General features: G+C 55.0%; 60 protein-coding genes, 1 tRNA gene and 2 pseudogenes (1 of these 63 only partly in view). 29 read left to right on the plus strand and 34 right to left on the minus strand.

Annotated features, from left to right (window positions below; genetic code table 11):
• Positions 1-68: hypothetical protein (locus tag ACMWL8_RS16795; protein ID WP_240516136.1), on the plus strand; the 68-nt coding region annotated here is incomplete at its 5' end.
• A 135-nt stretch (positions 69-203) separates the two neighbouring features.
• Here ACMWL8_RS16795 and yicI read toward each other — a convergent pair.
• Complete coding sequence (gene yicI, locus ACMWL8_RS16800) at positions 204-2522, minus strand: alpha-xylosidase (RefSeq protein ID WP_045260801.1); 2319 nt, start codon at positions 2520-2522, stop codon at positions 204-206.
• A gap of 12 nt (positions 2523-2534) precedes the next feature.
• Positions 2535-3926, minus strand: coding sequence for a glycoside-pentoside-hexuronide family transporter (locus ACMWL8_RS16805; RefSeq protein ID WP_045260802.1), 1392 nt, complete (start codon positions 3924-3926; stop codon positions 2535-2537).
• 289 nt (positions 3927-4215) lie between these two features.
• Here ACMWL8_RS16805 and ACMWL8_RS16810 point away from each other — a divergent pair.
• The 4 genes from ACMWL8_RS16810 (at position 4216) to ACMWL8_RS16825 (ending at position 6889) form a co-directional block, all read left to right on the plus strand.
• Positions 4216-4310: transfer RNA gene (locus ACMWL8_RS16810), tRNA-Sec, on the plus strand.
• Positions 4311-4441: 131 nt separating this feature from the next.
• Positions 4442-5296, plus strand: a complete 855-nt coding sequence (locus ACMWL8_RS16815; RefSeq protein ID WP_045260803.1) for a hypothetical protein — start codon at positions 4442-4444, stop codon at positions 5294-5296.
• Positions 5297-5635 carry a hypothetical protein gene (locus tag ACMWL8_RS16820; RefSeq protein WP_045260804.1) on the plus strand — a complete coding sequence of 113 codons (339 nt, stop codon included), beginning with the start codon at positions 5297-5299 and terminating at the stop codon, positions 5633-5635.
• Positions 5636-5884: 249 nt separating this feature from the next.
• On the plus strand, positions 5885-6889 hold the full coding sequence (locus ACMWL8_RS16825) for a retron St85 family RNA-directed DNA polymerase (RefSeq protein ID WP_232949020.1): 1005 nt from the start codon (positions 5885-5887) through the stop codon (positions 6887-6889).
• A 3-nt stretch (positions 6890-6892) separates the two neighbouring features.
• Here ACMWL8_RS16825 and ACMWL8_RS16830 read toward each other — a convergent pair whose 3' ends face one another.
• Entirely contained in the window at positions 6893-7081 is a 189-nt protein-coding gene (locus tag ACMWL8_RS16830; protein WP_072049692.1) for a toxin-antitoxin system HicB family antitoxin, read from the minus strand.
• Positions 7082-7217: 136 nt separating this feature from the next.
• Here ACMWL8_RS16830 and ACMWL8_RS16835 point away from each other — a divergent pair, with 136 nt between their 5' ends.
• Together ACMWL8_RS16835 and ACMWL8_RS16840 are read left to right on the plus strand one after the other, a co-directional pair.
• Entirely contained in the window at positions 7218-7559 is a 342-nt protein-coding gene (locus ACMWL8_RS16835) for a SymE family type I addiction module toxin (protein WP_045260806.1), read from the plus strand.
• Positions 7560-7617: 58 nt separating this feature from the next.
• Positions 7618-8646, plus strand: a complete 1029-nt coding sequence (locus ACMWL8_RS16840; RefSeq protein ID WP_045260807.1) for a virulence RhuM family protein — start codon at positions 7618-7620, stop codon at positions 8644-8646.
• Here the strand turns inward: ACMWL8_RS16840 and ACMWL8_RS16845 are convergent.
• The 3 genes and pseudogenes from ACMWL8_RS16845 to ACMWL8_RS16855 form a co-directional block, all read right to left on the minus strand.
• The gene (locus tag ACMWL8_RS16845) at positions 8636-9091 is read right to left on the minus strand and encodes an acetyltransferase (RefSeq protein ID WP_045260808.1); all 456 of its coding nucleotides are present in this window, start codon (positions 9089-9091) and stop codon (positions 8636-8638) included. The genes ACMWL8_RS16840 and ACMWL8_RS16845 overlap by 11 nt on opposite strands.
• Before the next feature lie 31 nt (positions 9092-9122).
• A pseudogene (locus ACMWL8_RS16850) lies at positions 9123-9236 on the minus strand (class I SAM-dependent methyltransferase); the annotation flags it as partial.
• Between the two features lie 113 nt (positions 9237-9349).
• On the minus strand, positions 9350-9874 hold the full coding sequence (locus ACMWL8_RS16855; protein ID WP_045260809.1) for a lipocalin family protein: 525 nt from the start codon (positions 9872-9874) through the stop codon (positions 9350-9352).
• Positions 9875-9991: 117 nt separating this feature from the next.
• On the opposite strand from ACMWL8_RS16855, the gene ACMWL8_RS16860 reads away from it, so the two are divergent.
• The 5 genes from ACMWL8_RS16860 (at position 9992) to ACMWL8_RS16880 (ending at position 14512) form a co-directional block, all read left to right on the plus strand.
• Positions 9992-10717: a MerR family transcriptional regulator gene (locus ACMWL8_RS16860; protein ID WP_028014996.1), complete on the plus strand. Its 726-nt coding sequence runs from the start codon at positions 9992-9994 to the stop codon at positions 10715-10717.
• Positions 10718-10816: 99 nt separating this feature from the next.
• The gene (gene uraH, locus ACMWL8_RS16865) at positions 10817-11227 is read left to right on the plus strand and encodes a hydroxyisourate hydrolase (protein WP_028014995.1); all 411 of its coding nucleotides are present in this window, start codon (positions 10817-10819) and stop codon (positions 11225-11227) included.
• A 102-nt stretch (positions 11228-11329) separates the two neighbouring features.
• Positions 11330-12289 (plus strand): YbgA family protein, encoded by a 960-nt coding sequence (locus tag ACMWL8_RS16870; protein ID WP_045260810.1) that lies wholly within the window; start codon positions 11330-11332, stop codon positions 12287-12289.
• A gap of 144 nt (positions 12290-12433) precedes the next feature.
• Entirely contained in the window at positions 12434-13522 is a 1089-nt protein-coding gene (locus ACMWL8_RS16875; RefSeq protein WP_045260811.1) for an AAA family ATPase, read from the plus strand.
• Between the two features lie 186 nt (positions 13523-13708).
• Complete coding sequence (locus ACMWL8_RS16880; protein ID WP_045260812.1) at positions 13709-14512, plus strand: DUF4225 domain-containing protein; 804 nt, start codon at positions 13709-13711, stop codon at positions 14510-14512.
• On the opposite strand, the gene ACMWL8_RS16885 is transcribed toward ACMWL8_RS16880, so the two are convergent.
• The 5 genes from ACMWL8_RS16885 to ACMWL8_RS16905 form a co-directional block, all read right to left on the minus strand.
• Positions 14490-14819: a hypothetical protein gene (locus ACMWL8_RS16885; protein WP_041911688.1), complete on the minus strand. Its 330-nt coding sequence runs from the start codon at positions 14817-14819 to the stop codon at positions 14490-14492. The two genes, ACMWL8_RS16880 and ACMWL8_RS16885, sit on opposite strands and share 23 nt — an antisense overlap.
• 235 nt (positions 14820-15054) lie before the next feature.
• A complete protein-coding gene (locus ACMWL8_RS16890) occupies positions 15055-16014 on the minus strand; it encodes a GlxA family transcriptional regulator (RefSeq protein WP_045260813.1) in 960 nt (319 codons plus the stop codon).
• A gap of 26 nt (positions 16015-16040) precedes the next feature.
• Positions 16041-16820, minus strand: a complete 780-nt coding sequence (locus tag ACMWL8_RS16895) for an MBL fold metallo-hydrolase (RefSeq protein WP_045260814.1) — start codon at positions 16818-16820, stop codon at positions 16041-16043.
• 122 nt (positions 16821-16942) lie between these two features.
• Positions 16943-17743, minus strand: coding sequence for a lipoprotein NlpA (gene nlpA / locus ACMWL8_RS16900; protein ID WP_028014989.1), 801 nt, complete (start codon positions 17741-17743; stop codon positions 16943-16945).
• A 147-nt stretch (positions 17744-17890) separates the two neighbouring features.
• Positions 17891-18310 carry a GNAT family N-acetyltransferase gene (locus ACMWL8_RS16905; RefSeq protein WP_193050899.1) on the minus strand — a complete coding sequence of 140 codons (420 nt, stop codon included), beginning with the start codon at positions 18308-18310 and terminating at the stop codon, positions 17891-17893.
• A gap of 186 nt (positions 18311-18496) precedes the next feature.
• Between ACMWL8_RS16905 and ACMWL8_RS16910 the strand changes: the two genes are divergently transcribed.
• The 5 genes from ACMWL8_RS16910 to ACMWL8_RS16930 all read left to right on the plus strand — a co-directional run bounded on the left by ACMWL8_RS16910 (position 18497) and on the right by ACMWL8_RS16930 (position 25228).
• Positions 18497-19066 carry a TetR/AcrR family transcriptional regulator gene (locus ACMWL8_RS16910; RefSeq protein WP_041911692.1) on the plus strand — a complete coding sequence of 190 codons (570 nt, stop codon included), beginning with the start codon at positions 18497-18499 and terminating at the stop codon, positions 19064-19066.
• Between the two features lie 148 nt (positions 19067-19214).
• Positions 19215-20336, plus strand: a complete 1122-nt coding sequence (locus ACMWL8_RS16915; RefSeq protein ID WP_045260816.1) for an efflux RND transporter periplasmic adaptor subunit — start codon at positions 19215-19217, stop codon at positions 20334-20336.
• Positions 20336-23446 carry an efflux RND transporter permease subunit gene (locus ACMWL8_RS16920; RefSeq protein ID WP_045260817.1) on the plus strand — a complete coding sequence of 1037 codons (3111 nt, stop codon included), beginning with the start codon at positions 20336-20338 and terminating at the stop codon, positions 23444-23446. Before ACMWL8_RS16915 ends, ACMWL8_RS16920 begins: the two co-directional genes overlap by 1 nt.
• The gene (locus ACMWL8_RS16925) at positions 23446-24810 is read left to right on the plus strand and encodes an efflux transporter outer membrane subunit (RefSeq protein WP_045260818.1); all 1365 of its coding nucleotides are present in this window, start codon (positions 23446-23448) and stop codon (positions 24808-24810) included. Before ACMWL8_RS16920 ends, ACMWL8_RS16925 begins: the two co-directional genes overlap by 1 nt.
• Before the next feature lie 121 nt (positions 24811-24931).
• Positions 24932-25228, plus strand: a complete 297-nt coding sequence (locus tag ACMWL8_RS16930) for a YicS family protein (protein WP_028014983.1) — start codon at positions 24932-24934, stop codon at positions 25226-25228.
• Positions 25229-25272: 44 nt separating this feature from the next.
• On the opposite strand, the gene ACMWL8_RS16935 is transcribed toward ACMWL8_RS16930, so the two are convergent.
• Complete coding sequence (locus tag ACMWL8_RS16935) at positions 25273-26223, minus strand: LacI family DNA-binding transcriptional regulator (protein WP_028014982.1); 951 nt, start codon at positions 26221-26223, stop codon at positions 25273-25275.
• A gap of 293 nt (positions 26224-26516) precedes the next feature.
• On the opposite strand from ACMWL8_RS16935, the gene ACMWL8_RS16940 reads away from it, so the two are divergent.
• From ACMWL8_RS16940 to ACMWL8_RS16965, 6 genes are all read left to right on the plus strand, one after another.
• The gene (locus tag ACMWL8_RS16940) at positions 26517-26831 is read left to right on the plus strand and encodes a PTS sugar transporter subunit IIB (RefSeq protein ID WP_014830072.1); all 315 of its coding nucleotides are present in this window, start codon (positions 26517-26519) and stop codon (positions 26829-26831) included.
• Between the two features lie 11 nt (positions 26832-26842).
• A complete protein-coding gene (locus tag ACMWL8_RS16945; protein ID WP_028014981.1) occupies positions 26843-28168 on the plus strand; it encodes a PTS sugar transporter subunit IIC in 1326 nt (441 codons plus the stop codon).
• Between the two features lie 17 nt (positions 28169-28185).
• Positions 28186-29562, plus strand: a complete 1377-nt coding sequence (locus ACMWL8_RS16950) for a glycoside hydrolase family 1 protein (protein WP_045260819.1) — start codon at positions 28186-28188, stop codon at positions 29560-29562.
• Between the two features lie 5 nt (positions 29563-29567).
• The gene (locus ACMWL8_RS16955; RefSeq protein ID WP_028014979.1) at positions 29568-29870 is read left to right on the plus strand and encodes a PTS lactose/cellobiose transporter subunit IIA; all 303 of its coding nucleotides are present in this window, start codon (positions 29568-29570) and stop codon (positions 29868-29870) included.
• Positions 29871-30008: 138 nt separating this feature from the next.
• Entirely contained in the window at positions 30009-31388 is a 1380-nt protein-coding gene (locus ACMWL8_RS16960; protein ID WP_241276726.1) for a carbohydrate porin, read from the plus strand.
• A gap of 117 nt (positions 31389-31505) precedes the next feature.
• The gene (locus ACMWL8_RS16965; protein WP_045260821.1) at positions 31506-32411 is read left to right on the plus strand and encodes an EamA family transporter; all 906 of its coding nucleotides are present in this window, start codon (positions 31506-31508) and stop codon (positions 32409-32411) included.
• A gap of 48 nt (positions 32412-32459) precedes the next feature.
• Here the strand turns inward: ACMWL8_RS16965 and nepI are convergent, their stop codons facing one another.
• Positions 32460-33650, minus strand: a complete 1191-nt coding sequence (gene nepI / locus ACMWL8_RS16970; protein WP_045260822.1) for a purine ribonucleoside efflux pump NepI — start codon at positions 33648-33650, stop codon at positions 32460-32462.
• 207 nt (positions 33651-33857) lie between these two features.
• Here nepI and ACMWL8_RS16975 point away from each other — a divergent pair, with 207 nt between their 5' ends.
• The gene (locus tag ACMWL8_RS16975; RefSeq protein WP_045260823.1) at positions 33858-34856 is read left to right on the plus strand and encodes an aldo/keto reductase; all 999 of its coding nucleotides are present in this window, start codon (positions 33858-33860) and stop codon (positions 34854-34856) included.
• A gap of 62 nt (positions 34857-34918) precedes the next feature.
• Here the strand turns inward: ACMWL8_RS16975 and ACMWL8_RS16980 are convergent, their stop codons facing one another.
• From ACMWL8_RS16980 to ACMWL8_RS17015, 8 genes are read right to left on the minus strand one after another with little or no spacing between them, the layout of a single operon-like run.
• A complete protein-coding gene (locus ACMWL8_RS16980) occupies positions 34919-36094 on the minus strand; it encodes an acetyl-CoA C-acetyltransferase (RefSeq protein ID WP_045260824.1) in 1176 nt (391 codons plus the stop codon).
• A complete protein-coding gene (locus ACMWL8_RS16985; RefSeq protein ID WP_045260825.1) occupies positions 36091-36504 on the minus strand; it encodes a carboxymuconolactone decarboxylase family protein in 414 nt (137 codons plus the stop codon). Before ACMWL8_RS16985 ends, ACMWL8_RS16980 begins: the two co-directional genes overlap by 4 nt.
• Positions 36491-37711 (minus strand): MFS transporter, encoded by a 1221-nt coding sequence (locus ACMWL8_RS16990; protein WP_028014972.1) that lies wholly within the window; start codon positions 37709-37711, stop codon positions 36491-36493. Before ACMWL8_RS16990 ends, ACMWL8_RS16985 begins: the two co-directional genes overlap by 14 nt.
• Before the next feature lie 21 nt (positions 37712-37732).
• The gene (locus tag ACMWL8_RS16995; RefSeq protein WP_045260826.1) at positions 37733-38383 is read right to left on the minus strand and encodes an HAD family hydrolase; all 651 of its coding nucleotides are present in this window, start codon (positions 38381-38383) and stop codon (positions 37733-37735) included.
• Positions 38384-38386: 3 nt separating this feature from the next.
• Positions 38387-38611, minus strand: a complete 225-nt coding sequence (locus ACMWL8_RS17000; protein WP_041911708.1) for a 2-hydroxymuconate tautomerase — start codon at positions 38609-38611, stop codon at positions 38387-38389.
• Between the two features lie 7 nt (positions 38612-38618).
• Positions 38619-39452 (minus strand): hypothetical protein, encoded by an 834-nt coding sequence (locus ACMWL8_RS17005; RefSeq protein WP_045260827.1) that lies wholly within the window; start codon positions 39450-39452, stop codon positions 38619-38621.
• Positions 39445-40221 carry an AfsA-related hotdog domain-containing protein gene (locus ACMWL8_RS17010; RefSeq protein WP_028014968.1) on the minus strand — a complete coding sequence of 259 codons (777 nt, stop codon included), beginning with the start codon at positions 40219-40221 and terminating at the stop codon, positions 39445-39447. Before ACMWL8_RS17010 ends, ACMWL8_RS17005 begins: the two co-directional genes overlap by 8 nt.
• 10 nt (positions 40222-40231) lie before the next feature.
• Positions 40232-40843: a hypothetical protein gene (locus tag ACMWL8_RS17015; RefSeq protein WP_045260828.1), complete on the minus strand. Its 612-nt coding sequence runs from the start codon at positions 40841-40843 to the stop codon at positions 40232-40234.
• Between the two features lie 187 nt (positions 40844-41030).
• Here ACMWL8_RS17015 and ACMWL8_RS17020 point away from each other — a divergent pair, with 187 nt between their 5' ends.
• Complete coding sequence (locus ACMWL8_RS17020; protein WP_045260829.1) at positions 41031-41951, plus strand: LysR family transcriptional regulator; 921 nt, start codon at positions 41031-41033, stop codon at positions 41949-41951.
• On the opposite strand, the gene ACMWL8_RS17025 is transcribed toward ACMWL8_RS17020, so the two are convergent.
• From ACMWL8_RS17025 to ACMWL8_RS17075, 11 genes and pseudogenes are all read right to left on the minus strand, one after another.
• Positions 41948-42400, minus strand: coding sequence for a DUF1198 domain-containing protein (locus tag ACMWL8_RS17025; RefSeq protein WP_045260830.1), 453 nt, complete (start codon positions 42398-42400; stop codon positions 41948-41950). The genes ACMWL8_RS17020 and ACMWL8_RS17025 overlap by 4 nt on opposite strands.
• A gap of 104 nt (positions 42401-42504) precedes the next feature.
• A pseudogene (locus tag ACMWL8_RS17030) lies at positions 42505-42798 on the minus strand (alpha/beta hydrolase); the annotation flags it as partial.
• Between the two features lie 161 nt (positions 42799-42959).
• Positions 42960-44351, minus strand: a complete 1392-nt coding sequence (gene uhpT / locus ACMWL8_RS17035; RefSeq protein WP_045260832.1) for a hexose-6-phosphate:phosphate antiporter — start codon at positions 44349-44351, stop codon at positions 42960-42962.
• A gap of 132 nt (positions 44352-44483) precedes the next feature.
• Positions 44484-45794 carry an MFS transporter gene (locus tag ACMWL8_RS17040; RefSeq protein ID WP_041911712.1) on the minus strand — a complete coding sequence of 437 codons (1311 nt, stop codon included), beginning with the start codon at positions 45792-45794 and terminating at the stop codon, positions 44484-44486.
• Positions 45787-47292 (minus strand): signal transduction histidine-protein kinase/phosphatase UhpB, encoded by a 1506-nt coding sequence (gene uhpB / locus ACMWL8_RS17045; protein ID WP_045260833.1) that lies wholly within the window; start codon positions 47290-47292, stop codon positions 45787-45789. Before uhpB ends, ACMWL8_RS17040 begins: the two co-directional genes overlap by 8 nt.
• Positions 47289-47882, minus strand: a complete 594-nt coding sequence (uhpA, locus tag ACMWL8_RS17050) for a transcriptional regulator UhpA (RefSeq protein WP_022646555.1) — start codon at positions 47880-47882, stop codon at positions 47289-47291. Before uhpA ends, uhpB begins: the two co-directional genes overlap by 4 nt.
• Before the next feature lie 82 nt (positions 47883-47964).
• Entirely contained in the window at positions 47965-48252 is a 288-nt protein-coding gene (gene ilvN / locus ACMWL8_RS17055) for an acetolactate synthase small subunit (RefSeq protein WP_010426528.1), read from the minus strand.
• A gap of 3 nt (positions 48253-48255) precedes the next feature.
• Positions 48256-49944, minus strand: a complete 1689-nt coding sequence (gene ilvB, locus ACMWL8_RS17060) for an acetolactate synthase large subunit (protein WP_045260834.1) — start codon at positions 49942-49944, stop codon at positions 48256-48258.
• Positions 49945-50050: 106 nt separating this feature from the next.
• Entirely contained in the window at positions 50051-50149 is a 99-nt protein-coding gene (gene ivbL, locus ACMWL8_RS17065) for an ilvB operon leader peptide IvbL (protein WP_057979964.1), read from the minus strand.
• Positions 50150-50295: 146 nt separating this feature from the next.
• Entirely contained in the window at positions 50296-50715 is a 420-nt protein-coding gene (locus tag ACMWL8_RS17070; protein ID WP_127334638.1) for a helix-turn-helix domain-containing protein, read from the minus strand.
• Positions 50712-51026, minus strand: coding sequence for a type II toxin-antitoxin system HigB family toxin (locus tag ACMWL8_RS17075; protein ID WP_045260835.1), 315 nt, complete (start codon positions 51024-51026; stop codon positions 50712-50714). The genes ACMWL8_RS17070 and ACMWL8_RS17075 overlap by 4 nt, the downstream gene beginning before the upstream one ends.
• 487 nt (positions 51027-51513) lie before the next feature.
• On the opposite strand from ACMWL8_RS17075, the gene tisB reads away from it, so the two are divergent.
• The 4 genes from tisB to emrD all read left to right on the plus strand — a co-directional run bounded on the left by tisB (position 51514) and on the right by emrD (position 54371).
• The gene (gene tisB / locus ACMWL8_RS17080; protein WP_045260836.1) at positions 51514-51603 is read left to right on the plus strand and encodes a type I toxin-antitoxin system toxin TisB; all 90 of its coding nucleotides are present in this window, start codon (positions 51514-51516) and stop codon (positions 51601-51603) included.
• Between the two features lie 64 nt (positions 51604-51667).
• Complete coding sequence (locus ACMWL8_RS17085; RefSeq protein ID WP_028014956.1) at positions 51668-52114, plus strand: GNAT family N-acetyltransferase; 447 nt, start codon at positions 51668-51670, stop codon at positions 52112-52114.
• A gap of 62 nt (positions 52115-52176) precedes the next feature.
• Positions 52177-53010: an EamA family transporter gene (locus ACMWL8_RS17090; RefSeq protein WP_028014955.1), complete on the plus strand. Its 834-nt coding sequence runs from the start codon at positions 52177-52179 to the stop codon at positions 53008-53010.
• Between the two features lie 176 nt (positions 53011-53186).
• A complete protein-coding gene (gene emrD / locus ACMWL8_RS17095; RefSeq protein WP_039024559.1) occupies positions 53187-54371 on the plus strand; it encodes a multidrug efflux MFS transporter EmrD in 1185 nt (394 codons plus the stop codon).
• Here the strand turns inward: emrD and ACMWL8_RS17100 are convergent.
• The gene (locus ACMWL8_RS17100; protein WP_045260837.1) at positions 54274-55362 is read right to left on the minus strand and encodes a glycoside hydrolase family 5 protein; all 1089 of its coding nucleotides are present in this window, start codon (positions 55360-55362) and stop codon (positions 54274-54276) included. The two genes, emrD and ACMWL8_RS17100, sit on opposite strands and share 98 nt — an antisense overlap.
• Before the next feature lie 84 nt (positions 55363-55446).
• Positions 55447-55590, minus strand: the 3' end of a protein-coding gene (dsdC, locus tag ACMWL8_RS17105) for a DNA-binding transcriptional regulator DsdC (protein WP_039024536.1). Its footprint extends 783 nt past the window's final position; only the last 144 of its 927 coding nucleotides appear in the window; its start codon lies beyond the right edge, outside the window — the gene reads right to left on this strand; it ends in the stop codon at positions 55447-55449.

Raw genomic sequence — 55590 nt, forward strand, 5'->3', positions numbered from 1 at the left:
GGTACAGCACGAAAGTGGGGGTGATCGACCTGAAGAAAAAGTCGATCACCATGGGTAAAGGATGTTAAAAAGTGTTCACCATGTCCCCGAACACCTGTCTACCATGTCCCCGGACTGTACATGGGAGAGGGTCAGGGTGAGGGCATCAGAGCGCATAATTACCTTAGGCCCGGTAAGCGAAGCGCCACCGGGCATTTTCCACCTCAGAGCTGAACCACCACCTCATCCCCCTCCGCTTTCACCACCACACCCCACTCGCTGCCCGCGTGCGAGCCGCCTTTCACGCCACTCACCTTCTGCACGTTGCGCAAGCACACCGACCAGTTTTGCGCGTCACCCGCGCCGGTAAAAGTCACAATGTCGCCCCGACGTGACGCCTTCAACGTAAACGCCACGGAACCGTCCGCCGCAGGCACTTCGCTCACCGCCGCTGCGCCATCCTCCAGGTTAAACAGCTGGAAGGCCGTCCCCGCGTTCCACGCGTAGTCCGGCTTCTGGTTATTGTTACCCAGCGCCAGCAGGGTGTTGTCGCGCACGTAGACCGGCAGGCTCATAAAATCGTGCTGCTGCTTATGCCAGCGGCTGCCATGGATTTCGTCGTTGTGCCACAGGTGGGTCCAGCGGCCTTCCGGCAGGTAGAACTGCACGTCCCCCGCCTCGGAGAACACCGGCGCCACCATCATGGAATCCCCCAGCATGTACTGACGGTCGAGGTAATCACACGCCGGATCGTCCGGGAACTCCAGCATCATCGCACGCAGCATCGGCGTGCCGAACTCGCGGGCCAGCGCCGCCTGACGGTACAAGTACGGCATCAGCTGACACTTCAGCTGCGTGAAGTGGCGCACCACGTCGCAGGACTCGTCATCGTACGCCCACGGCACGCGGTAGGATTTGCTGCCGTGCAGGCGGCTGTGGCTGGAGAACAGCCCGAACGCGCACCAGCGTTTATAGACGTGCGCCGGAGCGGTGTTTTCGAACCCGCCGATATCGTGGCTCCAGAACCCGAAGCCGGACAGGCCAATCGACAGCCCACCGCGCAGGCTTTCCGCCATCGACTCGTAGTTGGCGTAGCAGTCGCCGCCCCAGTGTACCGGGAACTGTTGCGCTCCGACGGACGCCGAGCGGGCAAAAAGCACCGCCTCCTCTTCGCCGACGGTCTCTTTCAGCACGTTCCACACCAGTTCGTTATAAATGTAGGCGTAGTGGTTGTGCATCTTCTGCGGATCGGAACCGTCGAACCACTGCACGTCGGTCGGGATACGCTCGCCGAAGTCGGTCTTGAAGCAGTCAACGCCGATATCCACCAGGCCTTTCAGCTTGTCGGCATACCACCGGCATGCGTCCGGATTGGTGAAGTCGTAAATCGCCAGCCCCGGCTGCCATTTGTCCCACTGCCACAGGGAGCCGTCCGGGCGCTTGAGCAGGTAGCCCTTCGCTTTCAGCTCCTGGAAGATCGGGGATTTCTGGCCGATGTACGGGTTGATCCACACGCAGACCTTCAGCCCTTTCTCTTTCAGGCGGCGGATCATCCCTTCCGGATCCGGGAAGGTCACCGGGTCCCATTCGAAGTCGCACCACTGGAAGGCCTTCATCCAGAAGCAGTCGAAGTGGAACACGTGCAGCGGCAGGTCGCGCTCGGCCATGCCGTCGATAAAGCTGTTCACCGTGGCTTCGTCGTAGTTGGTGGTGAACGACGTGGTCAGCCACAGGCCGAACGACCACGCCGGCGGCAGCGCCGGACGCCCGGTGAACTGCGTATAGCGGTTCAGCACCTCTTTTGGCGTTGGGCCGTCGATCACGAAATACTCCAGATATTCCCCTTCCACGCTGAACTGCACTTTAGAGACCTTCTCGGAGCCGACTTCAAACGAGACGTTTTCCGGGTGATTCACCAGCACGCCGTAGCCGCGGTTGGTCAGGTAGAATGGGATATTTTTGTAGGACTGCTCGGTGCTGGTGCCGCCGTCGCGGTTCCAGGTTTCGACCGTCTGGCCGTTGCGCACCAGCGCGGTAAAGCGCTCGCCCAGGCCGTAGACTGTTTCCCCCACGCCCAGATCCAGACGCTCGAACACGTAATTACGGTCGGTGTTACTGTCCTGCACGTAGCCGTTGTTTTTCAGCTGGCTGCCGGTAATGCGCTGGCCGTTGCGCAGGAAATCCAGCGCCCAGAACTCGCCTTTGGTGACGCGCACGCTGACGCTGCCGCTTTTCAGCTCGGCAAATTCGGCGTTGTTTTCAATCTCGACCTTCACGTCTTTCAGAACGTTCAGGGGATAGTGCGGGCCGTTGTTCAGCGCGCCCTGGAAGTGCTCGATGCGCACCCCGACAATCCCTTCCTGCGGGGAAAACAGGCGCACCGTGAACATCAACGTGTCGAGCTGCCAGGTGCGCTCACGCACGTCGCGCGGCGCAACATACACCACCAGGTCATTGCCCTGCTGCTCCACGTCGAACACCTGAACCGGATAGGTCACGTTCAGGCCCGGTTGAATAAGCCAGTTTCCATCACTGATTTTCATGCTTTCGTCCTCTTAGTTCTGCAATTCTTTACTGACCGGCAGGTTTTCAAAATCCTGCTGATTGCGGCGCGCGCCCTGCGCCAGCTCACCCAGGATTTTGGTCAGGAAGGGGGTTTTCAGCGTGTAGTAGCGTTTGGCGATAATGGCGCTCAGCACGTAGCAGATCGCCGGTGCCAGCGTAAACAGGCCGATAATGATGCTGATGGTCGCGCTGTTCTGGGTTTTGGCCGCCGCGTCGTAGCCGCCGCCTGCCAGCATCCAGCCGATCATCGCCCCGCCCAGCGCCAGGCCGAGCTTCAGCACGAACAGCGTGCCCGCAAAGCTGATGCCGGTCAGGCGTTTGCCGTTGGTCCATTCGCCGTAGTCGACGGTATCGGACATCATCACCCACTGGATTGGCGTCACCAGCTGGTGCAGCACGCCGATGACGAAGATAAAGGCGAACATCAGCACCGTGGCGTGCATCGGCACGAAGAACATCGCCACGCTGACCACCGCCAGCGCGGCGTTGGTCCACCAGAAGATGCTGACCTTGCACTTCCAGTCAGTGAGCGGTTTCGCCAGCGCGGAGCCGATCAGGTTGCCGACGCAGTAGGTGGTGAGGAACGCGACGAACACTTCCGGCGAGCCCATGATCCAGGTGCAGTAGTACATCATCGCCCCGCCGCGTACGCAGACGGCGAGGATATTGAGGATGGTCAGCACGCCGACAATGCGCCACTGGTCGTTTTGCCAGATATCGCGCAGGTCTTCCCGCATGGAGGTGGTGCTCGGCGGCACCTGGATGCGCTCTTTGGTGGTGAAGAAGCAGAACGCCAGCATCAGGAACGCGACCACCGACAGCACGGCGATCCCGCCCTGGAAGCCGAACGCCTTATCGTCGCCACCAATCAGGTTCACCAGCGGCATCATCAGCACCGTGGAGAGCATGCCGCCCGCGGTCGCCAGCACGAAGCGCCAGGACTGAAGGGATATACGCTGCGTCGGGTCACTGGTGATTACCCCGCCCAACGCGCAGTACGGGATGTTGACCACGGTATAGAGCAGGGTCAGCAGGGTGTAAGTCACGGCGGCATAAACCATTTTTCCGTTGAGACTGAGGTCCGGCGTGGTGTAGGCCAGCACGCAGACGATGCCGAACGGGATGGCACCGAACAAAATCCACGGGCGGAACTTGCCCCAGCGGCTGCGGGTGCGGTCGGCAATCAGCCCCATGCACGGGTCGGAGATCGCATCCAGCGCGCGGGCCAGCAGGAACATGGTGCCGACAAACCCGGCGGGAATGCCGAAAATATCGGTGTAGAAAAACATCATGTACAACATGACGTTATCAAAAATGATGTGGCTGGCGGCGTCACCCATCCCATAGCCAATCTTCTCTTTTACTGACAATACTTCGCTCATATTTTTTATCCTTCACGCTGTAGGGGGCGCTGAGACCGGTTGCATTGGTTTTAAACCATTGTTTCAACGGCGGGTATTGCGTTTTCTGGTTAGCAGATTACGTTTCTTGTTTTTTGTGATCGCGATAAATGTTGGAGAGCACAAAAGGCTAACCTGAGGATTTTCTTAGGAATTAGCTGAAACAGGGGGGTACAGGTCAAAAGAGAGGTGAAAAAAGTGGTGTGGGGTATGTGGTAAATGCCTGAAAGTAGCTATAATGCGCCCCGCCTCCATGTAGCAATGCAGGCGCGGAAGATCGTCATCTCCGGTGAGGTGGCTGGACTTCAAATCCAGTTGGGGGCGCCAGCGTTCCCGGGCAGGTTCGACTCCTGTGATCTTCCGCCAAAAATATATCCTTTCACACCATATTTTTTGAAGAAATAACTTGCTTTCCATTGCCCATGAGGATTTACAACAATTTTTGTTTGTGGTATTGATCGAACATGAAAAGTAATCTTATCAATTAATATTACAAAATGAGAAAATCAATATTCGACATTGTTTTTAAGTTACATAAAAAGCAGCCATGGCTTGCAGAAAAACATGACGAAGTTTCTACTCTTCTATTTGAAGATTGCAAAGATGATAATCAACAAGATCTAATTATAGAATTATTAGATAGATTCATATATCTTGATGATTCTAAATTTAATGATGCTCTAACCACCCTTTGCGATGAAATCGTAACTGATCCATCTCTTGAAAGCGATCAAACTCAAATAGTTTCTTTATCTGCTGATAATAGTCCTGACAGTGGACAATATATACTGTATGCCTTAAAACCTAGGCTTGAAAAAAGAGAATGGCGAAATCATATATCCGTTAATAGATATGGTGCTTCTTTTAAAGAATTTAATAGACATGGTGGCGTTCACAAAAAGATAGTTTTAGTTGATGAATTCATAGGTAGTGGACAAAGTGCAATTGGTCGATTTAATGAATTGAGGCGTATTTATGAAAGGCAAGGGATTGTAGATATTGATATAAAAATCTTCGTCATTGCTGCATCTACCGTTGGATTAGAGAGACTAAGACAAGAAAACATACCAGTTACTTATATATATGAAATAAAACGTGGAATCAGTGATTTTTATGATAATAAGGAAAAGAAAGAGAGCCTACTCACGATAATGGATATATTGGAAAAGACATTATCACAAAACTACAAAGGTAGAGACTTACCAAAAAATGGTTATGGAGAAACTGAGTCTCTTTACGCTAGAACTGAGGGGAATACGCCGAATAGCGTATTCCCAATTTTTTGGTGGCCAATATATCTTGATGAAAGAAGCAGGAAAACATTATTAACCAGAGCCATGGGAGACGCATAAATGCAACATAAAATAGAAATCGAAATTCTAAAAATTTTGTTAAAGTCATCTCATGGTTTAGAAGCATTCACCATATTTAAAAGACTTAAAATATCTTTTTCATCTTTCATTAAAAATATGACTTCATTAACTAATAAAGGGATGATTGAAGAAGCCAAAGAAGAGTTTTACAAAATAACAAGCATAGGTATTTCGCAACTCAACCTTGCAAAAAAAAATAATAGCACGTATACATGGTTGGCTCTTCCAGAACGATTTGAACCTGAAAAATTTGATGTAAATTCTTTTTATATTCCTAACCGCAGACTTCTTGATAAAATCACTTTCAAAAGTGAATGAATTATGATAAATAGGATGCAGACTTGTAGAAACTAGCACGTTGGAGTGTAGTCGCTCCTTGGTTAAGGGTCACTTTAACCACGACTATACGGATAACTCCGTATAGTCGCTTCGAATAGCGTTGCTATTCTCGCGGTTCTTTCAAGGTCGAGATGTCGCGTCACGCAACATCTCGCTCTTGAAGAGAACTTAGGTGTCAGGTATAGAAAGTAGTTTCTACAAGTCATTTTATTTTGACAGGATATAATTATGAGACGTGAATGGGAAGATTTTTATCTTGAAAAAGGTATAAATACCAATTTTATATCTACTTATCTTGATTATATTAAAACTTTAGAGTCTCGAAACATTCCCGTAATCTTTGAAGTTGAACACTTATCTAAGCTTATTGGAATAAAATACCCTGAAATCAACGACATTGTTTTTGGAACAAAATCGTTTTATCGCGAATTTAAAATACCGAAAAAGAAAGGAGGATATCGAAAAATATCTTCACCTTATCCATCGCTACGTAAGTGTCAGACATGGATTCATGAAAAATTGCTATATTCTTTACGAACTCATAAAAATGCGTTTGCATATAAGAAAGGAAAATCAATTATAGATAATGCAGAACAGCATTTGAATAATCATTTCTTACTTAAAATTGACATCAAAGATTTTTTTCCTAGCATACCAATAAATTGGGTAATTAAATTATTTGATTCTCTGGGATATGCGAAAAATGTATCTTATGCACTAGCATCATTATGTTGTCTTGACGGTTGCTTACCTCAAGGCGGCATCACTAGCCCTTCACTAAGTAATATATTACTTTATCCATTAGATGAACGACTGTCAAAATTGGCGTTAAAATTTAATTTGAAATATAGCCGATATGCCGATGATATGGTTTTTTCTGGCGAAGCGATTCCGTCAAAATTTATTAGTTATGTAACTGACATAATTGAAAGCTATGGTTTTATTTTAAATAAAGAAAAAACGAAACTGCTGAACAACACAAAACAAAAAATAGTGACGGGAATTGACGTTAGTAAAGATAAGTTACAATTACCGAGAAAAACCAGGCGTGAAATTAGAAAAACCATGCATTATATTAAAAAATACGGGATTTTTAGTCACATTAATAATGAAAAAATTAAAGACCCTAATTACATAAAAAGTTTAGAAGGAAAAATTCGTTTTTGGTTACAAGTTGAGCCAGATAACCAAGAGGCCAGAAGTTACATTGAACACATTAATCAAATGAAGTAATGATTACTCCTTTTCTGAACGAAGGCGTGCTAGTTCATTCCTGCCTAGAATTTTAAACCAATTCCCTAAACTTAATCCCGCATCCTTAGCTGCAGCCTCAAACTGCGCTTTCAACTCCGGCGTAATACGAATCTGAAAAGTCGGTGCTTTTCCGGATTTTGACTGATTAGGGTCACGTTTAGCTGTTGGCATGTACGTACCTACAAGAGCAAGATATCTTCATTGAGGTACGTACCTTAACATACGAAAACCTCAAATTGAAACGCCCTCGCCAAGTACTCGCAATACCTGGCAAGAGCTAACCTCACCAACTATCAAGGAGTTGATTATGGCTGATTCGCATTCTACCCCAGACACCGACCAATCCGGAACCGAGCGTTCATTAATTGTGGGATACCGTCCGAATGTTTTCGACAAATCCACGCCGAAAATCATCCTTTCCGGCAAGTGGCTGCGCGCGGCGGGTTTTGATACCGGACAGCAGGTCACGGTAAAGGTCATGAAAGGGTGCATCGTTCTGGTGGCGTATAACGAGCAGGAGCAGCGGTTGCAGGACGATTATAAACGGACGAAGGCAAAGCTGATTGAGATAGAGGACGCGCTTGCGGCGATCCAAACTCAGCATCATGGAAAGCGCCTCGCAAAATCAAATACAAACCACCTGGCTTAGCGGCTGTTTCTGGCATACTACGAGCTTACCGGCATCAACCTTATAACGCGGAGGCAGCATGACATATGAAGAATTAATGAATTCACCAGCCGGTGAGTTCGTCATGTTTGCCAGCAAGGATGGAAAAGTTCGCATTGAATGCCGCTTCGAAAGCGATACGTTGTGGCTCTCACAGGCCACGATCTGTGAGTTATACGGCAAAGCCAAAGCTACGATCAGCGGGCATATCAAGAATATTTTTGATGAGGGTGAGCTGGTCGAAAATTCAGTTGTTCGGTTTTACCGAACAACTGCCAGCGATGGTAAAGTATATAACGTTCAATACTTTAGCCTGCCCGTTATTCTTGCCATCGGCTATCGCGTCCGCTCCGCACGAGGTACACAGTTCCGCCAGTGGGCCACCCAAACGCTGCAGGAATATCTGGTTAAAGGCTTCGTTATGGACGACGAGCGTCTGAAAAACCCGCCTGTGGGTTCATCCGCCGTGCCTGACTATTTCGATGAAATGCTGGAACGCATTCGCGACATACGGGCCAGTGAACGCCGGGTCTATCTTCGCGTGAGGGAAATTTTTGCGCTAGCCGCTGACTATCAGCCATCACTCAAAGAAACCACGCAATTCTTCCAGACAATCCAAAATAAACTGCATTTTGCCTGCACGGGTCTTACCGCTGCTGAGTTGATTCACCAACGTGCGGACGCCACTCAACCGCATATGGGGTTGACCAGCTATAAGGGCGAAGAAGTCCGTAAAAGCGATGTCACCACGGCAAAAAATTATCTGTCTCAGGATGAGGTCAGCGAGCTTAATCGCGTCGTTAATATGTGGCTCGATTTTGCCGAAGATCAGGCCAAACGTCGCAAGCAGGTATTTTTACGAGACTGGCAAACCAAACTCGATCAGTTCCTGCAATTTAATGACCGGGACGTTTTAGAAGGAGCTGGCAAAATCAGTAAGAAAGCAGCTGATGAGAAGGCGTGCTCAGAATACATTGAGTTTGAAAAAAAGCAGCGCCTGCTGAAAGAAGCCGAAGGTGAGAAAGATATCGTCGGCTTATTAAAATGGGATAAACAGGCTAAGCGCTAATCCCGGTATCTCTGCTCAGCTTCATATGCAACAACGGAAACGGATTCCCCTGCCCGTCCAGTTCCGAGCGTCCGACCTGCTCAAACCCCATATGGCGATAAAACGCGACGCCCTGCGGGTTCTGTTCATTCACATCCACCTCGTTCGCACCGAACTCTGCAATAGCGTATTGCAGCAGCAATTTCCCAACGCCCTTCCCTCGGCTCGCGTCATCAACAAAAAGCATTTCAATGCGGTTTTCATCCACGCCTAAAAAGCCGTGAATAACGCCTGCGTCATCGCGAGCAATCACGACCTTGAGGTTAGGCAGATAGGCGTTGAGCAATAACGGGCGCAGCGCCGCAATATCGCTTTCTTGTAAAAAGTGATGGGTGGCGCGAACGGAAGATTCCCAGATCGCGACCAGACGTTCAAAGTGTTTGGGGAGTGCGGTTTCTATTTTCATGGGGGGATCATGATTAGAAAACCGAACTATTTCAACCCACTCTTTGAGATCTGTTCCTCATCACCCCATTCCTCGGTACCACCACGGTGACGTTTTCCATCGGCACGCCTGCCGCAATGAGAATATCCTGTAGCTGCTGTAACGCTCCCCACCGGGATGGCAGCTCCGCTCGCCCGTTCATGCCGTCTTTCTCCGTTGGGCTTTTAACGGAAGTCTATCCAGGCGAGCCAGTAATGCCCCAGGAAGAAAGCACGATTTTTACTGCTTCACCCATACCAGCTGATCAACCTGGAAGCCCAGACTGCGCGCGGTGTTCAGGTAATCCTGCTTTACCGCATCCGGGATGGTCGGCGTGCGTGACAGGATCCACAGATAGTCGCGGTTCGGGCCGCTCACCAGCGCGTACTGGTACTTATCGTCCAGCCTGATCACGTTATACCCGCCGTAGAACGGGCCGAAGAACGATACCTTCAGCGCGGCGGTGGTCGGCTCGCCGGTAAAGTAAGCTTTCCCCTCGCTCTCGCTCCACTTGTTCTTCACCGGATCAAAACCCCGGTTAAGCACGCTGATGCCGCCGTCGCTGCGCTCGCCGTAGGTCGCCGTCACCTGTTCCAGACCGCGTTCAAAGCGGTTTTCCAGACGGGCGACTTCGTACCATTTGCCGAGATAGCGGCTGGCGTCAAAGTTGGTAATAGGCTGCACGCCTTTCGGCGGCGTGGGGGATTTACAGGCGACCAGCGTCAGGGCAATCGCAACACCGGTCACAACAGGCCATAGCTTCATGAGAATTCCTTTCATTTGCACGGTAGGAAGTTAAGTGTAGTGCACCGTTTTGGCGCTTCATCCCGTTCGGGAAAATTCGTAGTATATTGAGAGTATTCCTCCACCCTGGACACGGACATGGCTTACTCCATCGGCGAATTCGCCAGACTCAGCGGCATCACCGCCACCACCCTGCGGGCGTGGCAGCGTCGCTACGGTTTACTCAAGCCACAGCGCACGGAAGGCGGCCACCGCCAGTACAGCGATGAGGACGTCCAGCAGGCGCTCAAAATCCTCGACTGGGTAAAAAAAGGCGTCCCGATCGGCCAGGTCAAACCGCTGCTGGAACGCCCGACGCCGGGGCGGACCAACAACTGGCAAACGCTGCAGCAGAGCATGCTGCAACGCCTGCAGGACGGCAAAGTCGAGTCCCTGCGCCAGATGATTTACGACGCCGGGCGCGAGTACCCAAGGCCGGAACTGGTCGCGAACGTTCTGCGTCCGCTGCGCAGCCAGGTCTCGGCTAACGTCGCCGCCGCCATGACCCTGCGCGCGATCCTCGACGGCATCATCATCGCCTACACCTCGTTTTGCCTCGAAGGCGATAAAAAAGCGCCGGGCGACAATATTCTGCTCAGCGGCTGGCACCTGAACGACCCATGCGAGATCTGGCTCGAAGCCCTAACGCGCACCGGGCAGGGCCACCGCATCGACATCCTGCCGGTTCCCCCTGACGCGCTGGCGCCGGAGATTTTCCCGGAGCGGAAATGGCTGCTGGTCACCAGCGGCAAGCTTACCGCCGGGCGGAAAAAGCAGGTGGAGCAGTGGCAGCAGCAGGTATCGCTTGAAGTAATTATCCTCTGATAATTTTCTCCTGCGGGAATCTTCACGAAAAGTTGAATATTTTCCCGCGCCGCAGATGCTAACGTTTTCCTGTGACGAATAACTCAACAGGAAAACACCATGAAAAAAACTGCCCCTCTGCTGATCCTGGCCTCGATGGCCTTTGCCCCTGCCGCCTTTAGCGCCCCTGCCGGCACGCTAAGCGTCCACATTCTTGACCAGCAAACCGGAATGCCGCCATCAGACGTTACCGTTACGCTGGAGAAGCAGCAGCAGGACAAATGGACTCAGGTTGCCAGCGGTAAAACCGACCAGGATGGCCGTATTAAATCGCTCTATCCGCAGGATCAGGACATGCAGCCTGGCGTGTACAAAGTAACCTTTAAAACCGCAGAGTATTTCCACGGCAAAAAGCTGGATACCTTCTTCCCGGAGATCCCGGTGCTGTTTACCGTGACCCGCACCAACGAGAAGCTGCACATTCCACTTCTGCTTAGCCAGTACGGCTACTCGACCTACAAGGGCAGTTAAGAGGCATTGATTTTAAAGGATTATAAAAAATAGCTCCGCGAATACTTGGACAAATTAGTCATGTTGTGTAATTTTTAGTTATATGAACGGGAGGACTACACCATGACAACGAAACCTGTGCTCGGTATTAGCGGATGTTTGACCGGATCCGCCGTTCGCTTTGACGGCGGACATAAGCGCATGGGCTTCATCATGGATGAGCTGGCCCAGTGGGTGAATTTCAGGCCCGTCTGCCCGGAGATGGCCATCGGCCTGTCGACGCCTCGCCCGGCGCTGCGTCTGATCGTCACGACAGATGGAGAAACGCAGATGCGCTTCAGCCACGCGCCTAACGAAGACGTTACGCAGAAAATGGCTGAATTTGCGGCAGATTATTTGCCGAAAATCGGCGATCTCGCAGGCTTTGTTGTCTGTGCAAAATCCCCAAGCTGCGGCATGGAACGCGTGCGGCTGTATGATGAAAACGGCAACCGGGGCCGCAAGGAGGGGGTCGGGCTGTTCACCGCCGCCCTCCTTGAAACCTTGCCGTGGCTGCCCGTTGAAGAAGACGGACGCCTGCACGACCCGGTGCTGCGGGAAAACTTCGTCGAGCGCGTTTTTGCGCTGCACGAACTCAACACGCTACGTAAAAATGGCCTCACGCGCCGCGCGCTGCTGGACTTCCACAGCCGCTATAAGCTTCAGCTGCTTGCGCACCACCAGGCGGGCTACCGTGAGATTGGCCCGTTCGTTGCCTCGCTGCACGAGTGGGAAGACCTGGACGCTTTCTTCGTGGCGTACCGGGAAAAGCTGATGACCATCCTGAAAAAACCCGCCTCGCGGAAGAATCACACCAACGTGCTGATGCATATTCAGGGCTATTTTCGTAACCAGCTCAACACCCGCCAGCGCGGCGAGCTGCGCGATGTGATCCTGCATTATCGCAACGGACAGTTGCCTATCCTCGCGCCGATCACGCTGCTGAAGCACTACCTGGCCGAATACCCCGACCGGTATCTGATGACGCAAAACTACTTTGATCCCTATCCTGATGATTTGGGTCTGCGTCTGGCAGTCAAGTGATGAAAAAAATGCGAAGGCCCCATTGACCCATAGAGGCCCAAAGCAGTACCCCGTTTAGACGACATCCTCACTGTCGTCTCTTTTTTGCATTTCATCTAAAGACTGTGATTATATACAGTTATATTCTGCAAAAGGGACCTGCCTGTGATCAACACCCTGCACATTCAAAACTACCGCTCCATCCGCGAGATGTCGCTGGAGCTGGAGCAGCTCAACATCGTCTTCGGGCCGAACGGTACCGGGAAATCCAATATTTACAAGGCGATACACCTGATGCACAGCGCCGCGCAAGGGCAGTTTTCCCAGGCGCTGGCGAACGAGGGCGGCATTCTGAAGGTGTTCTGGGCAGGCAAAACCCGCAGCGACCAGCTGCGGCGGATGAATCTGGCGGTAGAAACTGAGACCTACGAATACGAGCTGCAGGTCGGGTTTGTGGAGAAGCTGCCGTATCCCTCACAGTTTCAACTCGACCCGGTGATCAAAGAGGAGTCCATCTGGCTGAGCGGCCAGCACCGTCGACCATCGTCACAGCTGATGAAGCGCAGGAATCAGGCCGTGTTTCTGAACAACGTGCATCATGAAAAAGTGACCCACAGCGGCACGCTGTACGAGAACGAATCGGTATTCGGGCAGCTTGGCGAACCGCACCTTTACCCGGAAGTGTCGCAGATGCGCGAGTCCCTGCGTAACTGGCGCTTTTATCATGAGTTTTCTGTATCAATCGGCTCGGCGATGCGCGCCCCGCAGGTCGGTTTCCGCTCCCCGGTGCTGGCCAGCGACGGCGCCAACCTGGCGGCGGCGTTTCAGACTATCGTGGAGATTGGCGACGAGCTGCTGCTGATGCGCATCCTTGACCAGGCCTTCCCCGGCTGCGTGTTTTACAGCGACAACAGCGGCGGACATTTTCGCATGATGATGCAGCGCGAGGGGCTGAGCAGGCCGCTGGAACCGGCGGAGTTCTCCGACGGCACCCTGCGCTTTCTGTGCCTGGCGGTGGCGCTGTTAAGCCCGCGCCCGCCGGCGTTTATCGCGTTAAACGAACCGGAAAACAGCCTGCACCCACAGATGCTGCCCGCCCTGGCGAGCTTAATCGCCGAGGCCAGCCGCTACTCGCAGATCTGGCTCACCAGCCACTCGCCGGAGCTGGCGACGTTGATTGAGAAGCACAGATCGTTTTCGCTGTATCAGCTGTCGATGGAGGAGGGGGAGACGAGGGTGGAGAGGCTGGGGTAAGTGTTTGTTTCCTTAATTACTTTTCTCCAGTCATCCCTCTCATGGTCGCCATCAACGACGATGATGATTTCCGCAGGTATATGCTTCAGCGAATTCTGAGCTCGCGATAAATTATCCAATTTATTGTTGTCAGTTTCTGCTGGCTGGATAATCTGTAAACATTGGTTATCAGATGAGAAAATTAAAATGGATATTGCACTTTTCCCTGGTCAGAACACCCGTGCATGGGCTGAAACAATGATTAACCTTGAAGCCCGAAAGCTTATCAATACTGCGAATATTGTCGGAGGGCAACATCTCAGCGACGGACTCGCACGAATTAAATTTATGGATGATATTCGGCAATTTGTAATGCAACAGTTTAGCGCTACCCGGGCGGCCAGAAGTCATGATGAGTGCATGGAATGCCTGAAAAACATCCGGGCTGAGAACGAAAGTCTTCTTGATCAAAGCAGAATGCTTCGCTCACGTACAGCTCAGCTTTTTGCTCAGATTGAGCTGGTTAAAGAAAATAACAAAGTCATCGGTTACTTTATCTCGTCGATAAAGGTTGTACTTTCCGGGTTACAGATTGTTGCAGGCGTTGGTGCAATGATGACAATGAATCCAGTGGGTGCGCTTGCAGGAGCGATTCTGGTTATGGATGGTGCAAATGCTATTTCAAAAGAAATTAACAGAACGCTTCAACATCAACCAAAATCTGAAGGTATGCTGGCAGATGGCGTCATGGATATCGCTCAGTTTATGGGATTTAAACGTGAATCAGCACTGGGAGTCTTCAATAGCGTAAGCCTGGCAGCAAGCGTCTATACGGTATTTGGCGCCATCCGAAAACCCGAATCATGGCGTCTGTTTCGCTATCTCCCGCTGGATTTCTACCGCAAGGTAGACGGTATGAATCGCGCAGCGCTCACTATGAAAATTGTCGGCTGGGGTGTCTCTGCAAAAGTCTCGTTTGATTTAATTTCTAATGCGTCTGGCCAGAACTAATGTATTTCTTTCTGTAGCGCCAGGCTTTGTAGGTAATGACCGGGGGTTGAAAAAACCAGACAATCGCTAACACGATGAAAAGAGAGATGCCCCCGGAAACAAGATTGTAATGTTCAGCGAAAAAAATAAGCGCCAGGAAAATCAGAGCCACAGCCGCAGTAATACACAGAACCATGATAAATCGCTTACCTAACTCAAGCACGACCTCGAGCAAGGATGAACCATAACGACTGATGTTTCGGTTCAGATACGCTAACTCTTTTACGGTGAAACCTGATTCAAGTAACTGCGTTTCAATATTGTTCATGCCACTACCTTTTCTTCTGGAAAGTAACGTGCAATATCTTAACCGGAAGAGATGCGTCTTGTAACCCGTCTGATACATCAGCATTTTCAGCAAAAAAAACAGGACCACGCTAAAAAGACACTGGCGCTAAAGTAGAAAATAATAGATTACGGTGTTTAAAGCGCGCTCGTTAGGGGCGTTCGTAGCCGTCACCCCGAAAATGTCCCCCACGCCTTTTTATTCCATCGCGACAGAATTATAAAGACGGATGAACACGGAACGTCTTTCGCCACTCCGCTGGGCTCACCCCAAAGCGCGCCTTAAACTGCTGTCGCCAGGTGATGGCGGAATTAAATCCCACCAGCTCCGCCACGCTCTCAACGGGCATATTTCCGGCTTCAAGCAAAATCTGGCTGCGCCGCAGGCGTTCGGCGGTAAGCCAGTCGGCGACGCTCATCCCCGTGGCTTTAATAAAATGACGAGTCAGCGTGCGGCGGCTCATCGAAACCACCTCCGCCAGCGAATCCAGACTATGCGGTTCGGTGATGTGCTGCTGCAGGTAGTCGATCAGGCAGTTAATACGTGCGTCACGGGTATCTTTCGGAACCGGCTGGGCGATGAACTGCGCCTGCCCGCCCTCGCGATGGGGCGGGACAATCATCCGACGGGCAATCTGGTTGGCGACGACGCTGCCAAAACGCTGGCGAATGATGTACAGGCAGCAGTCCAGCGCAGCCGCAGTACCGGCAGAGGTGATGATATTGCCGTCATCCACGTAGAGGGCATTGATATCCAGCTGGACGTTCGGAAAGAGCGACTGGAAATGATGTTCAAACTCCCAGTGGGTGGCGGCCCGTTTACCGTCGAGGATCCCCGCCCAGGCCAGCACAAACGACCCCAGACACAGGCCGACAATTTCCGCGCCGTTGTCTCTCGCCAACACCAGGCTGTCGAGCAGCGCCTGAGGCGGCCGTTCAAGGACGTGCTGCCAGTAGGGAACGACAACAATGTCGGCCTGCCCGATGGCGGTGTAATCCTGCGTGGCGTTGAGGGCAAACCCGTCTTTTGAGGTAAGAAACCCCGGCGTTTCGGCGCAGATCGTCACGTTAAAGCGCTTTTCGCCGGAGACCGAATCACCAAACAGAATGCAGGGAACGGAGTAGTGGAACGGGCTGAACCCGTCTACCGCGACAATCGCGACGTTGATTAGCGACATCTGTCTCTCCTTTCCCGTTAACGCACTCAGAATATAACGGTTTCGCCATCCTGGGGAATGCTCACCACATCGCTCACCTGGTTGGCTTCGACGTACTCACGCAGCGCGCTGCGGGTCAACAGGCAGTGGTTAATCGCCTCCATGTGGCTCGCGACGATTTTAGCCTGCGGCAGCAGGAAATGGACGTTAAGCACATCTTCCTGTCCCATAATAATGGGCCCAAAGCCGATGACGTGGGCATAACCGGCGTTCAGTACCACCACATCCGGCTGGTGTTTTTGCAGATCGGCTGCCACCTCTTCGCGCCAGATGGTATCCCCGGCAAGATAGAGCGTCTTCTCATCAGGATGACGCAGCACCACGCCACAGGCCTCGCCCAGCAGCTCCGCCAGTTCTGGCACGGCGTAAGCGCGGTCGGTCCCGTGCTGGCCGCCGTACGTTTTCGCAATCCGAACCTCCCCGAAGGTGGTCTCGTCGGTCATGATCGTCAGGTTGGTAAATCCCTGGCTGCGCAGCAGCGCGGCGTCACGATCGTTTTGCACGTAGATAGGTTTGTCTTTGGCGATCAGCTCTGCCGCGGTGCGATCCCAGTGATCGTCATGGGTATGGGTGACGATCACCGCGTCAGCGTCCAGCAGCGTATTGACATCGACGGGGAGTTCGACCGTCGGGTTACGGCGTTCGGCATGCGCCGTACCGGGAAAGCCCGGATAAGCGCCTTTCGGGGCCAGCATCGGGTCGATTAAAAGGCGTTTTCCGGCGTAGGTAATTAGCAGGGTGGCATTGCGAATTTGGGTAATGTTCATGGGCTATCCTCCGGTTGGTGTGATAAGGAGGATAGCCAGCCGTCACAATTGGTGCTGTGGGCTAAAGGGCGATTACCGATGGTATCGGGCCATTTTCATCACCGCGTTTTCTGCCGGCACCTTTACCAGCCTGGCACCGCCCCGCCGTTGAAGATCGTCTCTGCCGCTTTCGCCACTTCCGGTGACTGATAGGACTGGATAAACGCCTTCACGTTCTCCGCGTCTTTGTTGTCTTCGCGCGTCACCACGATGTTCACGTACGGCGAGTTTTTGTCTTCAATAAAGACGCTGTCATGCACCGGCGATAGCCCTGTTTGCTGAATATAGGTAGTGCTGATGATGGCGACATCCACTTTCGGGTCATCCAGCACGCGCGGCAGCTGTGCCCCTTCCAGTTCCATGATTTTCAGCTGCTTAGGGTTGGCGGTAATATCCAGCGCCGTCGGCAGCAGCCCGGTGTCCGGCTTCAGGGTGATGAGCTTCTCTTTTTGCAGCAGCAGCAGCGCGCGGCCAAGGTTGGTCGGATCGTTTGGAATGGCGATAGTCGCCCCGTCCTTCAGGTCAGAGACGGATTTGATTTTGCGGGAATAGCCGGCCATCGGGAAAACAAAGGTGTTCGCCACGGCCACCAGCTTGTAGCCATGCGCCTTGTTATCTTCTGCAAGGAACGGGCGATGCTGGAAGACGTTGGCATCCAGCTCTCCCTGGTTAGTGGCATCGTTGGGCAATAGCGAGCCGCTGAAGCCGACCAGCTCCACGTCCAGGCCATATTTTTCTTTTGCCACCTTTTTGGCGACTTCCGCCACGTCCTGTTCAGCGCCGTTGATGACGCCCACTTTTATGTGTTTGGCATCGCTGCCACTTTGATCGCACCCTGCCAGCAGCAGGCCAGCGAGAACCAGAGCACCCAATCGACGTTTCACGAGACAGTTCCTTTTGCTGAATGTTGTAGTGACTATATCGACAACGAGGCGGTGAAATAAAAAACGAAAAAGAATCAATAAGAAGGATAAGTTATATGCGGGTATGGCCGGGTGACGCTGCGCTTACCCGGCCTACGGATTCAGAGCTTAAAGGGCTTTCGCCAGGTAATGTCGCTGCATGCCCGGGTACGGATAATCCTGCAAAGACATCTGCAGCTGGTACCCCTGTTTTTCATAGAACGGACGCGCCTGGAAGCTGACGGTATCCACCAGCGCATGCTTGCAGCCTTTGCGTCTAGCTTCATCTTCCGCCGTTTTGATAAGCTGGCTGCCCACGCCGGTACCCCGCACGGTGTCGCTGACCCAGAGAAAGTCGATATTCAGCCAGTCGCCTTTACGCACTCCAATGAGCCCGCCGAGCATGACGCCTTTATCGTCTCGTACATAAACGCCAATGTCGCCGCTAAAGTTTGTCAGATCGATAAACTGTCCGTTATAGGCTCTTAACCCCACAAATAGCTCTTCTTTTTCTGCGGGTGTTACATTATCTGTTATGCTCAGGTGCATATTCCTCTCCTTATTTTCCGCGCAATTTGAATATCTCACAGCTTAACCTTCATAAAAACTCCTAATTTCCTCCTTTTTTTTAATACAGAAACATTCACTCAATAACTAAATAAAAAAAGCCTTTCCAATACGCATCCAAAACGTATACTGAGAACGATCATTCTCACTTTTGCACGGTATACGACGATGAGCACAAAGCTGGAAGAACGACAAAAACAACGTCAGGACGAAATCATCACCGCCGCGCGTCGCTGCTTTCGCGCCAGCGGATTTCACGCCGCCAGCATGTCGCAAATTGCCAGTGAGGCGAAGCTTAGTGTCGGGCAAATTTATCGTTATTTCAGTAACAAAGACGCGATTATTGAAGAGATGATCCGCCGCATTATCGACTCACGCATCGAAGGGATGCAGGACAAAACGGTGGTGGAAGGGATGCCGCAGGCGCTCGCCTGGCGTCAGACGCTCAACGAAGACGACGATGCGTTGATGCTCGAAATGTCTGCCGAGGCGACCCGTAACCCGCAGGTGGCGGCCATGATGATCGCAGCCGATGCCCGGATGTTTACCAATGCCTGTGCGCACCTGAAAAAACAATTTCCTCATCTGAGCGATGAACATATTCGCTGCTGCGTGGAAATTACCGCGGTGATGATCGAAGGTACGATTTACCGTCGACTCGCGCCTTTAAAAGTACCGTCAGAACAATTAGAGCCTATCTATCAGAATATTTTAAATATGCTTTTCTCTGCGAAGTAATCGCATGTGAATAATTAGCGGGAATAAGTAATTTCCCAACTTAACATTTTCGGCCATGCCGGAGATGCGGTATCGCTGTGCCTTTAAATAGCCTTCCTCCCTGTTGAGCCTTTAACAGGGCAGGCATCGTTCACCCTGGAAAAAGATTATGAAAACCATAACAACCTCCATCGCGGCATTACTCCTCCTGACCGGGTGCGATAATGCGCAAACATCTGCTCCCCAGCATCCTCTTCCGGATGTGGGGATTGTCACTCTCATGAGCCAGCCGGTCTCCGTCGTCAGCGAACTCACGGGCCGCACCACCGCCGCCATGAGCGCCGAAGTGCGCCCGCAGGTGGGCGGCATTATTCAGAAGAGGTTGTTCACCGAAGGCGATACCGTGAAGGCCGGACAGGCGCTGTATCAAATTGACCCTTCCAGCTACCGCGCGGCGTTTGATGAAGCCGCCGCGGCGCTGAAACAGGCCCAGGCGCTGGTGCAGGCCGACTGCCAGAAAGCCCAGCGCTATGCGCAGCTGGTGAAAGACGACGGCGTGTCGCGTCAGGACGCAGAAGACGCGAAGTCCACCTGCGCGCAGGACAAGGCCAGCGTTGAATCAAAGAAGGCCGCGCAGGAGAGCGCGCGCATTAACCTCAACTGGACCACCGTCACCGCGCCGATTGCCGGACGCATCGGCATCTCCTCCGTCACCCCCGGCGCGCTGGTCACCGCCCAGCAGGATACCGCGCTCGCCACCATTCGCGGGCTGGACAGCATGTACGTCGACTTAACCCGTTCCAGCGCCGATCTGCTGCGTTTACGCAAGCAAACCCTTGCCACCAATAGCGATACGCTAAGCGTGTCGTTAATCCTCGAAGACGGCAGCACCTACAGCGAGAAAGGCCGCCTGGCGTTAACCGAAGTGGCGGTGGATGAATCAACCGGCTCGGTCACGCTGCGCGCCGTCTTCCCGAACCCGCAGCATCAGCTCCTGCCGGGCATGTTTGTCCGCGCCAGGGTGGATGAAGGCGTCATGAGCGACGCGATCCTCGCGCCGCAGCAGGGCATCACCCGTGACGCCAAAGGCACCGCCACCGCTCTGGTGGTCAATGCCAGCAACAAGGTCGAGCAGCGTCAGCTGGAAACGGGTGACACCTACGGCGACAAATGGCTGGTGCTGAGCGGGCTGAAGGCGGGCGACAGGCTGATTGTGGAAGGTACTGACAAAGTCACCGCCGGGCAGGAAGTGAAGGCCGAAGAGATGAAAGCCAACGGAGGAAACGCCTGATGTTTTCCCGTTTCTTCGTGCGTCGCCCGGTCTTTGCCTGGGTTATCGCTATTCTTATCATGCTCGCCGGGATGCTGGCCATCCGCACGCTGCCGGTCGCGCAGTACCCGGACGTTGCGCCGCCGTCGATCAAAATCTCCGCCACCTATACCGGTGCCTCCGCGCAGACGCTGGAAAACAGCGTAACGCAGGTGATCGAGCAGCAACTGACCGGGCTGGATAACCTGCTCTACTTCACCTCCACCAGCAGCTCGGACGGATCGGTGAGCATTACCGTCACCTTCGAGCAGGGCACTGACCCGGACACCGCTCAGGTGCAGGTGCAGAACAAAGTCCAGCAGGCGGAATCGCGCCTGCCCACCGAGGTGCAGCAGTCCGGGATCACCGTCGAAAAATCCCAGAGCAACTTCCTGCTGATCATGGGCGTGTACGATAAAACCGACACCGCCAGCAGCTCGGATATTGCCGACTGGCTGGTGAGTAATATGCAGGATCCGCTGGCGCGCGTGGAAGGCGTCGGGAGCCTGCAGGTGTTCGGGGCGGAATACGCGATGCGCATCTGGCTCGACCCGGCGAAGCTGGCATCCTACTCGCTGATGCCGTCCGACGTGCAGAGCGCGATTGAAGCGCAGAACGTGCAGGTCTCCGCCGGTAAAATCGGCGCGCTGCCCTCGTCGAACGCCCAGCAGCTGACCGCCACCGTCCGCGCCCAGTCGCGCCTGCAGACGGTGGATCAGTTTAAAAACATCATTGTGAAGAGCCAGTCCAACGGCGCGGTGGTGCGCATCAGCGATGTCGCCCGCGTGGAGATGGGCAGCGAAGATTATACCGCCACCGCGAAGCTCAACGGCCACCCGGCGGCGGGTATGGCAGTCATGCTCTCACCGGGTGCGAACGCGCTCAACACTGCGACGGCGGTGAAAGACAAGATTGCCGAGTTCAAAAAGTCGATGCCGGAAGGCTACGACGTGGCCTACCCGAAGGACAGCACCGAGTTCATCAAGATCTCCGTTGAGGACGTGATTCAGACCCTGTTCGAAGCCATTGTCCTCGTGGTGGTGGTGATGTACCTGTTCCTGCAAAACATCCGCGCGACGCTGATCCCCGCGTTGGCGGTACCTGTCGTTCTGCTGGGTACCTTCGGCGTGCTGGCGCTGTTCGGCTACTCCATCAATACCCTGACGCTGTTTGCCATGGTGCTGGCGATTGGGCTTTTGGTGGATGACGCCATCGTGGTGGTGGAAAACGTCGAGCGTATTATGCGCGACGAGGGGCTGCCCGCCCGGGAAGCCACCGAGAAATCGATGGGCGAAATCTCCGGCGCGCTGGTCGCCATTGCGCTGGTGCTCTCTGCGGTATTCCTGCCGATGGCCTTCTTCGGCGGCTCAACCGGGGTGATTTACCGTCAGTTCTCGGTCACCATTATTTCGGCGATGTTCCTCTCCGTGGTGGTGGCGCTGACCCTGACGCCCGCGCTCTGCGGCTCGATTCTGAGCCACACGACGCCGCACAAAAAGGGCTTCTTCGGCGCGTTTAACCGCTTCTACAGCAGGACCGAGCGCGGTTATCAGAACAAGGTGCTGCGCGCTCTGCGCCGTTCCGGCGGCATGCTGGTCATCTACGCCCTGCTCTGCGGCGCGATGGGCTTCGCCATGCTTAAGTTGCCGGGCAGCTTCCTGCCGACGGAAGACCAGGGCGAAATCATGGTGCAGTACACCCTGCCAGCCGGCGCGACGACGGTACGTACCGCCGAAGTCAGCCGCCAGGTGCGCGAGTGGTTCCTCACCAAAGAGAAAGCCAACACCAACGTGATCTTCACCATTGAAGGCTTCAGCTTCAGCGGCAGCGGCCAGAACGCCGGGATGGCGTTTGTCTCCCTAAAGAACTGGTCAGAGCGTAAAGGCGATGCAAACACGGCTCAGGCCATCGCCCTGCGTGCCACGCAGGAACTGAGCACCATCCGCGATGCGACCATCTTTGCGATGACGCCGCCTGCGGTGGACGGCCTGGGCCAGAGCAACGGTTTTACCTTTGAGCTGATGGCCAGCGGCGGCACCGACCGCGACGCGCTGCTGAAACTGCGTAACCAGCTGATTGGCGAAGCCAACCAGGACAGCTCGCTGCACGCCGTGCGCGCCAACGATCTGCCGCAGATGCCGCAGCTTCAGGTGGATATCGACAACAACAAGGCCGTGTCGCTGGGGCTGTCCCTGAGCGACGTCACCAACACCCTCTCCAGCGCCTGGGGCGGGACCTACGTGAACGACTTTATCGATCGCGGCCGTGTGAAAAAGGTCTACATCCAGGGCGACAGCGACTATCGCGCCGTGCCGTCCGATCTCAACAAATGGTATGTGCGCGGCAGCGACAGCACCATGACCCCGTTCTCCGCCTTCGCCACCACGCGCTGGGAGTATGGCCCGGAAAGCCTGGTGCGCTACAACGGCTCGGCGGCGTATGAGATACAGGGCGAAAACGCCAGCGGCGCGAGCTCCGGCACGGCGATGAGCAAAATGGAGCAGCTGGCAAACAGCCTGCCGTCCGGCAGCACCTGGGCGTGGAGCGGTTTGTCTTTGCAGGAAAAACTGGCAAGCGGTCAGGCGATGAGCCTCTATGCCCTTTCCATTCTCGTGGTGTTCCTGTGCCTGGCGGCGCTGTATGAGAGCTGGTCGGTGCCGATTTCGGTCATCCTGGTGATCCCGCTTGGGGTGCTGGGTGCGGCGCTTGCCGCCTCCCTGCGCGGCCTGAGTAATGACGTCTACTTCCAGGTGGCGCTGCTCACCACTATCGGCCTGTCGTCGAAGAACGCCATCCTGATTGTCGAGTTTGCCGAAGCCAAAGTCGCAGAAGGTTACTCCCTGACGCGCGCCGCCCTGCGTGCCGCCCAGACGCGTCTGCGTCCCATCATCATGACGTCGCTGGCGTTTATCGCAGGGGTGACGCCGCTGGCCGTTGCAACCGGTGCCGGTGCCAACAGCCGCGTGGCAATTGGTACCGGCATTATCGGCGGAACACTGGCTGCGACGCTGCTGGCGATCTTCTTCGTCCCTTTATTCTTTGTACTGGTGAAACGTCTGTTCTCCGGTAAACACCCGAACCGGAGGTCATAATGTTTCGTGTCACTGTTTTAGCGTTAGCCCTGCTGAGCGCAGGGTGTGTGTCTTTAGACCCTACCTATCAACGCCCGGACGCCCCCGTCCCGGCGACCTTGCCCGGCGCGCACGGCGAAGCCACCGCCGTGGTGAGCCAGTGGCAGCAGGTGATGAACGACGCGAGGCTGAAAAGCGTGGTGACGATGGCGCTGAACAGCAACCGCGACGTGCAAAAAGCGATCGCGGATATCGACGCCGCCCGCGCACAGTACGGTGAAACGCGCTCGTCCCTGTTTCCGACGGTGGACGCCGAGCTGAGCCACACCCGCAGCCGCACGCTGGCAAGCGGCGTCGCGACAAGCGACGAAGCCAACGGCGCGGTCTCCAGCTTCGAGCTGGATCTGTTTGGCCGCAACCAGAGCCTCTCCCGCGCCGCGCGTGAAACCTGGCTTGCCAGCGAGTTCACCGCGCAGAACACGCGCCTTACGATGGTTAGCGAGCTGACCACGGCCTGGGTGACGCTGGCGGCGGATAACAGCAACCTGGCGCTGGCGAAATCCACAATGGAGAGCGCGGCAAACTCGCTGAAGATTGTGAAGCGCCAGCAGGAAGTGGGCGTCGCGGCGGCTACGGACGTCAGTGAAGCGATGGCGGTTTACCAGCAGGCGCGCGCCAGCGTGGCGAGCTACCGGACGCAGGTAATGCAGGACAAAAACGCCCTCAATCTGCTTGCGGGCGACACGGTGCCGGACAACCTGCTGCCGGGCACGCTGGAGAGCCTCAGCGATAACGCCATCACGCTGATCCCGGCGGGCGTCAGCTCCAGCGCGCTGCTGCGCCGCCCGGACATTCAGGAAGCGGAACATAACCTGCTGAGCGCCAACGCCAATATCGGCGCGGCGCGCGCCAACTTCTTCCCGACCATTTCACTGACCGCCAGCGCGGGCGTCGGCAGCGACTCGCTCTCCTCCCTGTTCAGCCACGGGATGAAGGTCTGGTCATTCGCGCCGTCCATCACCCTGCCGCTGTTCAGCGGTGGCAACAATCTGGCGCAGCTGCGTTATGCAGAAGCCGAGAAAAAAGGGTTAATTGCGACCTATGAAAAAGCCATCCAGAGCGCGTTTAAAGACGTGGCCGACGCGCTGGCGCGCCGTGAAACGCTCAGCGAGCAGCTTGATGCCCAGCGAGAATACGTGGCGGCCGAGCAAAAAACGCTGGATGTGGCAACGCGCAGCTATAAGGCGGGCGCGGGGGATTATCTGACGGTACTGACCGCGCAGCGGTCGCTGTGGTCGGCGCAGGAATCGCTGATTGCGCTGCAGCAAACCGACCTGGAGAACCGCATCACGCTGTGGCAGTCGCTGGGCGGGGGGATCCAGTAACCTTATCGGTGGGCGATTCTCATGCGCAGAAAAGAGAAAATCATACTTTCGACTGGAATCGCTACACTGAATGTAACGATATATTTCATGGGAAGCCTGTGACGTCTAAAGGGGGTTGTTGATGAAAGCTGCGCACCTGGTCTGCCTGCTGGTTTGTCTGCTCTTCGCCGCGTTTGTCCATGCTCAGGAAAAGGACGATCCGGCGAAAGAGGCGCAGATTAAGCAACAGGTCCTGAAAGATATTAAGAAAACCTGTACGCCACAGAAAAAGCAGAGCGATAAGGCCTGGCAGGAGATGATTTTGTCGTCCGAGGCCAATCAGCTGCTGATCAAAAACGCCATCACCGCCGTGAAGCGCGACAACCTGGACGCCTACTGGGCTGCGGTTGGTCAGGTGGATTGTCTGGAAGATTATTGAGTTCTCGCCGGGTGGCGCTGCGCTTACCCGGCCTGGAAAATGTTTTAACGCTTCCGCACGTCCGGAATGATGAGATCCCCGCGCAGAACATAGGACCCGAGCATCTGCGTTTTCTCCGTCAGCCAGCTTACGATACGCGCCGCCATGGCATCCATTGAATATTCAATCGCCGGGATCACCGGAATACCCGGCAGGTGCAGCGATCCGGCCAGGCTAAAGACCATAATGTCGTCCGGTACGGATTTATTAAACGCCTGCAGCTGCGGGATCACCCGCTGGGCTTCCTGCTCGTCCGCCACCAGCAGCGCGTTGAAGTTCAGCGTGGACGCGTTGTTGAGTAATTCCTGAAGCGCAACGGACGAGGAGGTCGCGTCCATAAAGACGAGGTTGCGATTAAAGGGCAGGAAATTTTTCTCCAGCGCGTGCTTATAGCCAAGCAGCACCTGGTCGGCAAACCCGCTGCCGTGCGGGTGGATCAGCGCAATCTGGCGACGCCCCTGGCTGGTCAGATAGTTACAGGCGGTTTCGGCGGCAAAGGCGTGATCGAACTGAATGCTGTTGGAGTTATCAGCCTCCATGCAGTCCACCAGAATGACGTTTTCCATATCCACGTCCAGCGGGAAACGGGCGCCAATCACCAGAATGTCGTCACACAGGCCGCAGGAGAGTTCTTCAAGAGCATTCATCACTTCCGCTTTGCTATGGGCGAAGCGCAGCAGCAGGTGTTTTTGATGCTGGCTGAGCTGTTTTTCCAGCGCGTAAAGATACCCGGTGGTCTGGTTAATGTTTTCCTGCGCGCAAATCACCCCAATGCAGCCCGTCGACTGGCTCAGCAGCGACTGGGCAATCACGTTAGGCCGGTAGTTCAGCTCATCCACCGCCTTTAGCACGGCCTGACGGCTGGCTTCCTTAACGCCACGTGACCCACTCAACACTCGCGATACCGTGGCTTTAGACACCCCGGCCAGACGTGATACATCATTGATTGTCGACATCTCTTTCCCCTGGCAGGCTAACCTCGCGCCTGCAAATTCCATAACCGCTACGGCTCACATTATAGCCAGAACGGAGTATATCCGTTTCCGTTTTTCATGGAAACCGATTTTCCGTTTCCACTCAAAATGATGTCAAAACAGCCAAATTATGTGACACACATCCGGTTAATTAGCCTCATAAGTATTGGATATTGATGGTTATCACAGTTCTGCTTTTTATAAATGGAAACCGGTTTCCGTATCATGTCCAATCATCCTCGCAATAACTATTTACATTTAGAGGATGGTTGTCGATGTTCAAGATTATGCTGTGTTGCTCTGCCGGGATGTCCACCAGCCTGCTGGTCAGCAAAATGGTCGATGTCGCGAAAGAACGTGGTTTGCCGGTGAAGATTGATGCGTACGGTGTTTCCGAATTTGATACGCAGTTTCCGCAATACCAGGTGGTACTTCTCGGACCGCAAGTGAAATACATGTTACAGACACTCTCAGACAAGGCGGCTACGAAAGGCATTCCGGTGCAGCCCATCGATATGATGGACTACGGCATGCAACGTGGCGATAAAGTACTGGACTATGCTCTGTCGCTCATCGAAGCGGCACACTAAAAGGTGTTCACATGAGTTCGTTATATCAATCCATGGTCGCGGTGATTGAGCAGTCAATTACCCCGCTGGCCGCGAAGCTCGGCCAGCAAAAGTATGTGATTGCCATTCGCGACGGCTTTACCGCCGCGCTGCCGTTCATGATCATCGGCTCGTTTATGCTGGTGTTCATCTTCCCACCGTTCTCGGCGGATACCACCAACAGCTTTGCCCGCGGCTGGCTGGATTTCTCCCAGACCTACCGCGAACAGCTGATGCTGCCGTTTAACCTCAGCATGGGCGTGATGACCTTCTTCATTTCGGTGGGGATTGGGGCGAGCCTGGGGCGTCAGTTTAACCTCGACCCGGTGATGTCCGGCCTGCTGGCCTTTATGGCCTTCCTGCTGGTCGCCGCGCCGTATGCCGACGGTAAAATCTCGACCCAGTATCTCTCCGGTCAGGGCATCTTTACCGCGCTTATCACCGCGATTTACGCCACCCGCGTCTATGCGTGGCTGAAGCAGAACAACGTGACCATCCGCCTGCCGAAGGAAGTGCCCACCGGCGTGGCGCGTTCGTTTGAGATCCTAATCCCGGTGATGGTGGTGATCGGTACGCTGCACCCGCTGAACCTGTTCATTGAAGCGCAGACCGGAATGATCATCCCGCAGGCGATCATGCACCTGCTGGAGCCGCTGGTATCCGCATCCGACTCCCTGCCCGCGATACTGCTCTCCGTGCTGCTGTGCCAGATCTTCTGGTTTGCCGGTATCCACGGCTCGCTGATTGTCACCGGCATCATGAACCCGTTCTGGATGGCGAACCTCTCCGCAAACCAGGCGGCGCTCGCCGCAGGTGCGGCACTGCCGCACGTTTACCTGCAGGGCTTCTGGGATCACTACCTGCTGATTGGTGGCGTAGGCTCCACGCTGCCGCTGGCGTTCCTGCTGCTGCGCAGCCGCGCCACGCACCTGCGCACCATCGGCAAAATGGGCATTGTGCCGAGCTTCTTTAACATCAATGAGCCGATTCTGTTCGGTGCGCCGATCATCATGAACCCGATGCTGTTTATCCCGTTCGTGTTTGTTCCGCTGGTCAATGCCTGCCTGGCGTACGGCGCAACGAAGCTCGGCTGGCTGGCTCAGGTGGTGTCATTGACCCCGTGGACCACCCCCGCGCCGATTGGTGCCTCATGGGCGGCAAACTGGGCGCTCAGTCCGGTGATAATGTGCCTGGTCTGTATGGTGATGTCCGCGCTGATGTACCTGCCGTTCCTGCGCGCCTATGAGCGTACGCTGATGAAAAACGAAGAGCAGAAGGCCCAGGCAACCGTCGGTACCGCTGAAGCCGCAAGCAATTAAGTCAAAGAGGAAAGGACATGAAATACGCATTTCCCGATAACTTCTGGTGGGGCAGCGCAAGCTCCGCTCTCCAGACCGAAGGGGCAAGAGAGGGGGAAACCACTTGGGATTACTGGTTTGCCCGCGAGCCGAACCGTTTTCACAACGGCGTGGGGCCGCAGCAGACCTCCACGTTTTATCAAAACTGGAAAACGGACATTCAGCTGTTAAAGCAGCTGAACCACAACAGCTTTCGTACCTCGATTAGCTGGGCGCGCCTGATCCCCGACGGTATCGGTGAAGTGAACCCGGAAGCGGTCGATTTTTACAATCAGATCATTGATGAGCTGAATGAACAGGGCATCACGCCGTTTATCACCCTGTTCCATTTCGACATGCCGATGGCGATGCAGGAGATCGGCGGCTGGGAAAACCGTGACGTGGTGGACGCTTACGCCCGCTATGCGCAGATCTGCTTCGAGCTGTTTGGCGACCGCGTGCTGCACTGGTTTACCTTCAACGAGCCCATCGTCCCGGTGGAGGGCGGTTATCTGTACGACTTCCACTATCCCAACGTGGTGGATTTCCGCCGGGCCGCCACCGTGGCGTATCATACCGTGCTGGCCCACGCGAAAGCCGTTCAGGCTTACCGCGCCGGACATTACGCGGGTGAGATCGGCATCGTGCTGAACCTGACGCCGTCCTACCCGCGCTCGCAGAACCCGGCGGACGTGAAGGCGGCGCACATCGCGGACCTGATGTTTAACCGCAGCTTCCTTGACCCGGTACTGCGCGGGGAGTATCCGGCGGACCTGGTGGCGTTGCTGAAATCCTACGATCAGTTGCCCGCCTGCAAGCCGGAAGACAGCGCGTTGATTGCGGAAGGAAAAATCGACCTGCTCGGCGTGAACTACTATCAGCCGCGTCGCGTGAAGTGTCGCGACAGCGCGGTGAACCCGCAGGCGCCGTTTATGCCGGAGTGGTTCTTTGATAACTACGAGATGCCGGGCCGCAAGATGAATCCGTACCGCGGCTGGGAAATCTACGAGCCGGGTATTTACGATATTCTGGTCAACCTGCGCGACAATTACGGCAACCCTCGCTGCTTTATTTCTGAAAACGGCATGGGCGTCGAAAATGAACAGCGCTTTATTGAAAATGGCCAGATTAACGATCAATACCGCATCGAGTTTATTTCTGAGCATTTAACGTGGCTGCACAAAGGGATTAGCGAAGGGTGCAATTGTCTTGGCTATCATATGTGGACGTTTATTGATAACTGGTCGTGGTGTAATGCCTATAAAAACCGCTACGGATTTATCCAGCTCGATTTAAAAACGCAGCAGCGCACCATTAAGAAAAGCGGAGAGTGGTTTGCCGCCACCGCCTTAAATAATAGTTTTGAAAAAGAGTAATAATGATGATCGCACTGGAAGAAGCCGTAATGGAAATTATCGTCAACGCCGGACAGTCCCGCAGCCTGTGCTTTGAAGCGCTGCACGCGGCGCGTCAGGGCAACTTTGACGAGGCCAAAAGCCTGCTGCACGAAGCCGATGGCTACGCGCGCCAGGCGCACAAGATGCAGACCAAACTGATCGAGCAGGATGCGGGCGAAGGCCGCCAGCCGATGACGTTAATTATGGTGCACGCGCAGGATCATTTAATGAATTCCTTATTAGCGCGTGAACTGTCTGAAGAAATAATTCATTTATATCAGAGATAGTCTATGGCGAAATAAAGTTAATGTAATACCTCTGTACCCTAAATAGAGATCCACTTGTTCTGATGATAGCGACATACTCTGTCAGATCGGAGCGGGATGGTTATTGTCTGAATAAAATTAAACTATATTGAGATAACCATGAATACGATTAAAAAACTTCCATTAACCATGGCGGTTATCGCCGCGATTTGCCCAATTTCCGTACTCGCACAAGAATTTACCCAGGAGCAAATCGACGCCATTGTGGCGAAAGCGGTAGATAAAGCTCTGGCCGAGCGTCAGGCCAAAATGGATGCGGCGGTTGCGAAAAAAGCGGACGTGGTGACCGAGCCGCAAAGCGCGGCGCAATCCCCGGACATGGCGATCCCGTTCGGGATTAAATTTACCGGCTACGCCCGCTACGGGGCGCACTTCCAGGCCGCCGATCAGAAATACGTGGCGGTGGACGGCTCCTACAACGGCGCGTCCGCGATTGGTCGTCTGGGTAACGAAGGTAACGGCGGGGAATTCCAGCTCTCCAAGGCCTTCAAAGGGGACAACGGCGCCATCTGGGACATCAACGTGATGATCGACCACTGGGGCGACGAGGTTAACCTGAAAAAAGCCTACGCGGGGGTGACCAACATTATGGCCTCCAACCCAAATGCCTACTTCTGGGCTGGTCGTGACTTCCACCAGCGTCCGCAACAGGGCATCAACGATTACTTCTGGATGAACCACGACGGCCAGGGCGCCGGGGTGAAGAACTTTGACATCGGCGGCGTGCAGTTTGACGTGGCTGCCGTGGCGGCAGTCGAATCCTGCAGTCCGGAAGTGATGGAAGATGAAGCGAACCCGTCGCGCATCACCTGTACCGGCGGCTCCGGCACGGGCGACAAGGGCAACTACGCCGCGACCTCCAAAATCCACGGCATGAAGCTCGGCCCCATCGACATGGAGCTGTACGCCAACTACGGCTTTGATTCGAAAGCGGTTGAAAGCGACGAACGCCTGAACGCCTGGCAGGGCGGCGTGGTGCTGAGCCACACCAACGACAGCGGCGTGAACAAGGTGATCGCCCGCTACTCCGATAATTCGGATAACAGCGTGTTCAACAAAACCGAAGATCTGACCACGGTCTACGCCAGCTTCGAAGGGCTGTATAAATTCACCCAGGCCACGCAGGTGGAGTACATCCTCGCCTTCCACGACTACGACAATAGCCGCGATAAGACCGACAACCGTAAGAACTACAACGCCATCGTGCGTCCGATGCACTGGTGGAACGACGTTCACTCCACCTGGCTGGAAGCAGGCTGGCAGCACGTCGATTACGACAACGGCGGCGATAATAAGGGCTGGAAGCTGACCCTGTCGCAGAACATGTCTATCGCCATGGGGCCGGAGTTCCGTCCGATGCTGCGCTTCTACGTCACCGGCGGCAAAGTGGATAATGAACGCACCGCGCGCGTGAACAATACCAAAGACGAGACGCTCGACGACTTCAACGTCGGCGCGATGTGGGAGGCGTGGTTCTAAGGTCAACAACATGCCGGGTGGCGCTACGCTTACCCGGCCTACGGGGGGGAGGGCATCAGGCCGCACACAACCATGCTATGCTGTTGGCCAATTAACGACAACATAGCAGGGGAGAAAATGGGTTCCACACGTAAAGGGATGCTGAACGTCCTGATCGCCGCCGTTTTATGGGGCAGTTCCGGAGTTTGCGCGCAGTACATCATGGAGAAAAGCCACATTTCTTCGCCTTACCTGACCATGGTTCGCCTGCTGTTTACCGGCGTGATCCTGCTGACGCTCTCCTTCGTTCACGGCGACAAGATTTTCTCGGTCATCAAACATCGCAAAGACGCCCTCAGCCTGCTGTTTTTCTCGCTGGTCGGCGCGCTCACCGTGCAGCTCACCTTCCTGCTGACGATTGAAAAATCCAACGCCGCTACGGCGACCGTGCTCCAGTTCCTGTCGCCGACCATCATTGTGGCGTGGTTCGCCCTGGCGCGGAAAACGCGTCCCGGCGTGTTTGTCCTGTCAGCGATTTTTACGTCGTTGATCGGTACCTTCCTGCTGGTGACCCACGGCGACCCAACCTCGCTCTCCATCTCCCCTGCCGCGCTGTTCTTCGGCATCGCCTCGGCGTTTGCCGCCGCGTTTTACACAACCTATCCGTCAGCGCTGATTGCCCGCTACGGCACGCTGCCGATTGTCGGCTGGAGCATGTTGATTGCTGGGTTAATGCTGACGCCGTTCTACGCCGGGCGCGGCACCACTTTCGTGATTGACGGCGGCCTGCTGCTGGCGTTTTTCTACCTGGTGGTGATCGGCACGGCGCTGACGTTCAGCCTGTACCTGAAGGGCGCGCAGATGATTGGCGGGCCGAAGGCGAGCATTCTGAGCTGCGCCGAGCCGCTGAGCAGCGCGCTGCTGTCGGTGGTGTTGCTTGGCGTGGCGTTTACGCTGCCGGACTGGCTGGGGACGCTGCTGATCGTGTCGTCGGTGGTGCTGATTTCGATGGATTCGCGTAGAAGGGTTAAGGCATCGGCGTAGCCTGATGCCCTCACCCCAACCCTCTCCCACGGGAGAGGGAGAAAAACACTACTTCGCCTTAACCTTCCCCGCCACCAGCAGCGCGGTCAGCAGCATCAGCGTGCCGGAAATCACCAGCGGTGACGTCAGCCCCAGATGGTCGAGCGCCACGCCGCCAATGGCAGCACCGCAGGTGTTCGCCAGCTGGATCACCGCCACCTGAATCGACCCGGCTTTTTCCGCCTGATCGGCAAGCGTTCGGGTGATCCACGTCGACCAGCCCACCGGCACCAGCGCAAAGGCAAAGCCCCAGATAATCGCAATCGCCGAGGCAACCCACTTGTCGCTACCCCACAGAATCAGCACCGTGGCACTCACCGCCAGCAGCAACGGCGCACCCGCCAGCGCCACCTTCAGGGAGCGCTTCAGGAACTGGGACGACAGCGACGTGCCGATAAAGCTGGCGATACCGAAGCTCAGCAGCACCAGCGTCAGGCCGTCCACGTCAAAGCCCGCCATGGTCATAAACACCGGGCGGATGTAGGTGAAAAAGGCAAACTGCCCGGCAAAGGCCATAAAGATGGCGGTCATCCCCGCCAGCACGCCCGGACGCTTGAGCAGCGCGAACATGTTCTGTTTGTGGTGCGCCGCTTCGCCCGGCAGGGACGGCAGCGCCTTCCACACCCAGATAATGCAGAGCACACCCATCACTGCCGCCGCGTTAAAGACGTTACGCCAGCCGATAATCCCACCAAGGAAGCTGCCCAGCGGCGCGGCAATCACCAGCGCAATAGAGACCGCGCCGAAGATAACGGACAGCGCTTTTGGCACGGTGCGCGCGGGCACCAGGCGCATGGTCAGCGAGGCCGACATCGCCCAGAAGCCGCCTAATCCCAGCCCCAAACAGGCGCGACCAAGCAGCAGCAGGGTGAAGCTTTCCGCGAAAGAGACCAGCAGGCAGGAGAGCGTCAGCAGCACGCTGAACAGAATGACCACTTTGCGGCGATCAATCGCGCCAATCACCTGAGTGATAAACAGGCTGGCGAACATCGCCACAAAGGCGGTGACGGTAACGGACTGCCCCGCCACGCCTTCGGAAATGCCCAGATCCTGCGCCATCGGCGTCAGCAGGCTCACCGGCAGAAACTCAACGGTAATCAGGCAGGCGACGCAGAACGCCACGGAGAAAACCGCCGACCAGTTGGGGCGCGACACCTCTTTGGTCTGCGGTCTGGTCGAGGGCTGGATATGTTCTGTCATGGCGTCACCTGAAGATAAAAACGTGCGGAAAAGTCGCGCAGTTTATCATCAAAAGTGTGACGAATTTAACGTTTAGACAACTTTTGTCGTTTTTAATGATTCGGAAGGCAGAGCGGCGGCGACTGATACCTTTTCAGCATAACGAAAATGAAAATTCAGTAACCACAATTGAGGTGAAACAATCATAGCGTCTGAAAAGGAGAAACTATGAAAACACGTACTTTATCTCAAAATCTTACCGTCAGTGCCGTCGGCTACGGTGCCATGGGTCTGAGTGAATTTTATGGCCAGACTGATGACAAAGGTTCACTGCAGGTATTGCATAACCTCATCGATCTGAACGTGACGTTTATTGATACCGCAAATTTATATGGCCGTGGCCATAATGAAAGGCTAATCGGTCACTTTCTTGCCGGGCTGGATAAAAACACTCGCGACCAGTTCAAAATCGCCACGAAGTGCGGCATCGATCGCTCTCCTGACGACTCCTACGCCCGTACCATCAACAATACGCCGGACTATATCATCCGCTGCTGTAACGAATCCCTTAAGCGGCTTGGCGTGGAGCGCATCGACCTCTTTTATCTTCACAGAGTGAGCAACGCAACCCCGATCGAAGAGAGTATGGATTGTCTGCGCACCCTTGTTAAAGAGGGCAAGATCAACCACATCGGCCTTTGCGAAGTGTCGGCTTCAACGCTGCAACGGGCGCATGCGGTGCATCCGGTCACCGCATTGCAAACAGAATATTCTCTGTGGACACGAGACATCGAGGAAAACATTTTGCCGGTCGTGAAAGCGCTAGGTATCGGCCTGGTGCCCTACTCACCTCTTGGCAGAGGCTTCCTGACGGGAAAATACCTGAACAACAACGATTTTGCAGAAGGTGATTTCCGCAAGCATAACGAACGCTTTGTTCAGTCCAGCCTCGATCATAATCGCCAGTTGCTCGATATCATTACCCCGCTGGCGACAAAATACGGCTGTACCGCAGGTCAGATTGCGCTTGCCTGGCTGTTAGCACAATACGATCGGCTGGTTCCCATTCCGGGTACTAAGCACGTCAGCTATCTGGCCGAGAACGCGCGCGCTGCCGATATTGTGCTTGAGAAGAGCGATATCGAATCGTTGAACAACCTTCATCGCCGGGTAGCAATTAAAGGCGATCGTTATTCTGCCGAGGGTATGAAGGGCGTGAATGCCTGATACAGCATCTTGAAAATAAAAAACCGGGTTTCCCCGGTTTTTTTATATCTACGGATACGCCGTTAGCGATAAACGCTCAACGCGACGCCTTCCCCGCCGCCAACGCACAGTGCGGCAACGCCACGCCTGGCATCATTACGGATCAGGGAATGAACCAGCGTTACCAAAATTCGGCAGCCGGATGCACCTATCGCATGCCCAAGCGCGATTGCCCCGCCGTATGGATTGATACGATCCGGGGAAATCCCGGCCTGCTGAATCACGGCCAGCGCCTGGGCGGCAAACGCTTCGTTAGATTCGAGATGATCGACATCTTCAGGCTTCCATCCCGAGCGGGAAAGACAGTCGGCAATGGCCTGAATCGGGGCTGCACCCATTAATGCTGGTTGGATACCGGAATTGGAAAATACGCCCAGCGATGCCAGAACCGGCAAGCCACGTGCTTCGGCAGTCTCACGCGTACAAAGCAGGACCGCCGCGGCGCCGTCATTCAACGATGAAGCATTTCCCGCCGTCACCGTACCCTCTTTTCGGAAAACAGGCTTCAGTTTCGTCAATTTTTCGATACTGGTTGCACGGGGTCCTTCATCCCTCTCCACGCTGATCGTTTCACCTTTTCGCGTCTGCCATTCAACCGGGACAATTTCACGCTCAAAAATGCCACGCGCCTGCGCTTCAAGCGCATTGTGGTGAGAGACAAGGGCATATTCATCCTGCATTTCGCGGCTAATACCAAACTCCGTCGCAACATTCTCTGCCGTGATACCCATGTGATAATCGTTGAAGGCATCCCAGAGCCCGTCAGAAACCAGGCTATCTTTGAGAGTAATATCACCCAGCCGCGTTCCGCTACGCGACGTGGTGGCGATATGCGGCGCGTTGGACATACTCTCCTGACCACCGGCGATAACAAACTCAGCCTCACCCGTCTGCAGCGCCTGCATGCCAAGATGGACCGCCTTAAGCCCGGACCCGCACACTTTGTTTACCGTCAGACATTGCGTATCTACGGGCAATCCAGCATTCAGTGCCGACTGTCGGGCCGGGTTCTGGCCGCACCCCGCAGTAAGAACCTGTCCCATAATGACCTGAGAGATATCACTGGCTTCTACGCCAGATTCTTTCAGGAGCGCCTGAATGACGCGGCTTCCCAGGTCAGAGGCTGAATGCTCCGCAAGCGCGCCCTGAAATGCGCCCGTCGCCGTGCGGCGGGCTGCAATAATAACAATCTCACTCATGCGTCACTTCCCTTCAGTCCTGGCAAAGTATGGCCCGTCGCGGCTATTGCCGCGCGGTATGCAGTAAGACCATTCATGCAGGCGGGAACGCCAGCATATACCGCCATCTGTATCACAATTTCAAGCAGCTCTTCCGGCGTCACGCCAGTATTGAGCGCACCTCGCATATGCAGTTCTAGCTGCGGCATGGCATTACCCAGCGTCACAAGCGAGGCGACGGTCAACATTTCGCGCGTTTTGAGATTCAGTCCCGGACGACCCACCACATCCCCGAACGCATAGTCGGTAATCAGGGCGGGCAGCCCCGGGTCGAGCTCGCTCAGGCGGCGGGTGACTTTATCCGCGAGCCCCGCTTCAAGACGGTCCATAATCTCTCTGCCATAGCGCGTGCGGTCATTAATTTGACTCATAAGATTTCTCCATACGGGATTGTTTTGCGGTCAACGTTGCCGGAATAACCGCGACAAGCAGAACGGACAGACCGATGGCCGTACCGGCGACGATATACAGGAGCGGCATTGAAAATGATGAAACCATCCAGGCACCGACTGACGCACCGATACCAATCGCGGTATTGAAAAATGAAACGTAGATTGCGGAGGCCGGGAAGGCTTTATCCTCTGCCATACGTAAAACCCACGTCTGGAAACCGACAAATATTCCTGATACGGCGACACCCCAGACAACCATACTGGTAAATATCAACGCAGCAGAGAGCGAGGAACCAGACAGGCCCAGGAACAGCAGCACTGCACAGATCAGCAGTACAGACAAAGAGACCGTCAGCTTGAGATACTTATCAATCAACACGCCGGTCAGGAAATTACCTGCCAGACCCGCGATGCCGTAAACAAAAAGCACAGCAGGAATAATGGTGGTGGACAGTAAACTCTGCGTGTGTAGCCAGGGTTCAATGTACGTAAAGGCAGCAAAGTGAGCCGTCACAGCCAGCAAGGTTGCTGAGTAAATTTTCCATAATGTTGACGATTTCAGCACGCCTTTAAGCGCATCCAGCCCGAGCGCACTTTTGCTGGTAATCCTGGGAACAAGAACGCTAATACCCACAAAGGCAATTACGCTCAGCGCGGCCATCAGCCAAAATGCCTGCCGCCAGCCGAAGTGAATACCAATATAGTTGGATACCGGTACGCCAAAAACGCTTGCTGCGGAAACACCACCAAATACGATTGACGTCGCCGCCCCTATATATCTGGCAGGGACCATAGCCACCGCCGTTGCGCCGATCATCGCCCAGAATGCGCCGTGAGCGAGCGCTCCCAGTACGCGGGCGCTAAGCAGCATGCTATAGACGTTTACCGTTGCAGCCATAACGTTAGAGATCAGAAGTACCACAGTGAGCACAAGTAAAAGCCGCTTCTTGGCCACATTCCCTAAAAAGACGGAGGCAAACAGCGCACTCAACGCCCCCACCCAGGCATAAAGCGACACGGTCATGCCCACCGCAGATTCCGAAGACTGTAGCCCCTCTGCGATTGGCGTTAATAATCCGACTGGCGCCAGTTCGGTGGTGACAATAGTAAAGGTTGAAATAGCCAGAATGAATAAAGCAAGCCATGACCTTAACGTCATATTCTGCGGAGTGAGTTCTGAAGTCATACTACTTACCTCAATAAGGATTTAAATAATGTGCCAATTTTTTTCAGTTGCATATCTGGTAAGCGCGGAATGCTCTCCCACACAGACGGGATGGCCAGTGGCTTCCAGCATTGGAATATCCGAAAGATCGTCGCCGTAGGCATAACAATCCACGGGGTTAATCTCTTTATCATCGCAAAAGGCGATAAGCGCGTCTTTTTTACCTGTTCCAATTGTTTGAGGCAGGCCGATTTCACCCGTCAACTCACCTGCGTCATTTATTATCACCGGCGCACAGAGTACTTCCGTTACTCCAAGATATTTTGCAATGGGTGAAAGAATCGGAAGCATAGAGCCCGATATAAATACGGTATACATGTTCTGGTTCTGATGTTTTTTAAGGGCTGAAACAGCACTCTCAATAAAAAACTCGCTTTCCAGCTTACGCCTGAACCACTTCTCACCCATTTCTTCCAGATAACGACAAGACACACCTTTAAACTGACGATAATAATCTCTGTTCAGGGCTTCCCTTGGCACGCCGTTTTTCACGTCGGTGCGAAAACGAGACATATAGCGTTGAAGACGATCGTTTTGATTATTTTCCCTGCACCAGAAATCATAGAAATCAAACATGCTTTTAATATTTATAAGCGTTTCATCAACATCAAAAAAAGCGGCATGTTTACGCAAACTTTATTCCTCGTAGTTTTTTCTTCGACTCTTAACCGGAAAATCTCTATCCGTACCAGACACGCCTGCATCCGCCCAGCGGGAAGGCGCAATTTCAGAAACCACCACGGAAATTTTATCCAGCGGCGCACCCGTGTTTTTGTGAACGGCAAATGTAATATCTTCCTGGAGTCTGATGATTTGATTTTCATCTTTCGCAGGCCAGGTCATAACATGAACAAATGGCATATTTTTCTCACTCTATAGTTGTAAATTCATCGAAGGAACGGCCTTTGAGTTTTAAATGGGCATGGATATCGCCTCCAAGACCATAAAAGCCAATTGCCCCGCCGTAGCTCTGACGCGAGCTCATATAAAGTACGACTACGTTAATAATTCTGTTTCCTTTCCTCGCCGGAGCCGGGAAAGGATCGGTTAACTCTGCCCAATATTCGGCATTACCTTCGCTATCGGTTATAAATACGTTGGGTATTCCCAGCGGACCTGGCCTGCTCGGATCCTCCGAGGCTAGATCGTTTTCCCTGAGACTCATCACGGTGTAAACGCTATCCGGAACAAGGCTCCGGAACGAAAACGTGAACCGGGCTCGTTTCTTATCTTCGGACAATGTGACCTCAAAGGAGCCCTCTGCCTCGAGCCAGGCAGCGAGGGTCACTGGCTCGATCTCTCGCTTTCCATCGCTGCTGCGATAATCCGCGATATAGCCTTCATGAAGTGGCAGGCCAGGCCTTATTTCATTATTGGCCTGTGGCCGCTGTTCTGGTGCGAAAATCATCCGATAGTTGTTCATCGGAATGGGTAAAGGAAGAGTATGAAGAATGATGTCCTTCAACGCGTCCTGAGGCATCTTGTCCAGATCGCACAGAATGTTATAGGGTGCGACTTCCCCAAATGCCGGAAGCGGGCTGTCCGGAGAGACAATGACGCTTCGCCACTGCAGTCCGTTATCCCCTGGCACCATGCCAACCACGACAAAATTACCCTTCCCGTCCATGACCTCCGCAGGGGGGTAAAGCGGCCCCTGCGTGGTCGCAGCCAGACGGTATTTCTGGCTACGTAATTCAGGCATGCGTTACCCCCTGAGTCACCCCTTGCTGCTCAACAATGGTCGCCTGCATCGCAACCTCAGCCAGAGATTTCTCTTTCTCTGTAATCAGGGCGGAAGGATAGACGGTGAACGAGACATCCATTGTCGCGCAAAGCGTTTGGTGCTGAGTGACGCGAACCTGAGCCTTGAAACGCCCCCGGCGGTCGTTAATATCTTTTTCAAGAAATTCAAAGTGGACCAGCGCCGGTAAAGGGAACAGGAAACTGGCGAAATTGATTGCCATGCTATTAATGACGTAATAGCGTCCACTTTCCTGCTGGTAAATAAATTCTTCGGTGACGCCGATAAAGGCCTGTCGGCTGGCTTCAACCAGGAGCATTCCCTGAATATGCTGCCCCGTCTGATGATCCGCCATCAATTCGCAACGCTCATCGATTAACAGCGGCATCGCATAAAGATCGTGGTTATGCTCAGCTTGTTCCGCAGGTCCTATAAGTACATTCTGTTCCAGTCTTTTATGGCAATAAGCATTTTTTTTGTCGCTAACCAGTTTTTCCAGAGAGCACATTTTTAACTTATTACCATGAATCGCATTTCTTGCCTGGTTTGAAATTACCTTTCCGGCAAAATCCTTGCGCACGCCCTGCCCAACAATAATTTCATGTTCTTTATCAATGATATTCGCAGGGATTTGAGTCAATAATTCTAGCTGAGATATAGTCAGTACATCTTTACCATTGGCAAATTCATTAAATTTATCGCCAACAACTACCAACTTTTTACAGTTCATTCATTATCCCTCAACAACAGCAAGCACGATAGATACGTGTATAAAGGCCGTCATTACCGCCAGTAATAAAGTTATCGCCAGCCTGTTGAATGATTTCCTGGTAACGCGCATTGGTAAACGCTTCTTTATATGCTGCTTTATCGCCGTTGAATGAGGAGATAAACATTACACCCGGAACGCCACTGATCAGTGAATGAAATGCTTCGAAACTTTCAATCTTATCTTTGTTATCTCTTACAACATTAAAAATGGTTTCATCGCGCCACTGACGGTACTGCTGATAGTTATGCGCAGGCACTTCGACGTGTCGGAGCTGAATATAATTTGATTGTGGCAAGCTATTTTTATTATCAATTGGGGATTCAACAAACTTAAGCAGTTCGCGACGGATATCGGCAGAAAGAACCTCAGAGAAACGATGGAACATGGACTCCATTTCACTTTCAACCCATGCAATTTCTTTAATATCGTTGAATGCGCGTAATTCCAGCAATTCATTAACGCCGTTTTCTTCACAGGTATAGTAGCGAACGTTTTCATTGCTTTTTAAGGAAGTAAATTCTTTTTCAGAAAAAGTGTTTTTTAATGGGAAGCGTGATACCAGTACATATTTAGACGACATAATTACTCCGAGTATTGATTAAGTGAGGATTCGGATAGAAATTTATCAATACAGGAAACTATTGGAATTGTTAAATTTGTAATATATTTTTTGTATTACTGTTAAAACGGGTTTTGCTGCCAGCATTTAGCGTGTAATATCGAAATGGAAAAAAGACGAAATACCTTTTCGCATTTAGGACCCACGTATGGCTACAGCAGAACATTTAATCAGCAATAACCTGCCCAGTATCAAACAATTACAATGCTTTCTCGCTGTTGCACATGAACTGAACTTTCGTAAGGCTGCCGAACGTCTGCGCATGACTCAACCGCCTCTGACGCGTCAGATAAAATGCCTTGAAGCGGTGTTGAAACGTCAGTTGTTCAGTCGCAGTACGCATGACGTTAGCCTCACTGAAGCAGGTCGAGCCTTGGTCGTTCAGGCAGAAAAAATACTCAAAGACATCAGCAGCTTAAAAGAAGATCCTCACTCTTCAGAAACGAATCTGCGCATCGGTCTCACGCGCACGCTTAATTTTGAATATATTGAACCTGTAAATGCCCAGCTTCAAAAAATGAACGCCGGAGATGACGTTGAAACGCCCGACCTGACGTCAGCACAGCTGCTGCAAAGCTTGTCTAAAAATATGCTGGATCTGGTGCTGACCGGGGAAAAAGGAACGGGTCATGAAGACATTGTTCAATACCGCTGGGTCTGCCAGGAACCGTTGCTCATCGCAATGCCTTCTTTACATCCTGCCAGTCTGAAAGAGAAAGTCTCGCTGGAAGACATTAGCGATCTTCCACTTTTTTGGTTTTCGAGAAGCGCTAATCCGTCATTCTATGATAAATGCGAAAGCTACTTTGACACGCTGAAAACGCCGCTGAAGCGTATTAAAGAGCCGGATGATTCCCTCGTGATGCTAAGCCGTATCGCAAGAGGGAAAGGGTTTGCGCTGCTGCCTCAGTCAAAATGCACCTTCAATCAGGAGGGGCTATGCTATCGCGAACTAACGGACGATGAGGCAAAGAGATTAAATATTGATATCTATGCCGCAACTCGCCTCAATGAAAACAGAGAGGAGATCCTGAACGCTCAGAATATCTTGTGCGGCAAAAAGGCTTAATGCAGATAAAACACACCTTCTTCCGGCAGAAATAGCTGGTTATAGCGCAGCTGGAAGACGTTCAGCTCCTGCGGATCGGGCTCCATTTCGCGCATAAAGCCAAGTGCCAGACGAATTTGCGCATCGGTAATGGGTGCGGCAAGGCGGGCTTTACGCAGCATACGGTGCCAGGTATGCAGATTCTCTTCGCTACCGTCGACAATGCAGACCTGCCAGATGAGCAGCACCTGCGCGGCGTTTTGCAGATGCGCCTCGTCAGGCCGCTCAAGGTAGCGGATAAATTCATTGCCCGGTGTTTTACCGAACTGGTCAATCATCGACTCGATCGGCATCGGGGTAATCCCCAGCCGTTCGCTTAAACGTTTGATGGCGCGGCGGGAATCTGAGGTCAGGACACGAAATCCCACCACAAACACCACGGCAAGCGTTGCCAGCATTATCCAGACCATGCGTTCTCCTTAGACTAGCCGCTCATCATAGCGGGAAACGCAGCGTGTCGACAGCGGGTACGGCCAGAATAGTGAACCGAAAAAAGCTGGATAAATGCGATGAAAGCAATCCCGCGATAGCCGCTGGCCGACAGCGCGCGGATCGTGCCGTCCCAGGTGCCCGCACAAAAGTTTTTGCCGTGCATCAGCACCACGGTACGTCCGTTGGGTTTTTCCGGCTTCACGTCCAGGTAAGCCATATCCAGAGACTGGTTTTGCGAGGTAAAGGTAAAGTGTTTTACCGGCCAGCCGTAGTCGAAACCTTCCAGCTTCTCGCCGTAGGTGGGGGCATCCGCGGCCATTGCGGGGGATGCCAGCGCCATCAGCAGCGCCAGGCAGGACAATCGTCGGGTTAACATGCAAGCTCTCCGTTAGCAAAAGGGGCTAAGGCTGCACGAAAGGCGGCAGCAAAAAACACTGTAGAGCATGGAGAGGAGTGGGTGTGTAAAGCGGGGTAAAGGTAGGACGAGCAAATAAAAAAAGCCCGGCGGTCAGCCGGGCAAAGAAGTTACCTGCACACTCAGGCCGCTTTTAATTTCTGCGCGCGGTTCTCGCGGCGAATTTTACGTTCTTCCAGCACCGCGACCATCGCCATCAGGACGATACAGCCAATCGCTGCCGCATCCAGCGCCGCGAAGGTGCCCGCCCAGCCGGTAAGGCCGAAAATCGGCGTACCGTCGGCGATCATCCCCAGGCCAAGCTTGGCGAAGCTGTCGCCGATCAGGTAGGCGAAGGTGCCTTTAATCCCATCGGCGGCGCCGATCGCTTTTTTCGGCACGAACCCTACGGCCGCCACGCCAATCAGCAGCTGAGGGCCAAACACCAGGAAGCCGAGCGCGAACAGGGACGCCAGGTAAACGTACTGGTTGCTGGCGTGCTGATACACGCCCAGCGTGGCGATAATCAGCGCCAGCGCGACGCAGGCCACCAGCGCGCGACGGCCATTGGCGAGATCCGAGAGCCAGCCCCACAGCAGCGTGCCGACCAGCGCGCCCACTTCGAACAGGGTGAAGCCCTGAATCGCCACCTCTTTCGAGAGCTTCAGCTCCTGGAAGGCATACACCGTAGACCACTGGTCGATGCCGATGCGCACCACGTACAGGAAGATGTTTGAGAAGCACAGCAGCCAGATCACTTTGTTTTTCAGCACGTACTCAACAAAGATCTGCCATTTGGACATCTCGTTCTCTTCGGTCTCTTTGTCCTCTTCGCTGATCTCCTCCCCGAACAGCTCTTCGGCTTTGCCGAGGCCGTACGATTCCGGGGAGTCGCTGCCGAAGCGCAGGCCGATAAAGCCGACGATCAGGGCGATAATCGACGGGAAGATAAACATGCCGATCACATGGCCGTCGAACAGATAGTTCGCGCCAAACAGCGCCACGCCTGCCGCACCCGCCCCGCCGAGGTTGTGGGAGATGTTCCACATGCCGAGGTACGAACCCCGCTTGCGGCGCGGCGTCCATTTGGTGATGGTGGAGTAGCTGCACGACCCGCCGGTGCTCTGGAAGAAACCGCTCAGGGCGTAGAAGGCGATCATCAGGAACAAGCTGACGGAGCCCGCGCCCATGCTGGCGCTGAAGCCGAGCATACAGATGGCGGAGAGGATCAGCATAAACGGCAGGAACTGCTTGGTGTTTTTGCCGTCCGCGTAGTAGGACACAACCGTTTTCCCCACCCCGTAGGTGATGGAGAAGCCCAGGCCAATCATCCCCAGCTGCGTCATGCTCAGCCCGTAGGTGGAGATCATGTCGTTCTGCGCGATGTTAAAGTTTTTGCGGATCAGGTACATGGTCAGGTAGCCGATGAAGACCACCAGATAAGACTGCATGAACGGTTTGAACCACATCTTGCGCCGCACGTCGAGCGGCAGATCCAGGGTCGGCTTGCGCACCTGGTTTAAGAAGGCCAGCATGGTTGGTTTACTCCTGAGCTGATTTTTGCAGCATTGTAAAAATCAGCCGGGAGAGATGCCTGAGACAGCGTCCAGGTGAAACCGGGAAAATTTCCTAGTTTTGCGGCACTCGGCAACAAAAGGTGAGGCGCGTCACGCTTCGCGCGGCGCCTGGGCGTGCAAAAACGGCAGCAGTAGCAGGGCGGAAATCCCCGCCGCGATGGCGATCGCCGCGAAGAACCCGCTCCAGTGCCAGACGTCGATCACCCGTGCCAGCGGCCAGCCGGAGAGCGACGCGCCAAGGTAGGCAAACAGCCCGACAAAGCCCGTTGCCGCGCCTGCCGCCTCCTTGTGCGAGCACTCCGCCGCCGCCATGCCGATCAGCATCTGCGGACCAAAGACAAAAAAGCCGATGGTGAAGAAGCACGCCGCCTGCATCACGTAGCTGGCAAACGGCATCAGCCACAGCGAGCCGACGGAGAGTAAAATCCCGGCGGCAAAAATCAGGTTCATCGGGCCGCGGTTGCCGTTGAACAGCTTGTCCGAGCCCCAGCCCGCCACCAGCGCGCCGATAAACCCGCCCAGCTCAAACATCGTCACCGCAGAGTTGGCGGTCACCAGGTCCACGCCGAGCGTCTCGGACATATACAGGTTGCCCCAGTCGTTGATCGCCGCGCGCACCACGTAGACCAGCACGTAGCAGAGGGACAGCAGCCAGATGTACGGGTTTTTCAGCACGTATTTGGTGAGGATTTCCTGGCGGGACAGCCCGGCGCCCTCCTGCTGCTGGGCAATCTCCATCTCGTCGTGCCGCCAGTCGCCCACCGCAGGCAGGCCGACGGTTTGCGGCCTGTCCCGCAGGCGCCAGCAGAGGAACAGCCCGGCGACAATCGCGAGGGCACCGGCAATCATCATCCCCGTGCGCCAGCCGTAGTGCAGCGCTGCGGCTCCCACCACCATCGGGATCAGCGCCCCGCCGACGTTATGCGCGGTGTTCCAGATCGCCCACCAGCCGCCGCGCTCGTTGCGCGAGTACCAGGCGGTGAGCAGGCGGGCGCAGACCGGCGCGCCCCAGCCCTGGAAAAAGGCGTTCAGCGCCCACAGCAGGGCAAAGGCCCACAGCGAAGTGGAAAAGCCAAACAGGATGTTCACCACGCCGGTGGCGATCAGCCCAACGCCCATAAAATAGCGCGCGTTGGAGCGGTCGCTGACGATGCCGGAGAAGAACTTCGACAGCCCGTAGCTGATGTAAAACAGCGTCGCCAGCAGGCCGATATCGGTGCGCGTCATCACGCCGCTGGCGAGGATTTCCGGCGCGGCGGCGTTGAAGCTTTTACGGGTGAAGTAGAACAGCGCGTAGCCGAGCCAGATGGTGATCAGGATATGGCGACGCCAGTAGCGGTAGCGGGCGTCGATTTCCGCCTTGTCGCGCAACGGAGCCGCGCTGGTTGGGGTTTTAAACATGGTACGTCCTTAACGGCAAACTGACGCTGACGCGCGTCCCGTGGGTGCAGGAGAGGGTCAGCGTGCCGCCCAGCGCCTTGACGCGCTCGCGCATGCCCGCCAGGCCAAAGCCCTGCTGGCCGGAGCCCGGCGGCAGGCCGCAGCCGTCGTCTTCAATCACCAGCATCAGGCGCTCGTCCTGCTGCCAGCCCTGGATCGTCACCGCGCTGGCATTGGCATGTTTAACGATGTTGTTCAGCCCCTCCTGACAGACGCGGAACAGCGTCACGCGCTGGCCTTCGCTGAGCAATGATTCATCAATGCGCCAGTCGAGATGGCTGACAATGCCGCGGCTTTCCAGCTCCATCTCGCGCATCAGGGAGCGTATCGCCTGCTCCAGCGACAGGTCATCAAGCTGGCGCGGACGTAGCCGTCCCAGCAAGCGGCGAACGGCGTCATAGACACCCAGCGAAAGCTGTTCGATATGCGCCCCGCCCTGCTTCACGCCCGCGTTATCCGCCGCCAGGCGCTGGACGATGCCCGCCTGCGTGCGGATGGCGGTAATGGTCTGGCCGATATCATCGTGCAGCTCGCGAGCCACCTCCTGACGCACGCTCTCCTCGGTCTCCAGCAGACGCTCCGCCAGACGTCGGTTGCGCGCCAGCTCGGCTTGCAGGGACTGGTTCAGCTCGCGCAGGCGCTGAATGCCCGCGCCGAGCAGCAGTCCGGTCAAGCTCTGGGCCAGCAGCGAGAGCAGCAGATCCACCGGATGATCGTGCCAGGTCTGGCTGGCGATCAGCGCGATGGCGTTCATCAGCGTGGCGATCAGCGCCCCCTGCCAGCCGTAGTGCCAGGCCAGAGCGATGATCGGCAGCGCCAGGCAAAACGGCGTGAAGCGCGAAAGCTCGGCGGGCAGACCAAGCTGCAGCCACAGGCTCACCATAAACAGCAGCAAATACCAGATGAGGTGCCGGGCGCGCCAGTTCACCGGTTGGGAGACCAGCGCGGGGCCGAGCGGCTGCCAGACGGTGCTGGTGAGGTAGTGCCAGAAAACCAGACAGGTCGGCGCGAGGGTCAGACCGCCGGTAAGGGTCAGAAGCAGGGCGTTAAGCATCTCCTTCTCGCCGATCCACGGCAGGGATTGTAACAGCGCGGCGGCAATCAGCGCCGCCCCCTGACGCAGCAGCGTGCGCCAGTCGCGCTGGTGGCGGTAGCGGGAAATCAGGGCAACGGGGAGAAGCGTAAGCAGGCTTCCGGTCATCAATAAGGGAAGATGCGCGAGGGCCACCTCCTGCGCCAGCCAGACCAGCATCAGCCACTCCGCGCCGAGCAAAACGGGCCAGTAGCCACGCGGGCACTGGAGCATTAATCCCAGCCGCAGGCCGAAGGGAAACAGCAGCACCGCCAGCTCCGGGCGCTCCACCAGATGCAGACTGATGCTCCACAGGCAAAACCATGCGGCGGAGAAGATAAAAAAGCTGGCAGCGACGGCGATCAGCCGCGAAAACACGGGGCTCATTGCCAGCTGTCGAACATGCGGCGCGCCAGCTCGACGTCGTTGCTGACGTTGAGTTTTTCCATCAGGTTGGCGCGGTGGACGTGCACGGTTTTCGGCGATAGATCCAGCTCTGCGGCAATCTCTTTCACCGACATGCCCTGGGCAAGCTTCTCCGCCACCTGGCGCTCGCGTCTGGTGAGCGGATCCTGACGTCCGGCCGCCAGCTTGATGGCGATATCCGGCGTCAGGTAGCAGCCGCCGGTGGAGACGGTGCGCACGGCGGCGATCAGCTCGTCCGGGCTACAGCGTTTGGAGAGGAAGCCGCGTGCGCCCGCGTTGAGCGCCTGCTCGACCAGCGCCGGGCTGTCGTGGACCGAGAGCATGATCGTCGCCATCCCTTTCGGCAGCTGGCTCAACAGCTCCAGCCCGGAGAGATCCGGCATCGAGATGTCACAGATACAGACCTGCACCCCGCGCCCCGGAAGGCCCGCCAGCGCCTCGCGACCGGAGCCAAACTCGGCCACGACCTGGAAATCCGGTTCGAGGTTAAGAAGCTGGGCAAAGCCGGAGCGGACGATAAGGTGGTCGTCGATGAGAGCGATGGTGGTCATGTGTGTTCCTGCGATCTGAAAAAGCCGGATGACGCTGCGCTTATCCGGCCTACAAGAGCGAAAGACGCTTACCTTAAGCGATTTACTCGAAAAACACCGCAATTTTGTTAAACATGGTGGGATCGGACTGGTTGCGCGCCACTTTGGTGACGTCTTCCAGCTTGTCGATCTGCGCCATCATCTGCTCCAGACGCTGATCGTCGTTGACCAGTAGCCAGATGCGGCTGTGCTCGCTGCCCTGAATCGGCAGGCAGAGAATACCTTCCACGTTAAACGCGCGGCGGGCAAACAGCCCACAGACGTGGGTCATAACGCCAGGGTGGTTGCGGACGGTGAGTTCCAGAATGACGTTATCATGTTGTTTCTGCATGGCTTATTCCCCCACCATCTCAGTATTGGCCGCACCCGGCGGCACCATCGGATACACTTTTTGTTCAGGGTCGATACGGACGTGGATCAGCGCCGGGCCGGGACGAGAAATCGCCGCCTGCAGCGCCGCGTGGGCGTCTTCTTCCGCGTTCAGATCGCAGGTGTGCAGGCCAAAGCCGGCGGCAATCTGCATAAAGTTAATCATCCCCGGATAGGTCGCCGCAAACACGCCCTGCTTGTAGAACAGGCTCTGCTGCTGGTGTACCAGGCCCAGCGCCTCATTGTTCATCAGGATGATTTTCACGTCTAACTGGTTTTCGGCTGCGGTGGCCATCTCCTGAATGTTCATCATCAGGCTGCCGTCGCCGGAGAAGCAGATAACCTTGCGGTCCGGGTTGGCGAGCGCCGCGCCTACTGCCGCCGGCAGGCCGAAGCCCATGGTGCCGAGGCCGCCGGAGGTCAGCCACTGGCGCGGACGGTTCAGCGGATACGCCTGCGCGGTCCACATCTGGTGCTGGCCCACGTCGGTGGTGATAATCGCGCTGTCGTCCACGCAGGCGGCCACGGCGTTGATCAGCCCGTAGTGGCTCAGCGGGTCGCCCTCAGCTGGGATGGCGCCCGGGAACTCGCGTTGCAGATCCGCCACCAGCTGACGCCAGTCGGCCCGGTCAGTTGCGTCCGTCTGCGGGATCAGCTGCGCCAGCACTTCGGCCACGTCGCCCTGAATCGCCACGTGCGGCTGTTTGATTTTACCCAGCTCGGCGCGGTCAATATCCACGTGAATAATTTTGGCGTTCGGGCAGAACTGCTCGGTTTTGCCAATCGCCCGGTCATCAAAACGTGCCCCCATAACAATCAGCAAATCCGCCTCTTGCAGGATGTAGTTGGTGCTGCGCGCGCCGTGCATGCCCAGCATGCCTAATGACAACGGATGCGCTTTAGGCAGCATACCCAGCGCCATCAGGGTCATGGTGGTCGGCAGGTTGGCCTTTTCCGCAAACTGGCGGATTTCATCCGCGGCATTGATCGCCCCGCCACCCAGATAGAGCACCGGGCGTTTGGCGGCGTTAATCATGGCGGCGGCGTCGCGCACGCTTTCAGCGCTGAATTCCGGCGCGGGGGCGCGCTCGCCCGGCTCCGGCAGGACGTCGATCTCGATCTCTGCGGTCTGGACATCCTTAGGAATGTCTATCCACACCGGGCCCGGGCGGCCAGACTGGGCGATGCGGAACGCATCGCTGATAACCTGAGGCAGCTCGCTGATATCGCGAACTAAATAGTTATGTTTGGTGATGGGGATAGAAATGCCGTAGGTGTCCACTTCCTGGAACGCATCGGTGCCGATCATCGAGGACGGCACCTGGCCGGTAATGCAGATCAGCGGAATGGAGTCGAGGCGCGCGTCGGCGATGGCGGTGACCAGGTTGGTTGCGCCGGGGCCGCTGCAGGCCATACAGACCGCCGGTTTGCCCTGCGTACGCGCCATGCCCTGAGCGATAAATCCTGCCCCCTGCTCGTGACGCGCCAGCACGTGGCGGATCTGCGTGCTTTGGCTCAACGCATCGTACAGCGGCAGCACGGTTCCACCCGGGATACCCGCAACCGTGGTGATGCCCTGTCGTTCCAGTAAATGAACAATCAGCTGCGCGCCTGTAAAACGCGTCTTTGTGGATGTTGTGCCCGAACTTGCCATGCTCCAGTCCTTTTCTTCTGGGCCGACTTTCCGGGGAGGGTCCTAAACGAAAAACCCCGCCCGGTTTGCGCCGGCGGGGTTTTGGATTCGTGTGTTGATCCAGTCCCTACGGCGCATTGCCGACGACCACCACCACACGCACGACGACCACTGCGGCTGGTTGCGCAGTTTTTAGTAGGGTCGAAGTGAAGATGGATGAAGTCATTGGGGACCTGTGTTTGGAATCATTGATTGAATTTATACAAACACAGGTTTTCGGGCGTGACAATGGAAATATTTTCATCTGCGCAAAAATGCGTCAGGGATCACGTTTCGTTTGTTGAGTGATAAAGGGCTGTCGACCGTTTTATTTCATTCAATAAACAGTGCAGGCGATACCCCAAAGCGCACCGCCAGTTTTTTTATATGGTTTAACGTCAGCTGACGCTGTCCATTCAATACCCTTGAAACCATTGATTTACTGCCAATTTCATCCTGAAAATCTGAAATGGTCAGTTTGTACTGATCCATAAGGGTTCTTAAAACCGCAATTCCCACTGGAACAGATTCCATCTCCTGACGCAAGGCGACAATCTCGGGTCGATTCGCTTCATAACGACTTATTCTTGCACATACGATATCCAGCAAAGGACTACCAGGTTCATTCATGAGCAGATACTCAACCAGCTCAAGCGCATCCTGGTAATCTTTCTCATTCGGATGTTCACCCAGTAAAGGGACAGCCTCGACAAGGGCATGCGTTGCTTTCATTGCATCAGCGACGATCATCATTTCTTCCCCTTAGTGCGATGTTTCTCCGTAAAAAGGTCATATTCCTTATGAGTAAAAACATGGCGCACATAGAACTTTTGGCTTTCAAAGAATATGAGAGCCACTACTCTGAGATTGTTATTTGCAATATCAATCACATAATGCTTATCCAGATATTTAAAGTTATCCCGCGTCGGAAAAATTTGTTTCAGCGCAGCAGGTGTCGGGCAATGGCTCTTTTCGATAGTGCGACCTAAAAAAAGGAGCTCTTCCTTGTGCTGCGGGAACTGTTTTACCGCATCAATAATTGCCTTCATAGAAATTAAATGCATACAGCATGCCTGCTGCGTTCGTTGCCATTATGGCAACAATATCATGCATTGCCAATGTGTCAACACGTATCGTTTTTCTGACTAACATCTGAAAACAAAAAACCCCGCCGGAGCGAGGTTTTTATCAGGGTTTTGCGGTTGGTCGCCGCAGAACACACTGTGTTACGTCAACGCGAAAAGTATACGCGATCGAACTCGAACGCGCAATTCCGGCACGGATTTTGACGTTTTTGAGTATGGATCACCTTCCAAATTTTGTCCAAAAAATACTGTTCATGCATACAGTATTTATCTATACTGAGGGTGTTCGCAGTGAGCGAGGGGGCCGCAGTTTACCGGCGCAACGAAGTCCTGGCTGAAACGGGTGGTGCCGTCAGTGCCTTAACCCCTGAAGTGAGCACACTGTGTTACGTCAATCCAGGTGCTGGCAACAGGCGGCGGAAAGGTACGCCAGCATCGTGCTCCTTTTAACCAAAAGGAGACGCGTATGAGCGTAGTGGATATGGTGATACTTATCCTCAAACTCATTGTTGCAGTACTGCAACTGCTTGATGCTGTCCTGAAATACGTTCGGTAATTCAGGTTCAAGTCGCACCTGAGAGGGGCGGGCAACCGCCCCTCTTTAATAACGAGGGAATGCTATGTCGCGTCTGTTAATTGAGCCTGTCACACCGGATGAGCCGGGGTATATCGCCCTGAAGGCGGAAAGTATCGCGCTGAATTTCAACATGCTGCGCAGGCTGGAAGAGAACTGGCTGCGGGGTGAGAACCGCTTTAACGCGCCGGGTGAAAAGCTGCTGGGTGCGTTTCTTAACGGCAAGCTGGTGGGCGTGTGTGGCCTCAACCGCGATCCGTTCAGCCAGCAGCCGCGTGCCGGACGCATTCGCCATCTCTACGTCAGCGAGAAGTGCCGCGGGCTGGGCATTGGAAAACAGCTTTTAACCGTAGTGATGGCGGATGCCAGCATCTGGTTTGATTTTCTGAATACTCACGCGCCGGACAGCGCGTACGGATTTTACAATCGAGCCGGTTTTACGCTGGTCTCAGACGAACCGCGGGTGACGCACCGCCTTTTTTGTGCGGTGTAACCGGCTGGCGGCATCAGGATGTGAATGTTACAGTTGAGTGACAATTCATCACCCAATACGCCATGACCATCACCGTTTTCTGCATTTTGCTTTTCGCCGCACTGCTGCATGCCAGCTGGAACGCTATCGTTAAAGCCGGAACGGATAAACTCTACTCTGCGATCGGCGTTAGCGGCTCAGCCGCGATTATTGCCCTGATTTTACTGCCCTTCTCACCACAGCCTTCTGCGGCAAGCTGGCCGTTTTTGATCGTCTCCTGCGCCTTACAGGTGGTCTACACCGTGCTTGTGGCGAAGACCTATCAGGTCTCGGACATGAGCCAGACCTATCCGCTGATGCGCGGCACCGCCCCGCTGCTGGTGGCGCTGATCAGCGTGCTGGCGCTCGGCGACCATCTCTCCTGGCTCGCCTGGTCCGGTATCGGAGTCATTTGCCTGTCGATTCTGGCGATGGCGATGAATGGCCGCATGCAGTCACGCAGGGGGATCTGGCTGGCGCTGCTGAATGCCTGTTTTATCGCCGGGTATACGCTGGTGGACGGCACCGGCGTGCGGCTGTCGGACACCGCGCTGGGCTACACGCTCTGGACCTTCTTTATGAACGGCTTCTGCCTGCTGGGCTGGGCGATGGTGGCGCGTCGGCGCGAGGCGTCCAGCTACCTGCGCCTGCACTGGAAAAAAGGGCTGCTCGGCGGCGTGGGGACCATGGGCTCTTACGGTCTGGCCCTCTGGGCGATGACGCAGGCGCCGCTGGCGGTGGTCGCCGCGCTGCGTGAAACCTCAATTCTTTTCGGGGCGCTGATCGCCTTTGTCCTTTTAAAAGAGAAGGTTGCGGGCCTGCGCATCGCGGCAGCGCTGGGTATTGCTGTCGGCGCAATTCTGCTGCGTCTGGCGTAAACCGCTGGCAACATTAGTTGCCGTTCTTGTTTACAAATCCTGCCTTTCCCGGTTTTTTTCATTCACCGCAACAATGCTTAAATTGTCATCTGTCTGTGGTAGATTCCTCGCGCATTTATGGGAATGCGTAGTCACTTATTCTTCATTTCTCTCTTTTGGCAAAAGTATTCAGCGACATGAAAAAGCAACGGAACGTTAACTTATTGTTGATGCTGGTGTTACTGGTGGCCGTCGGTCAGATGGCGCAAACCATCTACATTCCGGCGATTGCCGACATGGCAAAGGAACTGAACGTCCGCGAAGGCGCGGTGCAGAGCGTGATGGCAGCCTACCTGCTGACCTATGGCGTTTCACAGCTCTTCTACGGCCCGCTCTCCGACCGCGTCGGGCGTCGCCCGGTGATCCTGGTGGGCATGAGCATTTTCATGGTAGCGACGGTGATTGCCATTACCACCCACAGCCTGACCGTACTGATTGCCGCCAGCGCCCTGCAGGGCGTTGGGACGGGTGTCGGCGGGGTGATGGCGCGAACTTTACCGCGCGATATGTATCAGGGCACCCAGCTCCGCCACGCCAACAGCCTGTTAAATATGGGCATTCTGGTCAGCCCGCTTCTCGCTCCGCTGATTGGCGGCCTGCTGGACACAATGTGGTCCTGGCGCGCCTGCTACGCCTTCCTGCTGGTGCTCTGCGTAATTGTCACCTTCAGCATGGCGCGCTGGATGCCGGAAACCCGCCCAAAAGACGCGCCGCGCACGAAGCTTCTCACAAGCTATAAGACGCTGTTCGGCAACGGCGCGTTTACCTGCTACCTGCTGATGCTGATCGGCGGCCTGGCGGGTATTGCAGTGTTCGAAGCCTGCTCCGGCGTGCTGCTGGGCGCGGGTCTGGGCCTGAGCAGCATGGTGGTGAGCATTCTGTTTATTCTGCCGATCCCGGCGGCGTTCTTTGGCGCCTGGTTTGCCGGGCGTCAGAACAAACGCTTTTCAACCCTGATGTGGCAGGCCGTGATCAGCTGCCTGCTGGCGGGTCTGATGATGTGGATCCCGGGGCTGTTTGGCGTGATGACCGTGTGGACGCTGCTGATTCCGGCGGCGCTGTTCTTCTTCGGCGCGGGAATGCTGTTCCCGCTCGCCACCAGCGGCGCGATGGAGCCGTTCCCGTTCCTCGCCGGCACGGCGGGCGCGCTGGTGGGCGGTTTGCAGAACATCGGTTCCGGCGCGCTGGCCTGGCTCTCCGCCATGATGCCGCAGACCGGGCAGGCTAGTTTGGGTCTGCTGATGACGCTAATGGGGCTGCTGATTTTACTGTGCTGGCTACCGCTGTCGTCGCGCGTTCCGCATCACGAGCAGCCGGTTTAACCGCATGATGGCCCGGCTTCTCGCCGGGCTTTTCGCAGACGGGCGCAATCATCGCCTGCAATAACGGCTCCGGCGCAGGCCGCCAGGCCCCCTCTTCCCCGTCGTAAAACTGGAAATCCGCGTTAAGCGCATACGGGATTTTCGCCTTTTGCAGCTCGCAGGCCATAAAGGTGGCGAAGGCCATTTGCGAAGCGGTTGGCGTGAGGTGGTTTGACTCCCCCACGCCCCAGCCCCCAACCCAACTGACGTGCCCGGTTTTTTGCTGCCAGCGCAGCGCGGTGCTGATGCGGTTACGGATAGCCGCCTTCTCCGCCGCCGTGCCGGACGTCCACGGGTATTTACCGCTATTTTTCAGCGGCCCCCACGGGAAAATATGCCACTCCGCCAGCAGGTAGTTTTGACTGTGCGCAGGCAGCTTCAGGCCGGATAAATCCTCCGGCGCAGCGCGCAGGCGCGGCGCAATGAAAATCATGCGCTGCGGGTCGATGTCGTGGATCGCTTTAATGGTTTTTTCATACACGCGGTTTAACGACGCGAGGTTGTGGTTAAGCTTGTCGGCCGGCTCATAGATGAGATCAAAACCCAGCAGCGGATAGCTCTGGCCGAAATAGTGCGCCACGGCAATCCACCAGTTGATCGTCTCTTTCTCGTTATCGGCTTTGGGGTCGTTTTTATATTCATCGGCCTGATAAGCGATAATCGGGATCACGCCATACTGCTCGCAGGCTTCCACCAGCTTGCGCAGGTGGATCAGCCGTGCTTCCGTCGGCTCATCGGCCACGCGGATGCGCACGTGGGTAATGCCTTTTGCGCGAAAATCGCGTACCACCAGCGGGTCGAACTCGCGTATGCCGCGCTCGGTGCGCGCCCAGTCCACATCCATCCCGACGCCAAGCTGCTGCGCATAACGGGCAGCCGTCAGCGGCGGCTCAGCGGCAATGGCCCAGCCGGAAGAGATCAGTAACGCGGTCGCTATAAGAGGCTTTAACACGGTTTACCCTGGATAAATCGAAAGCATTACCTGTATTTAGCATGCTTTTTCACATTTGGTGTAGCGCGAAAGCGTAATAATTCTTCAACCTGCCAGTTCTCTCAGCCAGCCGATAAAGGCGTCTATTTTCGGCCACTGTCGGCCCGAAAGCGTCGAAACATAGTAGTGCTGATGGCATTTCAGGGTCTTGTCACCAAACGGGGCGATCAGTTCGCCCCGTTCAAGCCG

Origin of the sequence: Enterobacter sp. 04-C-12-SI-ECC (assembly GCF_047530715.1) — a bacterium.
In the GTDB taxonomy this organism is placed as follows: domain Bacteria; phylum Pseudomonadota; class Gammaproteobacteria; order Enterobacterales; family Enterobacteriaceae; genus Enterobacter; species Enterobacter bugandensis.

Excerpts from the sequence above, each read along its gene's own strand:
- ACMWL8_RS16990 (WP_028014972.1), bottom strand. The coding sequence starts at position 37,711 with ATGACTTCAGAACTCACTCCGCAGAATATGACGTTAAGGTCATGGCTT.
- ACMWL8_RS16825 (WP_232949020.1), top strand. The coding sequence starts at position 5,885 with ATGAGACGTGAATGGGAAGATTTTTATCTTGAAAAAGGTATAAATACC.
- ACMWL8_RS16840 (WP_045260807.1), top strand. The coding sequence starts at position 7,618 with ATGACATATGAAGAATTAATGAATTCACCAGCCGGTGAGTTCGTCATG.
- ACMWL8_RS16815 (WP_045260803.1), top strand. The coding sequence starts at position 4,442 with ATGAGAAAATCAATATTCGACATTGTTTTTAAGTTACATAAAAAGCAG.
- ACMWL8_RS16845 (WP_045260808.1), bottom strand. The coding sequence starts at position 9,091 with ATGAAAATAGAAACCGCACTCCCCAAACACTTTGAACGTCTGGTCGCG.
- uhpT (WP_045260832.1), bottom strand. The coding sequence starts at position 44,351 with ATGCTGGCCTTCTTAAACCAGGTGCGCAAGCCGACCCTGGATCTGCCG.
- ACMWL8_RS17070 (WP_127334638.1), bottom strand. The coding sequence starts at position 50,715 with ATGATGATCGTCGCTGATGCAATGAAAGCAACGCATGCCCTTGTCGAG.
- ACMWL8_RS16985 (WP_045260825.1), bottom strand. The coding sequence starts at position 36,504 with ATGAGTCAAATTAATGACCGCACGCGCTATGGCAGAGAGATTATGGAC.
- ACMWL8_RS16950 (WP_045260819.1), top strand. The coding sequence starts at position 28,186 with ATGAAATACGCATTTCCCGATAACTTCTGGTGGGGCAGCGCAAGCTCC.
- emrD (WP_039024559.1), top strand. The coding sequence starts at position 53,187 with ATGAAAAAGCAACGGAACGTTAACTTATTGTTGATGCTGGTGTTACTG.
- yicI (WP_045260801.1), bottom strand. The coding sequence starts at position 2,522 with ATGAAAATCAGTGATGGAAACTGGCTTATTCAACCGGGCCTGAACGTG.
- ACMWL8_RS17025 (WP_045260830.1), bottom strand. The coding sequence starts at position 42,400 with ATGGTCTGGATAATGCTGGCAACGCTTGCCGTGGTGTTTGTGGTGGGA.
- ACMWL8_RS16975 (WP_045260823.1), top strand. The coding sequence starts at position 33,858 with ATGAAAACACGTACTTTATCTCAAAATCTTACCGTCAGTGCCGTCGGC.
- ACMWL8_RS17090 (WP_028014955.1), top strand. The coding sequence starts at position 52,177 with ATGACCATCACCGTTTTCTGCATTTTGCTTTTCGCCGCACTGCTGCAT.
- ACMWL8_RS17005 (WP_045260827.1), bottom strand. The coding sequence starts at position 39,452 with ATGCCTGAATTACGTAGCCAGAAATACCGTCTGGCTGCGACCACGCAG.
- tisB (WP_045260836.1), top strand. The coding sequence starts at position 51,514 with ATGAGCGTAGTGGATATGGTGATACTTATCCTCAAACTCATTGTTGCA.
- ACMWL8_RS17000 (WP_041911708.1), bottom strand. The coding sequence starts at position 38,611 with ATGCCATTTGTTCATGTTATGACCTGGCCTGCGAAAGATGAAAATCAA.
- ACMWL8_RS16915 (WP_045260816.1), top strand. The coding sequence starts at position 19,215 with ATGAAAACCATAACAACCTCCATCGCGGCATTACTCCTCCTGACCGGG.
- uhpA (WP_022646555.1), bottom strand. The coding sequence starts at position 47,882 with ATGACCACCATCGCTCTCATCGACGACCACCTTATCGTCCGCTCCGGC.
- uhpB (WP_045260833.1), bottom strand. The coding sequence starts at position 47,292 with ATGAGCCCCGTGTTTTCGCGGCTGATCGCCGTCGCTGCCAGCTTTTTT.
- ACMWL8_RS16955 (WP_028014979.1), top strand. The coding sequence starts at position 29,568 with ATGATCGCACTGGAAGAAGCCGTAATGGAAATTATCGTCAACGCCGGA.
- uraH (WP_028014995.1), top strand. The coding sequence starts at position 10,817 with ATGAAAAAAACTGCCCCTCTGCTGATCCTGGCCTCGATGGCCTTTGCC.
- ACMWL8_RS16835 (WP_045260806.1), top strand. The coding sequence starts at position 7,218 with ATGGCTGATTCGCATTCTACCCCAGACACCGACCAATCCGGAACCGAG.
- ACMWL8_RS16860 (WP_028014996.1), top strand. The coding sequence starts at position 9,992 with ATGGCTTACTCCATCGGCGAATTCGCCAGACTCAGCGGCATCACCGCC.
- ACMWL8_RS16920 (WP_045260817.1), top strand. The coding sequence starts at position 20,336 with ATGTTTTCCCGTTTCTTCGTGCGTCGCCCGGTCTTTGCCTGGGTTATC.
- ACMWL8_RS16870 (WP_045260810.1), top strand. The coding sequence starts at position 11,330 with ATGACAACGAAACCTGTGCTCGGTATTAGCGGATGTTTGACCGGATCC.
- ACMWL8_RS16895 (WP_045260814.1), bottom strand. The coding sequence starts at position 16,820 with ATGAACATTACCCAAATTCGCAATGCCACCCTGCTAATTACCTACGCC.
- ACMWL8_RS17010 (WP_028014968.1), bottom strand. The coding sequence starts at position 40,221 with ATGAACTGTAAAAAGTTGGTAGTTGTTGGCGATAAATTTAATGAATTT.
- ACMWL8_RS16855 (WP_045260809.1), bottom strand. The coding sequence starts at position 9,874 with ATGAAGCTATGGCCTGTTGTGACCGGTGTTGCGATTGCCCTGACGCTG.
- ACMWL8_RS16910 (WP_041911692.1), top strand. The coding sequence starts at position 18,497 with ATGAGCACAAAGCTGGAAGAACGACAAAAACAACGTCAGGACGAAATC.
- ACMWL8_RS16945 (WP_028014981.1), top strand. The coding sequence starts at position 26,843 with ATGAGTTCGTTATATCAATCCATGGTCGCGGTGATTGAGCAGTCAATT.
- ACMWL8_RS17020 (WP_045260829.1), top strand. The coding sequence starts at position 41,031 with ATGGCTACAGCAGAACATTTAATCAGCAATAACCTGCCCAGTATCAAA.
- ACMWL8_RS16905 (WP_193050899.1), bottom strand. The coding sequence starts at position 18,310 with ATGCACCTGAGCATAACAGATAATGTAACACCCGCAGAAAAAGAAGAG.
- ACMWL8_RS16880 (WP_045260812.1), top strand. The coding sequence starts at position 13,709 with ATGGATATTGCACTTTTCCCTGGTCAGAACACCCGTGCATGGGCTGAA.
- ACMWL8_RS16830 (WP_072049692.1), bottom strand. The coding sequence starts at position 7,081 with ATGCCAACAGCTAAACGTGACCCTAATCAGTCAAAATCCGGAAAAGCA.
- ACMWL8_RS17015 (WP_045260828.1), bottom strand. The coding sequence starts at position 40,843 with ATGTCGTCTAAATATGTACTGGTATCACGCTTCCCATTAAAAAACACT.
- ACMWL8_RS16965 (WP_045260821.1), top strand. The coding sequence starts at position 31,506 with ATGGGTTCCACACGTAAAGGGATGCTGAACGTCCTGATCGCCGCCGTT.
- nepI (WP_045260822.1), bottom strand. The coding sequence starts at position 33,650 with ATGACAGAACATATCCAGCCCTCGACCAGACCGCAGACCAAAGAGGTG.
- ACMWL8_RS16935 (WP_028014982.1), bottom strand. The coding sequence starts at position 26,223 with ATGTCGACAATCAATGATGTATCACGTCTGGCCGGGGTGTCTAAAGCC.
- ACMWL8_RS17085 (WP_028014956.1), top strand. The coding sequence starts at position 51,668 with ATGTCGCGTCTGTTAATTGAGCCTGTCACACCGGATGAGCCGGGGTAT.
- ACMWL8_RS16960 (WP_241276726.1), top strand. The coding sequence starts at position 30,009 with ATGAATACGATTAAAAAACTTCCATTAACCATGGCGGTTATCGCCGCG.
- ACMWL8_RS16925 (WP_045260818.1), top strand. The coding sequence starts at position 23,446 with ATGTTTCGTGTCACTGTTTTAGCGTTAGCCCTGCTGAGCGCAGGGTGT.
- ACMWL8_RS16980 (WP_045260824.1), bottom strand. The coding sequence starts at position 36,094 with ATGAGTGAGATTGTTATTATTGCAGCCCGCCGCACGGCGACGGGCGCA.
- ACMWL8_RS16820 (WP_045260804.1), top strand. The coding sequence starts at position 5,297 with ATGCAACATAAAATAGAAATCGAAATTCTAAAAATTTTGTTAAAGTCA.
- ACMWL8_RS16805 (WP_045260802.1), bottom strand. The coding sequence starts at position 3,926 with ATGAGCGAAGTATTGTCAGTAAAAGAGAAGATTGGCTATGGGATGGGT.
- ilvN (WP_010426528.1), bottom strand. The coding sequence starts at position 48,252 with ATGCAGAAACAACATGATAACGTCATTCTGGAACTCACCGTCCGCAAC.
- ivbL (WP_057979964.1), bottom strand. The coding sequence starts at position 50,149 with ATGACTTCATCCATCTTCACTTCGACCCTACTAAAAACTGCGCAACCA.
- ACMWL8_RS17075 (WP_045260835.1), bottom strand. The coding sequence starts at position 51,026 with ATGCATTTAATTTCTATGAAGGCAATTATTGATGCGGTAAAACAGTTC.
- ACMWL8_RS16940 (WP_014830072.1), top strand. The coding sequence starts at position 26,517 with ATGTTCAAGATTATGCTGTGTTGCTCTGCCGGGATGTCCACCAGCCTG.
- ACMWL8_RS17040 (WP_041911712.1), bottom strand. The coding sequence starts at position 45,794 with ATGTTTAAAACCCCAACCAGCGCGGCTCCGTTGCGCGACAAGGCGGAA.
- ACMWL8_RS16930 (WP_028014983.1), top strand. The coding sequence starts at position 24,932 with ATGAAAGCTGCGCACCTGGTCTGCCTGCTGGTTTGTCTGCTCTTCGCC.
- ilvB (WP_045260834.1), bottom strand. The coding sequence starts at position 49,944 with ATGGCAAGTTCGGGCACAACATCCACAAAGACGCGTTTTACAGGCGCG.
- ACMWL8_RS16890 (WP_045260813.1), bottom strand. The coding sequence starts at position 16,014 with ATGTCGCTAATCAACGTCGCGATTGTCGCGGTAGACGGGTTCAGCCCG.
- ACMWL8_RS16885 (WP_041911688.1), bottom strand. The coding sequence starts at position 14,819 with ATGAACAATATTGAAACGCAGTTACTTGAATCAGGTTTCACCGTAAAA.